Source organism: Arsukibacterium sp. MJ3 (genome assembly GCF_000987765.1).
GTDB lineage: Bacteria > Pseudomonadota > Gammaproteobacteria > Enterobacterales > Alteromonadaceae > Alishewanella.
The window spans coordinates 1-57,671 of record NZ_LAHP01000018.1; the positions used below are offsets into that span (position 1 = coordinate 1).

Here is a 57,671-nt window from a genome sequence, read left to right on the forward strand (position 1 = left end):
ATCGCTTCATAACCTTCTTTTTCGCCAAGTCTCTTTTTACGCTAAGTGATCGGATTGGTCTAGTTTTCTCATCGATTCTCCTGCTAATTCTACGCGGTGACTGTTGTGTAATAGTCTATCAAGTAGTGCATCAGCAACCGTTGGATTTGAGATGAGTTTGTACCAATCGGTTGCTGGTATCTGGCTAGCGATGAGGGTACTGGCATTTTGATACCTGTCCTCCATCACATCGAGTAAATCGTTTGCCTGGCGGGCATTCAGTTTTTCCATGCCCCAGTCATCGAGTATCAGCAATTTCTTTTTGGCAAGTTGCGCCAGCTGTTGGCGGTAACTGCCATCGGCATGACCGATGTTTAATTCATCGAGTAATTGCCCTAAGCGATAATATTTTACAGTATGGTGTTGCTCGCAGGCTTGTTGACCCAGTGCGCAGGCAAGGTACGTTTTACCGCAGCCCGTGGCCCCGGTAATAATGATGTTGTGCGCATAATGCAGGTATTGGCCGCTCAGTAATGTGGCGACTTTATCTTTGCGTAACCCTCGCTCCAGACGATAATCAAGCCGACTGGCATGCGCATCCAGTCGCATTTTAGCTTGGCTCACTAAGCGCTTAATTTTAGTATTCTGACGACACAGTATTTCATGTTGAGCCAGTAATCCTAGACGCTCCTCGAAGCTCATGTCTTCATAAGTTGTGACGCGTGATTGTTGCTGCTCTAACGCTTGGCAGAAGTACCCAAGGCGCAGCGAGCGCAGTTGTTCTTGCAATGCTGGTAAGTTCATTGTGTTTCCTTATTGGTAGTAATGTTGTCCACGGATATTGTGGTGTGTCACAGGGGCGTCATCTTGCTCTGTGGTTGGTTTAAGGCCCTCTTTATGGTTGCTCAGTAAGTTCATCACGACGGTGCGATGCGGCCTTTCAAGTAGCAGGGCTTTTTGGCAGGCGGCTTCCAAGCGCGCGCTGCCGTATTGCTTGGATAGATGCAATATGGCTAAGCAGCTTTTAATGGATTGCTCAGGGTGTTTGCGGCTTTGGATATGCCACTCAACCACACCGCGTGCACCAACACCGATATTTTCAGCCCAGCTTAGTAAGCGTTCGGGGCCGAAGCGCTGCTTCACATGGCTATGTGGCATATGCTCTTTGAGCGTGGTGAAGCCGCCGTCCTTGTGCGTACGAGCATGCTGGGCCACCAACTGGTTGTGATGGTAAATGCAGACGATGTTGGCACTCGCTTCTAAGGTCACCGTATCGCCTACTAAGGCGTTGGGCACCGAGTAAGCATGCTTTTCAAACAAGATGTGATAGTCAGGACCCACCTTGGCGCGTTTACTGTCAATGTACTCATAAGCATAAGCCGGTAAGCTAGCAAGAGCAGGCTTGTCTAACAGCTCGAACTGCTGTTTACGTGAGCCAGGATACATGCGCTGCTGTCGGTTGTTTAAGTCCTCCATCAATACGTTGATTTTGACGTTCAAGTCAGACAGGGTGTAAAACATATAATGGCGCAAGCGCATCAATATCCAGCGCTCCACTATTAGCACCGCGTTTTCTGCCTTGGATTTATCCTTTGGCCTGTAAGGCCTAGCGGGCATGATAGCAGTGCCGTAATGTCGGGCCATTTTGGCGTAATTTTCATTGAGCGTGGGGGCGTAAGGATGAGCTTTGGTTACTGCTGACTTTAAGTTGTCTGGTACCAGCAGGCGCGGCACACCGCCGATATAATTGAACGCGCGTACGTGCGCCATTATCCAGTCTTCTTGCTTTTGTGAGCGGCCTGCTTCGACATAGGTGTAATTCGTTGCCCCAAGCGTGGCGACGAAGATTTGCGCGTTGTACCTGATTTCACCGGTATCTGGACTGATGATGGGCACGGTTGGCCCGCAGTAATCGATGAACAACTTATCGCCGGCAATATGATGCTGACGCATACTGCGCTTTTGCTTCTTAAGCCATAACTGGTAGTGCTCGCAGTATTGCGTGTAGCCATAGGCCGTTTGATTATCGTCCTGACAATATTCTTGCCACAGCAATAACTTCGTCATGCCTTTACGTTTAAGCTCCTCGGTCATTTTTGCAAAGCCAGGAAGTCGCTTTTTACGTTTGGCGGTGACAGAAGTATAAAGTTTGCACTCAAGCTGCTTGTCGCTATAGCCGTCGGGCAACGGCCATGTCAAGTCACTGGATTGGAATCGCGTCAGGACTTCACTCACCGTGGCAGGACCAATGCTAAGGCATTTACCAATATCCCGATGACTTAATCCTGCATCGAATTTCAGACGCAGTACGTCTTTTATCTTTCTCATTTCAGTTCTCTTTCTAGGCATGGCAGTGCAGTCCTTAACATTGACGTTAAGTCATAGCTTACCAATTGATCCCAATAGAAAAAGAAGGTTATTCCGGCATTCCGATCACTGGTTTCGGAAAACAGCTAAAACTGATCGGATAAAACCGAAAGGGGTGATCGCTTTAAACCGAAATCAGCGATCGGATTGAAACGGAATGGGTGATCGGTTTCGACCGAAACATGCAAACGCGAAGCATTCCGGCAAGAGCAACAAAGCGAAATCGTCAAACCTCGCTTTTATAAATTCAATTGGTACTAGCTTATTGGTTGGTTCAAATTCAGTTTCTTTGCAAAAAACTGCTTCTATATATTGTAATGCTTTATAAATCAATAGCTTGTGCTGTTGTTGATGCGGCTTGTTGTGCTACTATGCCCACAGGTTATCTGAACCTTTAAAAAGAGGTATTAGTGCATGTTGAACAATAAAAGTTATTTTGATTGTGAAATGGTCACGCCAGAAACTTGGCTGGTATTTCTGATTACTCCGCCTGCCGGTGTAGGGGAGCCTGTATATAAAATATTTTCGGGTTGGGATTTCCCAGAGGTCTGGCGGTTGTCATCAGGCGTTGCTGATCTAAGTGCCCTTAGAAATTTTGAAAGCTACTTTCTGTGGCAGCAGTCATCTGGCACGATTTACCAGCTAAAGAAAAACAACCTGCCTAATTTCACTGAGTATGTTAGCGCCAAACTGGAACAAAAGGTCTTGATGCCAGCCAAAAGTTATGGCTTCACTGTACAGCAGCTGACAGCGCAAGACCTGGATATTGCGCTTAGCAAAGCCCGCTAAGCAGGCTTAATTATTATTCTGCCAGAGATTTCTGAGCGATTTACAAAAGCAGACCCATGATCATAAGGTCTGTCGTGAAAATGATCTAATCTTGTTAGATGTTTATCTTATTTAGAACGGTAACCCGACAAAAGCACCTCGGTTTCTTCTCGATAAAGCGTTCATAAAAGCAGCAAACTGCTCTGCATTACCTCCTGATGGCCTGTAGAAACCAACACCATGAATACGGAATTTTGGATTTCCTTTTGCATCGGCATTTATGGTCGTTATTTGTATGACTATCGAGTCCAGGTCACGACGCCCGTAATCATCTCCAAAGACATATAAGCTAACCTTTTCGCGGGTCTTACCATATAAATCTAAAGCTCGCAAAATGCCCACCTCTGGTGCACTTCCGCCCCCGGTAAATTTTTTCATTCTGTCCATCGCTCGCTGGCGCATACTTACTGTATCGCTTAACCATTTACCTTCTTGTCCGGCATATAAAAAAGTGCCATCAGCAGCAATAATCTGAAATCCCTTCATTTTGGGGTGGTTAATTAAAATATCATCAACCACTGAAATAACTTGCGTCCATTTCGCACCTGAAGCCATTGAACCCGAGTTATCAATAACAAAAACCACATAATCTGCATCAGTAGGGATACCACCTACATCTTCTGACGGTGTATTGGTCGATTTCGGGACATTCAGCATTGCAGTGGCTTGGCGTATTTCGTTGCGCATAGAACTTGCCTTGTCCTGCAGTTGCTGCAAAGTTTGTTGTGCTCGGGGAACCGAGGATTCGAGCGCTTTTAACTGCTGTGTTGCGGTGGAAGATCTCGCCTGCGCTTGTTTAAGTTCCAGTTGTTTGTCCGATAAAGCACCGCTTAATAATTCAATACTCAGTTGTGCGGCCAGTACCTGATCAACCAAAGTGCTAAGATTATTTGGGCCAGCTTGTGTATCTGTCTCTCCGTTTTTAGCTAACAATACCAATAAAACCACTGCCCCAAATGCGCAGGATATGATGTCTAAAAAAGATAAATTGAAAATTTCTACAGGAGCTCTTTTTATTCGTCGCATTATGGCCATTCTCCTGCTGGTGCTAAAAATGTACCTTGCGTTACTTGCGTCCATCTCCAATACATAGAAGCTGCATAAGGATCACCCTCGAGAGGCAATAAAATGACATTTATCCGTAAGCCATGGCCAGCACGTTTTATCGTTTCAATAAGCAACTCCTGGCGACACTGCGATGATATGGTTTTTTTTGTTGTTAGCAGGCCTTTGCAACGCGCTCCTAATCCATCGCCTAGTGTAGGCAAGCCGTCAGTGACAATGTAAACATCGGTAATATTAGGGTGGACCTCACGAAGTTTCTCTAAACCTACTTGTAAATTTGTGCCACCGCTGGGGATCAGTTTACCTATGTCTCTAACTATTGCGCTCATAGAGTCTGATACTCTGGGCGAGCTGGCAGCTCTATTGCCCATTACCAATGCGTTATCAGAAAAAGCGATAACACTAATCTTCGAATTTTGTGGGGCTCTAGCAATCAACCATTGTGCAGTGCGCTTTGTGCGCAGCCATTTACGTTGTGATACTTTTTGACCATCTTGCATAGCCGTTAATTGCAAGATTTCCAACAAATTGTAACCCATCATTGATGCAGATTTGTCCAGCAGAATACCAATTTCTTTGCCTTCCACTTTCATGCCTGTTATGTAGTTTTGTTGGCCGGTTCCACTTAATTGCACATTGGCATCAGGCACCGGTAAGCTGGCGATAGCCGCAATCTGCTTTTCTAAATCAGCCACAACTGCGATCTCGGTAGAGATTTGCTGTAACAACTTACTTTGCTCGCCACTGGTGTCTGCTTGTGAAGTTTGAGAATCTTGCTGGGTCCAGGTCTCCATAGCAATCTTATCGTTAATTTCATCAATTGATTTTTGCAGTTGTTCTTGTTGGCTTTCTGCTGCATTTAATTCCTGTTGCAGCTGGTTAGTCTCATCGGTAGGCTCAGGCATAAATGCATGAAAATCGACTAGAATAAAAATCAGGATAATCGCTCCTAACCCACAGGCCATTACATCTAAAAAAGACATATTAAAACCGTCTTCAGGGCGGCGTTTCAATCTCATATCATTTAATCAGTTGTGTAAATGTGATAACAAATGCTTCTCACACGACTGCTGTGTATTAAGCACCATAGTATCTTGTAGGTTATTAAGCATGTGCATAAATAGCATTAACAACAGCGAAATAAACAAGGCCACCAAAGTTGAATTAAAGGCTACACCCAAAGAAGACGTCATTCCGGCAATATCACCGGCTAGAGCTTGATCGGCTTGTGCTAGTGCTTGCCCGATCCCGCGTACTGTCCCAACAAACCCAATACTAGGAATAGCCCAAATAATATATCTGATCATCGTATTGCCATTTTCAAGCTGAGCAGCAAGGCTCTCAACTGATGACTCAATTACATCAGCAGCGTGCTGAATGTTTCCGGTATTTTTAAAGCGACGCAGACAATTAACCCAGGTTTTAAGAACTGGATTTTCCTTGTGTTTACTCTCTTCAAATATGCTTAGGGCATTATCAATATCGAGCGGTGCACTTTTGTCTAACTTTTGAAGGAAATCCATATCGGAAAGTGCCAATTCTTTGAACCACAAATGTCGTACTTTATATCCAATCAGAAACAAACAAAAAAACATCAAGGAAAAACAAACTTGCTGTTCTACATCTTTTAAAATCACCCATATAGAGAAGAGGGCACTACTACCAGCGCTTTCCATTACTGCGCTTGCCGCGGGGTGGATAACACCTGCATAAAATATATGCACAATGGTAAAGCAGGCAATTAACACCAGTAGACTGGTAATGGGTTGAGGATTCATACCCGCAGAGTGCTGTTTATTCATTTTATATTTATCCGCTTTTATATATTAATTGGAAAATCTTGTGGGGCGTCCAGCGACACAAAATATGCAGTAGCTGAACCTGCTAACATCAGCAACACTAGCGCGAACGCGATGTGTTTTTTTTTCATCTGTGTATTCCTTTAGTTAAAGCGAGCAATTCTAAAGCCAATGTCATCTTCTGGGCCACTGCCTTCGGAACGCATACTGGATCTCAATTCTTTTAAGCGTCCGGTTTTAAATGATGCCCCTTTGACAACGTGCCCTTGGCCACTACTAACGCCCATATAATCAACATGCACATGTTCAGTGTTTGGCACAGTCAGAGCATAATAGTCATGCACCCATTCCCGTACATTGCCATCTAAGTCAAAAAAACCGGCTCGATCAGCTTTAAAGCTACCAACTGGCGCTTTACCGGCAAAGCCGTCCTGATAATCACGGAAAATAAACGTTTGCTGACCCTGTAGAGATTTATCTGCAAAATTACCTTGGTTGGTGCGAAGCCGGTCTTCATTACCCCAAACATAACTTGTCCTGGTTGAGCGACCATTATGTTTAGCGATGAATTCCCATTCGGCCTCTGTTAATAAGCGATAGCCTTGACTGTCAGGGCTAATACCACTAACCTGGTTACCTTGAACAATATAAAAAGGGGTTAGCCCTTCTTTTTCACTTAACCAGTTTGTGAAGTTTACTGCTTCTAACCAAGATACCTGTGTAACGGGTAATTTTGTCGCTGTAGTTTTACCTGTGAATGCCGCAAACTGTGCTTCGGTAACTTCATGCTTGGATACCCAGATACTGCGAGTGAAATCTACCTTAATCTGGTGCTCGTTCCTGATGCGACCTTGCTCATTCGGTGGTGAGCCCATAGTGAAGCTTCTTGGTTGTATACCAATAAAACTAAAGCCCAATGTTTCCGCAAATAATGGCTTACCTTCAAGACGGCGTGCGGCAAACTCTGTTAGCATTTCTGCCTTTACAGTCTTCAGGCCTTTTGCGCGGGGTGTAACAGTGCGACTGACAGAGCGATAACCTGGTTTTTTAAACTCAATTTTTTGTGACACTGTTTGCAGTGGCAGCTTTAGTGGGGTTTTACCCTGCTGTACCCCGTTAATAAATACCTCAGTGATTTCATTGGCAGTAAACTCTACCAAGCCCGATTCGGGTTTCAATTGCCAATTCAAGGAGCGTTGCTCGCCAGCTTGAAGAGTAAGGCGTTCGGTCTTGGGCAAGTAACCCGCTTTCTCATAACGCACCGTGTACGATTTACCTGCATCGAGACTTAACGGGCTCTGTGTGGGCTTACCATTTACCATTAAGACACCATCAGCGGGAGAAGCTGTAACAAGCAACTTTGCTTGCACAGGTTGCAGAAAATAGTTTCGCTCTTGTAATGGCTGTTGGTAGGTCAACGCTATAGTATCGTTTATAGGCTCATATCCCGTTAGATTAATTTCTACAGCGTAAACACCGCCTGGCTTTGACAAACTATGAGGCGTTTGGCCAATTTTTCTCCCATCAATCAGAATGGCTGCTCCTGCAGGGCGGGATGTTAACACCAAGTTACCCTCTACTGAGATCAACGTCATTGTTTCTGTAATTTCATCGCCTGCTGCAGCTTCAACAAAAATACTGGCAGGTTGATAAGCTGGATGGTCTGCTTTAATTTGATAATTACCAGGCTTAAGCTGATGACTTAAGGTATCGCTTTGGCTGACTATTTGATCGTTTATGCTCCAGTTGATATCCGCTATCTGTGGAATAGTACTAACATTTACAGTGGCAGGCAGTGGGTCAAGTGTCACGCTCATATTGGTATCTTGGCTAGCCACAACCGACACATCTTTGGTCTCAAATTTACTGGCGCTAACTTTTATTCGAGCCTGTGAGCCAACTAGATAAAAGGTATTGTCTATGAAAAAGCCAACGCCTGAGTCTACTGAAAACTGTTGTGTTTGCTCAGCTTCAGCCGGATAAACCTTGACGGTAAATCCCTTAGTCAGAAATAACCAGCTTAAATACACTGCTAGCAGTGCAAAAAGTGGTACCGCCACAAGCACTTGCCAGTAACGTTTTTTTATTCCTTGCTCTAAGGCATCATCAATTTGACTCACACTTTGCTCCTGTTAGATGCGAACTTTGCATTGCAACTGCACTTGCGGCGCTGCTGATGAGGTGTCAGCGGAAACCTCTACATTAATAATTTCTGTCCGATACCCCTCACACACTCCCTCAAACTGGTAACTACCAGGTGGTAGCTGAATAGTTTTTTCTCTTACCTTGCCAACATTACCAACGCCAAGAACTCTTATTTCAGTGCGGTTATCGCTCAATAGCGTTATAGCTATTTCCTGCTGCTGGATTTGTAAAAGTTGTTTTAGTTGGTCTTGTTGCGCCGCTAATTTCGGGCTTAGCGAATTTAGGGGCTCAACATCAGCAATTGCAGCCCTTGCTAGTCGTTGAATATTGGGATCAGTCAGCCGTTCAGATTGCTGTATGAAGCTAGAGAGTCGCTCTTTGGCTGAAATAACTTGCTCTGCTTGTCGCAGGCGTTGCTGAAGTCTTGTGTTATCAGGTGCTGTGGCAAGTGCTTTGCTGGCAAGTAATTTAACCGTTGGCCACTCATCGGCGGTACTAAAAATCTCTACCTGTTGATTGACCTTATCCAGTGATGCGCTTTGCTCAGCTGCATCAAGTTTTTGTTGGACACTTTTTAACTCAGGTCTTTTACTATCAATGCTCCGGGCTCTGTTTAAAGCGTCGCGTGCTGTTAGATAATTGTCACCTTCGAGGGCGGCAATTGCATCAGCCAGTGCCTGAGAAAATGCTTGTTGTCTCTGGCTTTTATCAATAACAGCTAGATGATTTACAGCAGCTTGGTCTGCATTATCAAGTTGCAAGATTTGTTGTAGCAAGGTTTTTTGTTTGCTTAAGTTGTTTTCTAATTCAGCGACCTTAATTTTTCCCCATAATACCAACACATCTTCTGCTACATTCAGCCTATTTTGCAACTGATGTGCCGGTTTAAAAACCGGGTTAACATCAAGAGACTGATTATTATATAATTTTGCTTGTGTTAAGTTGCCTTGCTCGAATGCCGCAATAGCTGCTGAATGAGCTTGCTCATAGGCATCAGTGAATTCCAAATGATAGGTATCTACTTGCTGCGTTAAATTAGAAAGTAGATTGGCTGCATCGTTATAAAGCTGCTGGCCATACAATTGATATGCTTTCTGCACATCATTCTGCATTTTCTGAACAACATTAGTTTTCCATTGGCTAAGTTGCGGATCCTCTGAAATAGCTTTAATTCGAGAATTGGTATCGGACAATAACTGCTGCAGGGCCGAGCGGATGTCTTCATCCAACGCGGTCCCGCCAGGGGTTTCACTGATTACGCTGGGCATGCCCGAAGCATTTTTATCAGCAGGTAACGGGGCAGTGGGCATGCTTTTAAATACCAAGGCACCCATTAGTGCTAGTAAAATTGCAGCTGCAACAAAAATTGCAATTTTAATGAAGCGCTTGGTATTAGCCGATAAAGTGCCGGTAATTTGTTCGTCTAACGTGGCCAATAACGGCTCCTTTTTTTCGATAAAGGTGCTGACTTACAGCTGTATATCTGGTGTTGCTTCTACCTGATAAATATCAAGCAGACGCTGTCTAAATTGTGCGAGCTGTTCAGATGCAGTGCCTTGCAACTCAATAGTCTGGTCGTTTAGCTCAATCACTTGTGGTGTAATTTTAATGTCCAGACTCTGCCCCATTTCACTCAACACATCGCGCTGAGCACTCAGTTCGCGGTTGCTTTTCATTGCTTCAGCAATGCTATAAACACCTGCTAAAACGCTTATATACTTTCCTGCATCAGCAGCGTCTGAATTCGAATTTTTGTCCAACAGTATTGCTGCCCCTAAAGCCGCGCCAGCTCCAATCCACTTGAGGTTACGCTTTGCTTTATTTTCTCTTATCTCTGCCGCAACAGGCAGCGTTTCACGCTGATACTTGCGATATGCTTCATCGGTCTCTGAATAGAAAGCTTCATAGCTGTCTTGCAACTGATCTACAAATTGCTCGTCTTTCGATTGCAGTAATGTAACTCGCTGCAACATAGGGTCATGTGGCGATGGTGTACCAGTTAATTTAAAAACGGTGTCGTTAGAAAAACTACTTTTTCGTTTACTCGTCACGTAAGGCGAAAACGCTTCTGGGCTGTACATGCCGGCATAACGTAAATCAGATACTTGCTTAATTGCTGTTTTCTGTTTATCTGATTTTTTATTTATTAAATCGTACACATAACGCGCTATGTCATTAAAAATAGGATCATATGAGTTTTGGTTAGCTCTGAGTGCATCACGGTAAAATGCTTCACCTACAACATGTTTAAACGTCTTACTGCCCAACTCATCATTTGTTGCGTCGATAACGCGCACTGATATCTCAACAGTTTCTGTATCGGAGTAAATGATCTTTCCAAGCACATACACGTCAGCTGAAGCAGAACTATTTGGGGTAACGCTGATTGAGCCAAATGCCTTAGTCGCGGCCAATGCTCGTTTGGTGTCAATGGCAAACCGATTAGCTTCCAGACGACGCACCTGTGGCCAAATATCGTCATCTGCGACTTTCTTATCATCAATGTTGCCACGAGAGTCTAATGGGATACCTGGATCAAACACTGGGATAGCCACATCTAAATACACAGATGAGGAGTTATTAAATTTTCCAGGCTGCGTTACTGTGCTCGGTCCCACTATAGAAGGGCCGACGGAAGGTGCTTTATTAGGAGTTGTCTGGCATCCAGCCAAAAATAACGAGCATGCAGACACTGTTGCAATTAACAAATGCTTGAATGTTGGCTTAAGGTTCACAGCGTTAATAATATGTTTATTCATAAAGTTTCATCCGGTGTTAATCGCTTAACTGTTGTTAGCACCCATACTGTGCCATGAGATCCTGAAAATGTTTCCGCTCACTGTCTGTGGTTGCTGAATCAAGTCCTTGCTTTACGGTGTCGCAAACGGCTGAACTGCCTTGCTTAACTTTACCTCTTTCAGAAGTCTTTGACGGTGCGCTTGCTGATTGCTGAGCCCCTTGCATATCTTCGTTTGCATCGCTGGTTGCTTGCGCTAATCCAGTATTACCTTGACCACCTGCGGAGTCGCCAGCATCGCCAGAGCTACCACCTGCTGCTCCCACTTTTCCCGCGGCACCACTCGCCGCTGCTGCCATGCACTTCTCGCTGTTGTTCAGATTGTCAGCAAAATCCTGCTCCATTTTTTGCAAAAGCTCGGCTTTGGTAAGTTTCGTTTTGTCTATATCGTTAAAATTGATAAGCGTGCAGTCACTATATTCAGTATTGGCATTTGCAGTTGAATTCGAAGTTGAAGTTTGTTGAGCGCAGGCTGTTTGCGACATCGATGTTACAAAAATAGCTGTAAACCAAAGTGGCAATGCAATTGACGTCTTGCAGATAATTGCTAATTGTTTTGGTTGCACAAAATAATCCTTACTGGAGTGCTATTAAAAACAATTAAATAAGAAAGTAATTAAATAATTGCAACCTGGCAGCCTTCACTGTTTAAGTATTAGGCCCATGGCTTTGCGTGAGCAGGTTTTCACCTGACGTGCCTTGGCTGAATTGTACCTGAATGGTTGTTCATAAAACAAGCTTCTATTTATTCGAGAAAGAATTTAGCTCCCATTTAAGTGACAAGAATTTCGATCTAGTACGAAGTTATGATTAATAGTCATAACGGGAAAGCACATAGACACAACGATTTCTTGCAGATAATTCTGTCATTCAGATATTTACTAAGCGGCTTAACAAGCAGCAACAATTGTCAGCAGCCTGAACATCTCATCTCCATTTAGACGACTGATGGAAAAAATGCAGGCTGCAGATTTAGATAATACTTTGAGCGAAAATAATAAGAGTTATGTTTCTAGTCACACAACCCAACAAGGCTCAGGTTGCCAATACCTGACGCTTCAATATGGTCACTCCACCATTGCATCATGTCTCTACGGCCTTTTAGGTAACCCGCTTTATTATAAGCCCGACGCACCTGATTTTTATCTTCATGGGCGAGGGCACTTTCAACTAAGTCACCATAAAAGCCTTCCTCATTCAGAATTGTGCTCGCCAGGGAGCGCATACCATGGGCAACCAATCGATTTGCAAACCCCATGCGCTTTAGTGCCATGTTTGCCGTTTCTTTGTGTATGTGGCTGTTTTTATGCCGGGCAGAAGCAAACACATACAACTGATCACCACTGATGGGGCGCATGAGTTCTAATAAAGTGATGGCCTGACGAGACAGTGGTACCTGATGATTACGGCGCTTTTTCATAAACTCAGCCGGTATTGTCCAAATTGAATTGGCAAAATCGATATCCTGCCAACGTGCTTTAACGGCTTCACCTGGCCGTACCATGGTGTGCAGTTGCCATTCAATTAAACAGCGGGTAGAGAGTTTAATGCTGGCTCTGCTTAAGCGCATTATTAGCTCAGGCAACTCGTCAGGTTTTAACGTTTTCATATTTTCATTTTTAGGGGTTATAAATGCAGCTTTAATGCCCGACAGGCGATTAAACTCAAGCAGGCCGGTATTAACACTCCATGTCATCACTTCATTAATGCGTTGGCATAATCGTGACAAGGTTTCTAACTTAAGCTCCTTTTCTAATGGCTTTAATACGCCAATTATTTGCTGCGCATTAAGCTCTTTAAGTGGCAGATGGCCGGCCTTGGGAAAGACATGCTGCTCGAAGGAACGTCTAATCGTATAAGCATGACGCTCACTGACATTGGAAAACTTAACGTCAAACCATTGTTCACAGGTATGTTGAAATGTATTGAGTAGATCTGCTGAGGCCTGATCGTTTTGTTGTTCGAGCCATCGTTGTGGATCAATATTCTCTGCTAAAAGCTGGCGGTATCTCGCCGCTAGTTTTCTTGCCGCGGATAAACTCGTTGCTGGGTAAGTTCCGAGCTTCAGGTTATTACGATTTTCCAGCAGAGGCCTGAAATAGTTGAAGTACCATGACTTGGTTCCGGCTGCACTGATTCTCAGTAGCAAACCGTCGCCATCGTATAAAGTGTAAGGCTTCCCAGAGGGCTTGCTGCTACGGATAATAGCGTCGCTTAAGGGTATGATTTTCTTCGGCATTTTTGCTCCTGAGCACCCTTTTTAGAACCACAGCTTTTTCGGTTTTTGCTCTGTGGTGCTATCTGTGGTTCTAAAAAGCGTATATCGCTTTAGACCGCATAAGACCTGCTAAGACCGAAAATCATTGCTAATGCTTGATATTGAAGGGGTTTTTCAGGGGTTTTAGACCGTATAAGACCGTGTTGAACTGTCTTTTGGCTGCCCCAGCAGGAATCGAACCTGCAACTGCCCCTTAGGAGGGGGCCGTTATATCCATTTAACTATAGGGCAATAAAGCGGGTAATTAAGGCGCGAAAGTGTATCAGAATAAACAACTGAAGTGAAAGGCAAAACACGTTGCTTAATTGTCATCTAGCGTGGATTAATACGCCAATTAAAATCCTGAACTGTTAATACTGATCAAATCACCAATTTGTAAATGACTTAACAGAGTGGGGGTGCTGGCGCTGGCCCAGGCGTTGTCGGTACTAATGTCTGTAATTTTCAGGGTTACCGGGCTTTTATGCAGTTTTTCTAAGCCATCTTTGCCAGCAAAACGTTGAATTTGCATTACGGTTACGCTATCGCCCAGTTTTAATCCCTGACGGGCACCTCGGTTAATAGCCACTTGATGCTGATCGATATGGCTAACTTGAGCCAATAAAGTCTGGCATTGCGTTTGTTGCTGAATATCCTTGGCGACTGCTTTTAAGATGGTATCAATTTTCTGGCCATAAGCTTTTTGCCAGAACTGCTGGCTATGGCTGCCGGATGAGGTTGCAGCACTATCCCAGATTGCATCTGTTCGATACTGTTGCTGGTATAGTATTTGATTATTAAATAAATCTATTAAGGCAACATCCAGTGCAAAGTAGCGCACAAAGCTATCTTCTTGCCAAAAACGGCTGGTGCGCTTACCCAGCGACATATCGCTAATAGTGGCTAGCAGAACAAATTGCTGGCCATCGGTAAACAGCTGCCGATTAACACTGTCGGTCATTTGTTCTGCTTTTAAACTGTAAGTGGCCTCGGTAACCACCAATGCCGGACTGTAATCTTGTAAATGACGTGATAATTGAGTGGTGGCATTTTTTCCAAGTTCGAATAACTGGCCATAAATGGCATCGCGACGGGCACCTAATTCAACTTGAACCAACAGTAACGGTTTTTTTTGATTTGACCCACTGCAGCGTTGTTGCTGTGGCATAATTTCAGCCTGCAAGGTTACAGTTACAATATTATTACTGTAGTTTTCGTTAAGCAGCCGGATTTCACGAATTTCTGAGCTGCTGTCCAGGCTAAGTTGATGTTGCTGCATTACGCCTGCTACCAATTGCTGTTGGCTGCTTACCCTAACCCCGGCAAACAGTGCCGCCCGTTCAAGCGCATCACCAATAGCGGCTTGTTTGGCTTTTGCAATATCGCCATTCTCTATTGCTGCCTGGCCTGTCATTTCATACCAGTTAGCACTAAGTGGCGCAGACAGCAAAGCGAGCCAACAAACACTAACTATTATTACTAATTTCATAGTTCGCCAATTATTATTCAACATTATTTCTATTAGCTATACAAAGCAAAAACTGTGCCTTTGTTTATTTTACGTATTACCTGATAAACATTTAGGCTGTTCGGCGCGTTGCTCTTAGGTAAGCTGGCGCAGATTTTGCTAGTTTAAAAGCAGAGCAACACTTTATTATCGTTAACAGCTGATGACGGATCCAACATGATGAAATTGTCTTGTATTACCCTGGTGGCATTACTGCTAAATGGTTGCAGCCAGATGTTTGATAAGCATATTGAGTATGCCTCGGTAAAGCCTGATGCATTTCCTATGTTGTATGCCGTTGGCATGGCGCCCATTTCTTTGCAACCCGGTGCATCTGACAGTCAGAAGATACTGTTGGCAATGCGGGCGTCGAAATTAGAAGCTTACCGAGAGTTGGCTGAGCAGGTGTATGGTCAAAGAATTGACAGTAGCAATAGCTTAAGGGCGATGGTTGCGGGTAATGATCAGTTTAGTACTTCGGTACAAGGCGTGATCCGTGGTGCCAAGGTAATAAAAACCTATGCGGTAGATGATGCTTACATTACCGAGCTGGAGTTAGATTTTGAGCAGGTGTACCATTTATATCAGAACGTTTATCCGCGCCAGACTATTAAGAGTATTCACTATTATTAGTAAACGGTAGTTAAGCGGTTACGGCGTTAATTTCAACATCACTGCAGTATTAGGCTTTAATACCCTTGCCCATGTTGTCGACGGTGGGTTTACCTTTATTGGTATAAGTTAAGCCTGACTTCCCCCTAGCCGACAATAATTCTGTTTTAAAGCGTTGCAACGTCAGCTGGCTTTGTTCTAAGGTTATTTGATTAACCTCGTTTTGCTGCTTACAGTCGGCTAAAACCTGCTCCAACACGCTAATCTGTTGCGTAAACCAAGGTTCAAGCCGAGCGTGTTGTAACATATTGCTGCCGGCAATAGTCGAGTCGGTAGTTTGAATATCGGCTAGCAAAATTTGTTTTTCTGAAGTGATGGTATTTAGGGAATTAATATCACGCGAGGCGAGGGCGGCAAGTTCTTGCCGCAAAAGCAGCAGCAGCGCATCCAATTGCGCTTGCTGTTGTTGTAACAGATGAATAAGAGGTTCAAATTGGCTAGTCATTATTTATTAAACAAGTCGCCTTCAAATTGCATGATACGGCGGGCAAGTTGTTCAACATTAACTTTATATTTGCCTTCAGCAATAGCTTGCTTAATTTCATCTACTTTATTCTGGTCGATACCGCTAGCAGCAGTAGCTTTTTCCTGCACCTGACCAAACTGCTTAGCTTGCGGCGTAATGGATACAGAATCCTGCCGCTGCGCGCCTTGCTGCGTAGCATTTTGCTGCACAGTGGCTTGTTGCCGCTGCACATTCTGCTCTACTTTGTCATTTTTTACCTGAGGATTACCCTGCAGGTTATTAATATTTATAGCCATGTTAGAACCTCTTTACCTTAAACCAGTTCCCTATGTTCAGGTTAACGGCTGAGCGTTAATAAACTTTAATATATTTTTTAAAATTTTACTCTTACCTGATTAACAGCAACCACTTCTGTTTGAATTTTACGCCCAGATTGTTGATTTTGCACTAATATGGTGTCGCCGAGCGTACCATCATTATCGGCAATGCCTGTTGCCGACACGCTAAGGCCACTGTTGTCAATAACTATTGTAACAACATCTCCACGACAGACAAGGCAAAGATCCTGCATCGTAATAATTTGGCCGGCGCTAAGTGCTCTTTTACTACGAGCGCCAACAATTTGCCGTGGTTCTGTCACCAAATTACCTCGGACAAAACGTCGTTCTTTATCTTCAATTTGTAACATATCGGCCGTTATAACGGTACCTGTAGCAATATTTTGACGCACGGTTACTACTGCAACAATTTCAGTTATTTTTACGGGTACATAAAGCTGCCAGGCGCTTGGGGCAGTGCAACTAATATTAACGGTTATTTGCCGTTGGTTGCTGTTTTGCGGCCGGCTGAATTCTGGTGTGGTTACACACGCTTTGTCACCTATTCGGTTATCCAGTGGCGTAACGTCAAGCTTTATGGTGTTGTTAGCCGCAATATTTAACTCCTGGCTAAGCCACTGACCGGTCATTTCAGTAAGCTGTTCAGGGCTATATTGTTGCGGTTCGTTCTGTTGAGCCACACTTAGATTGCTGATAAAAAATAACAAGATAAAGAGCAATCGATAAAATTTTTCGTACTTCTTCATATGGTTTCAGCTATGCTTTATCAACGTAAGGTTATACCATTATAGTTATAACAAGTTTAATTATATTGCCCAGGCCGTTAAATCCGAAATAGGGTTTATGTCCTAGTGCAATCTGCTATGGCGGCTTAGGTTAACTCTGCAACGGCTATATCGCAAAAGTAACTTTTGTAAAAGTTATTATGCAAGAGTAGCGCCAAAACGTAGATAAAAGGAGTGGCGGATGGCCAACATTCTAGATTCTGTAAATCAACGTACGCAATTGGTCGGGCAGAACCGTCTTGAATTATTATTATTTAATCTAGCCGGCCGGCAACGTTATGGCATTAACGTGTTTAAGGTGCGGGAAGTACTGCAATGTCCGGCATTAACTGCAATACCGAAACGCAATAAATTTGTTCGGGGCATCGCCCATATTCGTGGCCAGACTATTTCAGTGATTGATCTTAGCCTGGCCATTGGCGGTAAGCCTGTTGCCGACCTAAGTAGCGCGTTTATCATTATTACCGAATACAATCGCTCGGTGCAGGGTTTTTTGGTTAGTTCAGTTGAGCGCATTATTAATATTAACTGGGAAGCAATATTGCCGCCACCTAAAGGCACCGGTGGCAAACAAAGTTATTTAACGGCGATAACTGAAATTGAAAAAGAGTTAATTGAAATTCTTGATGTTGAAAAAATCTTAGAAGAAATTTCACCGTCACCAACCACTATTACTAAAGTGGTAAATACTGCCACTATTAACGCTAATTTAGGCGATAGGCTTATTTTAATTGCCGATGATTCAACAGTTGCTCGTAACCAAGTAAAGAAAGCCCTGGAAGGGCTGGGTGTGAAAATGCATTTGGTTAATAATGGCCGTGAAGCACTAAGTTACCTGCAGCAGGTAGCGAAAGAATGCAACTTATCGGTGACTGAAAAAGTAGGCTTACTTATTTCTGATATAGAAATGCCAGAAATGGACGGTTACACGTTAACCGCAGAAATAAGGCTAGACCCACAATTAAAAAACCTGCATGTTATTTTACATACCTCGTTAAGCGGGGTGTTCAATCAGCAGATGGTACAAAAAGTAGGTGCTAACGATTTCATCGCTAAATTTAATCCAGACGAACTGGCAGAATCGGTACAAAAATGGCTGCAGGCAGAATAAGCGCTAAGGGCAAGTAGTGACAAATAAAGAGTTACACGAAAGCGAATATAAACTGTTTCGGGATTTTCTTGAGCAGCAATGCGGTATTGTGTTAGGCGACAATAAACAGTATCTGGTAAAAAGCCGGCTGGGTCCGCTAATGCAGCGTTTTAGTATCGCGACCTTATCTGAATTGGTCAGTAAAACATTAAGCCCGTTTGAGCGCCAGTTACGCTCTGCAGTTATTGATGCCATGACCACCAATGAAACCTTGTGGTTTCGCGACACCTATCCGTATGAACTGCTAAAAAAACAAATTTTGCCGGAACTGGAAAAAAGTTGCCGTACGCTAAAAATATGGTCCGCTGCCAGCTCATCCGGGCAAGAGCCTTACTCCATTGCCATGACCGGTTTAGAGTATCAACAAAGCCGCCCCGGCGCGTTTAGCTTAGGCCTAAATATTCTTGGTACAGATATTTCCAATACCATGCTAGAGCATTGTCAGCGTGCTGAATACGATGGTTTAGCCTTATCCCGGGGATTATCATTAGAGCGTCGCAGTCGTTTTTTTGAAGAAAGTGGCAATGGCATGATGCGGGTTAAAGATTTCGCCCGTAAGAATGTCAACTTTCGCCATCTTAATCTGTTAGACAGCTACGCCCTGCTGGGCAAGTTCGATATTATTTTTTGCCGTAATGTGCTTATTTATTTTTCACCTGATTTAAAAACGAAAATTATCAAACAGTTCGCCCAATCGCTTAACCCCAGAGGCTATTTGTTTCTGGGCGCATCTGAATCTATTTCCAGTGTGAATAACGATTTTGAAATGCTGCGCTGTAACCCTGGCATTATTTATCGTAAAAAAGCTTAACCTTAGCTGCTAAAAAACTGGCCTGTGTTTTGCATTTGATTTGCCATAGTTGCAAATGAGGTGGCAAAAAAATGGCAATCAGTTTTGAAAAAGCATTTGGCATACATCCACACGCGTTAATGATCCGTGAAAAACGCGCTGAAGTGTTAGCTGAAAATATCGCAAATGCCGATACGCCGGGCTACAAAGCTAAAGATGTCGATTTTCAGCAGGCGCTGCAATTAGCCAAGTCCCGCCAGGGACAAAGCGCCAGCCGTACTCATGATCAACACTTTCATATTGCCTCTACCATGCATAAAGACACGCAGTTTCGTAACCCCGACCAACCGGATACTGGTGATGGCAACAGTGTTGATATTCACCGCGAGCGCAACGCCATAATGCAAAACAGTCTGGAATATCAAACCACATTAACCTTTCTTAATAGCCGGATTTCCGGATTGAAAAAAGCGCTTACAGGCACAGGACAATAATCATGAGTATTTCAAAAATTTTTGATATTGCCGGCAGCGGTATGTCGGCCCAGTCGGTAAGAATGAACACCACCGCCAGCAATATCGCTAATGCAAATAGTGTTAGTAGCAGTGTTGAGGAAACCTACCGTGGCCGGCATCCGGTTTTTGCGGCGCAGTTGTCAGAAGCTCGGCGACAGCAAGGCGACAGTGTTGGCGTAAAGGTATTAGGCATTGTCGAATCAGACGCTCCGCTTAATGTAGAGTATTCGCCCAATCACCCTTTGGCGGACGAAAATGGCTATATCTACAAACCGAATGTCAACATTATGGAAGAGATGGCGAATATGATTTCAGCATCCCGCTCTTATGAAACGAATGTCCAAACTGCCGATGCCGCCAAGCAAATGATCATGCGCACCTTGCGAATGGGCCAATCATAATAAGGAGTTGTAAATGAGCACAATTACTAACAGCCCGGCCCTGGATGGCATGTATTGGGAAAACGGCAATAAAGTGCCGGATAAAAATAATGGCGCATTAACGCAATCTGATTTTTTTGCGCTGTTAACGCAGCAACTGGCTTATCAGGATCCGACTAAACCGGTTGAAAACGATCAAATGATTGCTCAGATGACTAACTTTACCATGGCAGATGGGATTGGCCAGTTAAATGCCAGCTTTAAAGGGCTGTCAGAGAGCATGACCTCAAATCAAGCTTTGCAGGCATCGTCATTAGTTGGCCGCAGCGTGTTAACCCAGTCAGATCAAATTGTTTTTACCGGCGAAAGTTTATCGCGCGGCCACATTAATTTAGACCGCCCGGCAGACAATATGCGCGTCAGTATTGAAAAGCCCAATGGCGAGTTGGTAACCAATTTTAATGTGAATAACCCGGCGCTGGGGAAAAACGACTTTGTCTGGGATGGCACCGACGCTAATGGTGATCCAATGCCGCCAGGTGTTTACAAGATTAAAGTAGAAGCCAGTTTTGCCGGTCAAAACGAGTCGATACCGGTAAATGTGTTTACCCCGGTATCCAGTGTCAGTTTGGCCGGTAATGGCAAAGGAATTACGCTTAACCTGGTTGGGTTAGGGGCAGTAAAATTAAACGATGTTCTGGAAGTTTCTTACGGTTAAGCAACCGTTTAAGGTGAGGTGATTTATGAGTTTTCAAATAGCATTAAGCGGCCTGGCAGCAGCCCAGAAAGATCTGGATACCACGGCAAATAATATCGCTAACGTTAATACCACTGGCTTTAAAGAGTCGCGGGCAGAGTTTGCGGATGTGTACGCCACGTCTATTTTTTCTTCTGGTCGCACCAAAGTGGGTGATGGTGTTGCTACCTCAACGGTAGCGCAGCAGTTTAATCAAGGGTCGTTACAATTTACCAATAACTCTCTGGATTTAGCCATTACCGGCGAGGGTTTTTTTGCCACCACCCCTGATTTACAATCGAAAGATTTAACCTATACCCGTGCCGGTGCTTTTAAACTGAATAAAGACAACTTTATTGTTGATAACAGAGGCAACTTCTTGCAGGGTTTTAATGTCGACCCGGTAACGGGTGAGAACAGCTCTGTTAGCCTGAGTACCTCTGCGCCTATTGCTATTCCGACATCTGCCGGCGCGCCTCGGGAAACCAATAATGTATTTTTAAGTATGAACGTCGATTCGCGAGCATTGCCTACCTCAGGCGTGCCGTTTAATCCTGAAGACCGCGCAAGCTATAACCATTCAACGTCTGTTACGGTATACGATAGCCTCGGTGAATCACATATTCTGACCACGTATTTCAGGAAAACGCCAACTACCGCACCTGCGCCTTCGGAATGGCAAACCTTTGCGGTATGGGATGATGTAACAGGCTCACCAATTGCCGGTGATAATATTCGTTTTGGTTCCAGTGGTGACTTTATCACACCACCGATCCCAGAAATTCGACTGCCAGCAGCAACGCTAAATAATCCTTTAAATGGCTACTTAAATAATGGTGCGCAATTTTCCAACGACGTGGTGGTTAACTTTCGCGATCCGTCTGGTACCCGCACCCCTACTCAATATGCTTCAGGGTTCGATGTTAACAACCTCAGCCAGGATGGTACCACGGTAGGGAATTTAACCGGCGTTGATATCGATTCATTTGGCCGGGTACTGGCTACCTACAGTAATGGTGACTCTTCTTATTTGGCGCAAGTTACCCTGGTACGTTTTGCTAATGTGCAAGGGTTAAAACAGGTGGGTAATACATCCTGGAAACAAAGCCTCACCTCGGGTGAGCCCATTGGCGGCCAGGGTAATACCGGTACATTCGGTGCAGTAAATGCGTCTTCGTTAGAGCAGTCTAACGTCAACCTGACTACTGAGTTGGTTGATTTAATTAGCGCCCAGCGTAACTTTCAGGCCAACTCACGGGCATTAGAGGTTAACAGCACGCTGCAACAAACCGTGTTACAGATCCGGTAACGTTAACCGGATTGCGGCATAAAAAAGCACCACTTTTTAGTGGTGTTTTTTTATGCCGCAATCATTGTCTGTCACCTAATAACTGGCACTAAATTTGCTTCATAGTAGTAGATAAGACTAACGGAGCGCGTTATGGACCATTTGCTATATATCGCCATGAGTGGTGCCAAAGAAAACATGAACGGCATTAGTGTGCGGGCTAATAACCTGGCCAACAGTAATACCGTTGGTTTTAAGGCCGATTTTGAACAAGCGCGTGCCATGCAAGCTTTTGGCGAGGGCTTGCCTAGCCGGGTATTTGCCATGACCGAGCAACCAGGTCAAAACTTTGACGCAGGCCCCGTGATCATGTCCGACCGTGAACTGGATATTGCTATACAAGGTGACGGCTGGTTTGCCGTGCAAGATGCCGATGGTAATGAAGCTTACACCCGCGCCGGTAACTTGCAGTTAAGCCCTACCGGCATGCTGGAAACGGCAAATGGCCGGCTGGTTATTGGTGATGGTGGCCCTATTCAGTTGCCGGTGCCCTTAGCCAAACTTGAAATAGGCCAAGATGGCACTATTAGCGCATTACCACAGGGCGCACCTGCGAATGCCATGGAAGAAGTGGGGCGGATTAAACTGGTTAACCCGGCTTTTGCCGATATTACCAAGGGTACTGATGGCTTATTTCGCCGCAAAGACAGCCAACAGGCGGTTGCCGACATTAATGTCAGCTTACTGCACGGTGCCTACGAGGGCAGCAATGTCAATGCCGTAGGCGAAATGACGTATATGATAAGCCTGCAGCGTCAGTTTGAGTTGCAGGTAAAAATGATGAAAAACGCCGAAGAAATGGATCGTCAACAGAACACCTTGTTGCGGATGATGGGCTAGTTAACTGATTAATGGGCAATAGCCCGGGAGGTAGCAGATGCATCCAGCTCTGTGGATAAGTAAAACTGGTTTAGATGCTAAACAGCGTGATATTTCGGTTATTTCTAATAATCTGGCCAATGCCAGTACTATTGGCTTTAAAAAAAGCCGGGCGGTATTTGAAGATTTGCTTTACCAGAACGTTAATCAGCCGGGTGGTCGTTCATCGCAAAACTCTGAACTGCCCAATGGCTTAATGATTGGCGCCGGTACCAAGGTGGTCGCGACGCAGAAAAACTTCACTCAGGGTAATATGATTACCACTGAAAACAGTTTGGATATGATGATTCAGGGCCATGGTTTTTTTGAAGTATTAATGCCTGATGGCACCGTTTCTTATACCCGCAATGGCCAGTTTACCGTTGATGGTGAAGGCAACCTGGTCACCTCTGGTGCGGGCTTTCAAGTGCAGCCTAATATTGTTATTCCGCCGGATGCAACCAGTATTACGGTGTCGCAAGACGGCGAAGTGTCGGTACGTTTAGCCGGGCAGGTAGATAATGCCGTATTAGGGCAACTTACCGTGACTAACTTCATTAATCCGGCGGGTTTAGAGCCCACAGGCCAAAACTTATTTAAAGAAACCGCGGTAAGTGGCGACCCGGTGCAAGGTATTCCGGGCTTAGAAGGCTTGGGTATTATTGTGCAAGGCTCACTCGAAACTTCAAATGTTAATGTTACTGAAGAGCTGGTTAGCCTTATTGAATCGCAGCGGGTATATGAAATGAACTCTAAAGTCATTTCGTCGGTGGACCAAATGCTCGGTTTTGCTATTCAGCAATTATAAGCGGAGGCGTTATGCGTATTACTATTGCCGTATTATTAGCCTTATTTGCAGCCTTATTGCTGTCGGCTTGTGCGTCTAGGCAACCGCCGTTTGCTGATGACCCTTACTATTCGCCCATGCCACCGGAAACGGTGGTTCAACCCGTACTAAAAACCGGCTCGTTGTTTGCACAGCATCGTTCCAACAGTTTGTATTCAGACAATAAAGCCCGGCATGAGGGCGATATTATTACTGTGGTATTGCGGGAAAAAACGCAGGCATCTAAAAAGGCGAAAACTGAAACAGGAAAGGACAGCAGCATTAATGTCGACCCGATGATTGGCCTTGGTGGCCGTAACGTGTCGGTAGCGGGTAATGTACTGCAACTGGGTGCTAATGCTTCCTCTGCATTTACCGGTGATGCCAAAGCCGATCAAAGCAACAGCCTGGTAGGTGATATCTCAGTCAACGTGTTGCAGGTAATGGCCAATGGTAACCTGATGATCCGCGGCGAAAAATGGTTAACCTTAAATACCGGTAAAGAGTATATCCGCTTAACCGGCATTATCCGGCCGCAAGATGTTGATATGAACAATACCGTTGAATCTAATAAAATTGCCAATGCCCGTATCGAATACAGTGGCACCGGGCCGCACCACGATGGCCAGTCACCCGGCTGGTTAAGCCAGTTTTTCAGTGGCCCGCTTTGGCCCTTTTAGGAGATAACCTATGTTGCGGATAAAACTAGCAGGCTGTTTAACACTGTCATTGGCTATATTACTGACGCTGTTGCCAGCGCACGCTGCCCGGATTAAAGATGTGGCAGATATTGACGGTGTGCGCTCAAACCAACTGGTAGGCTATGGCTTAGTGGTAGGTTTACCGGGCACTGGCGAGCAAAGCCCGTTTACCGAGCAAAGCTTTCGCACCATGCTGGCAAATTTTGGGATTAATATGCCAGCCGGTCAGCGTAGCCAAATCAAAAACGTGGCCGCAGTGGCGGTGCATGCTGAATTACCGGCTTTTGCCAAACCGGGACAAACCATCGATATTACGGTGTCGTCAGTAGGCAGCGCCAAAAGCTTACGCGGTGGCACCTTATTGCAAACCTTTTTAACCGGTTTAGATGGCAATGTGTATGCTATTGCCCAGGGCAGTTTACTGGTAAGTGGCCTTGGCGCCGAGGGCCTTGATGGTTCGCGTATTCTGGTGAACACGCCAACAGTGGGCCGTATTCCGAATGGTGCAATGGTAGAGCGTGAAGTTATTTCACCTTTTGGTAATGGCGACTTTATTACTTTTAATTTAAAACGGGCGGATTTTACTACCTCGAAGAGACTGGCCGAGGTGATCAATACCTTTATCGGCCAGGACACCGCATACTCTCAGGATGCCGCCTCGGTGCAGGTAAGAGCACCGCGTGATATGTCGCAGCGGGTGTCTTACTTGTCTACACTGGAGAACCTGGAGTTTGCGCCTGCCGATCACGCGGCTAAAATTATTATTAATTCGCGCACCGGTACCATTGTTATTGGTAAAGATGTCCGGCTGTTTCCGGCAGCTGTTACCCACGGTGGTTTAACGGTAACCATTGCCGAAAACCCGCAGGTAGTGCAGCCGAATCCGTTTGGCGAAGGCGTAACGGCGATTGAGCAAAATAGCATTATCGATGTTACCCGGGAAAACTCACGGATGTTTAAATTTGACCCTGGCGTAACGTTGGATGATTTAGTCCGCACCGTTAACGCGGTGGGTGCGGCGCCGGGCGATTTAATGGCTATTCTTGAAGCCTTAAAAGAAGCTGGTGCAATTCATGGCGAACTGGTGGTAATTTAACATGAGCCTGACCAAAGCCCAAGTGTCGTATCATGATTTAAACAGCCTGCAGAACATTAGAGCGGAGGCTAAAAACGATAAAAAAGCCGGTTTACGACAGGCGGCAGAACAGTTTGAAGCTATTTTTATGAGCATGCTATTAACCAGTATGCGCAAAGCCAACTCAGCCTTTGAAGCCGAAGGCATGATGAATAGCCAAACTACCGAGTTTTATCGTGATATGCATGACAGCCAGCTCGCCACCGATTTAGCCCAAAAAGGCGCGTTAGGCCTGGCTGACTTACTGGTAGCCCAACTTGACCCTACAGCAGGCATTAATCGACCCAAAAAAGCTGCAGAGCTTAATATGCCAGGTAGCGCCAGTTTTAATCCGCTGCCAGAGCGACCCGATACCCGCAAGGCACTGAATAGTAGCGACATGAGCACTGGCGTTAAGCAGGCCTTGAACGCTATTGCTGCTTTGCCAGAAGTTTCAGCAGTAATGCCTGCAAACACCACCACCACCGTGCCCGTTGCGGCTAACGCGGTACCAGCAACGGATTGGCAAATTGCTTCACCAAAAGAATTTGTACGTAAGTTATTACCGGCGGCACAGCAGGCAGCAAAAGCTTTAGGCCTGGATCCGCTGGCGATGATTGCGCAAGCGGCACTGGAAACCGGTTGGGGCCAGCGGATGATTAAAACGGCGCAGGGCGATAACAGTTTTAACCTGTTTGGTATTAAGGCTAACAATAATTGGCAAGGCAAAAGTGCGGTGGTCGACACCCTCGAATTTCGCGCTGGTGTGGCCCAAAAAGAGCAAGCCCGTTTTCGGGCATATGGCTCGCCCGAACATAGCCTGGACGATTATGCCAATTTTATTGCCGCCAGCCCCCGTTATCAACAAGCGTTGCAGGTAGCTGCAGAGCCGGCCGCGTATTTCAATGAATTGCAGGCTGCGGGTTATGCCACTGATCCTGATTACGCCAAAAAAATTATGGCGGTATTTCAAAGCTCAACCTTTGAGCAGCTGCGAGCTGAGTTAAATGCCGCTCAAGTTAATAACAATGGCGCCGATGAATAGCATGTTAGCCACTCATTGTGGCAACGGAGCAACCCATGTCAGATAATTTACTTAGAATTGGCACCTCAGCGGTATTGGCAAATAGTACCTTGCTTAATACTACCAGTAATAATATTGCCAATATTAATACCCCTGGCTATGTCAGGCAGCGCACCGAATTTGTAGCGCAGCAGCTTGGTTTAGGCGTGGGCCGGGGCACTACCGATCGACTGGTTAGTGAATTTACGTTAAAGCAAATGCGTCGTGACACCTCAAATTATTCGTTTACCCAACAATATGTGTCTGAAGCTAATCGGGTAGATGCCTTATTTTCAAATCCTGCTAATAGCATAGCTACCGGTATGAACGATTTATTTGCTCAAATTCAAACCGCCAATAATGACCCTACTCAGTTATCAAACCGGCAATTAATTATTGGTAGCTCGCAGGCACTTTTAGATCGTTTTGATGGTATGTCAAACCTGATCCTCGATCAGGAAAACTTTATTAATCAACAACTCGATATTTATGTTACGGAAGCAAACGATGTTATTAAACAAATTGCTGCGTTAAATAAAGAAATAGCCTCATACGGTAAAGGTGTTAGCAGGCCGGTACCGCTTGATTTACTGGATAAACGAGACCAGGCTATTTTAAAGTTGTCAGAAATGCTGGAAATTAAAACACTGGACGCGGCTAACGGTGAGAAATTAGTGTTTATGGCTGAAGGTCAGTCACTGGTGGTAGAGCAAGGTGATTTTAGATTGTTATCGCTACGCGGCGATCCCGATCCGTCACGTAAAGAATTGCAATTGCAATTTAACAGCAACGCCAGCGTGTTACGCGATATTAATGTTAAAGGTATTGGCGGCAAATTAGGCGCGATAGTAGCGTTTCGGGAAGAAATTCTTGATCCAGTGCAGCTGCAGTTGGGGCAGTTATCGCTGTCGTTAACCGATGCTATGAATAAACAAAATAAACTGGGCATGACGTTAAATGGCACTATAGGCACCGATTTATTCCGGATGCCTACTTTTCAAGGCTTGGCTTATAGCAATAATGCCAGCGGCAGTGGTATCCGTTATCAATTAGAAGCTGGCAAGGGCGACCAGCTGCCACCGAATGATTTTCGGGTGAGCATCACCGGTGCTGATGAAGTAACCATTCAGGCGCTGGATAGCAAAGGCAATGTGATTGCCGGTTCAGATAAGCAGATAAACGGCCTGGATTTTAGCGCCGACGTAACACTTAATTCTGCCAGCGCCGCGGGTGACTTATTTGGGCTGGATATTACCCTGACGGCCGGCGCGGCAGTGGGTGACCGTTTTTTATTAAAACCGTTAAGTAGCGCCTCACGTCAAATTCAAATGGCCACTAACAGAGCTGAAGATATTGCTTTAGCCAGCCCGGTGCGGGGCAATTTTAATGTCAGTAACCTGGGTAATGGCCGGGTAGAAAGCCTGAAAGTAAGCAGCACTGACCCTGCCAGCTCGGCGTTTATTACCCCCACCAGTATTCAAAATGGCCCCTACACCATTACCTATACCGGCAGTAATACCTTTGAAGTATTCGACAGTGCCACACCAACGCCAACCTTGCTTGGTACGGCCAATTTTACCAACAACAATTATAATAATGTATTGGCCAAGGCCGGTATTGCCGGTACTACCGGTATTGCCGGTACTAGCGGTTTTGATTTTAATCTCAGTGGTGTACCGCGCCCTGGTGATACTTTTACTATTGAATTTAATACTAATGGTTATAACGATAATCGCAATGGTCTCGAGCTAGCTAAATTGCAGTCAGAATCCACCACCCGGCGCAATGCGGTAACGGTAGCCAATGAAGTGAATAAATACAGTTTTAATCAGTCTTATGCCACTATGGTAGGCACTATTGGCGAGCGAACTCGTCAGGCCCGCACCTCAGATGAAGCTAATTCTGCTATTCTGGAACAAACTACACTGTGGTATGAGTCGTTGTCTGGCGTAAGTTTAGATGAAGAGGCTGCCAATTTAGTCCGTTTTCAGCAAAGTTACGCCGCAGCGGCTAAAATTATAGCAACGTCACAAACTATTTTTGATACCCTGTTACAGGCAGTGAGGTAGCATTATGCGCATATCGTTTAATATGCAGTTTAACCAAAGCTTAAATGGCATTTTGGATACGCAGAAAAAAATGTCTCGTGCTGAAAACCAGTTAACGAAGCAAACTCGCATCTTGTCTCCGGCAGATGATCCGGCAGCATCTGCAAAAGTGTTAGGGCTTAATCAAAATCTGGCACAAATAGAGCAGTTTCAAAAAAACAGCGTGTTATTACAAAATAATCTTGCTTTAGAAGAAACGATACTTACCACAATGCGTACTTCTTTTGACAGAGTTAGCACCTTATCGATTGCTACAGGTAACGGTACCTATACCGAGCGTGAACGCCAAGCCATCGCTTTTGAGATGAAAAACATTCAAACCGAGCTATTTGATCTAATGAACTCTAAAAATGCCGATGGCGGCTATATATTTGCTGGTTTTCAGGACAGAGCTCCCGCATATGAGTTAGACCAGGGCTCGGGGCGCTATAAGTTTCAGGGAGATGACGGTTTCAAAGCGCTGCAAATTTCCCCTTCTATCAGCATGCCAGGTAACGACAGTGGTAAAGCCATTTTTGATGACGTATTTGCCCGTTTTAAAACACAGCTTCCTGTTGTTGCAAGCGGCAGTCCAACGAGTGTTAAAATAGCAGTAGCGCAGCAAAACCAGTTTAATGCCTTTTATATGGGGAATTATGATAATCAAACTGCTGCCAATAATACCTATAACATTGCTATTGACGCAGCAAGTAATTTTCAAATACTAAAAAATGGTGTTGCGCTTACTCCGGCAGTAACCGGCAGCTATGTTGATGGCCAGGATATAAATTTTAATGGTTTGTCTATTAAAATTACTGGCGCTAGCGCTGCCCCTGGCCAGATAGATTTCACGTTAGCGTTGCCAGAAAAGAAGAATATTCTTAATACTATTCAAGATTTTATTGCAGTATTGGAAACATCAGGTTTAAGTAATGACCAGCTTACCGAGGCTATTCAGGATGTATTGGCGCAAACAGAAGATAGCGCCAGTAAACTTGACAGTACGCTAGCTAATATTGGTGGCCGTGTCAATGTACTGGACAGTGTGTTTGGTAGTAATGAAGACTTAACCATTAATAATAAAGAGTATCGGGCAGATTTGTCAGAGGTAGATTTTGCTGCCGCGATGACAGAGATAAAACGTCAGGAAATAGCACTGCAAGCAGTGTCTACAACCTTTGGTAAAATTTCTGCTACCACGTTATTTGATTTTATTCGCTAAGCTCGGCAAAGTGCCTTATCGGCGGCATTTTCGCCAACTTTAATTTTTATTTAAAAATAGAATCAACCACTTAAAAACTAAAAAATAGTAAAAATTCTACTCAAGTTTTCCTTCCCTCACCCGATAAATATATAACACGGCAAGAAACAGGCAATACGCACTACAAATTGCCACTACCAGTTATTTAGTGAGGAAAACATCATGGCTTTATTTGTAAACACTAATGCGTCATCTTTAAATGCTCAACGTCAGTTAATCAATTCTGGCAATGCCTTAGACACAGCATTTAAACGTTTATCATCTGGTTTTCGTATCAACAGCGCTGCGGATGATGCCGCTGGGTTACAAATTTCTAACCGTTTAACCAGCCAGATTAATGGTTTAGATCAAGCCAGCCGTAATGCCAACGACGGCATTTCATTAGCCCAGGTAGCAGAGGGTGCTTTTGATGAGATGACTAATGCTTTACAACGTATGCGTACTCTGGCTATTCAATCTCAAAACGGTATTTCTAATATTGATGACAAAAATGCCTTACAAAAAGAATTTGCGGCACTGCGTACCGAAATTAACCGAATTGCAGAAACTACCGAGTTTGGTGGTGAAAAATTGTTAACTGGTACGTTTTCTGCCAAAGTGTTAGTGGGTGCGCAGGCTACGATTGATGATTTTATCAGTGTCAATGTTAATGCTGGAACTACCCCTGGCGGCACCGCTAATGGTTGGACTACGGCTGCAGCTGGTTTAGCCTTAGACGGTTTTAATTTAGCAGATGATGCAGGTTTAGCAACCGGTGCTTCCGCGGCAATGTCCAAGATTGATGAGGCAATTAAAGCGGTTGATGGTAAACGTGCTGATTTAGGTGCGGTGCAAAATCGTTTTCAGGCAACCATTCGTAACTTAACTAATATTTCTGAAAACGTATCTGGTGCCAGAGCACGTATTCGTGACACCGATTTTGCAAAAGAAACAGCAGAGTTAACCCGGGCACAGATCCTGCAGCAAACGGGTACTACCGTGCTGGCGCAGGCTAATCAGCGGCCGCAGGCGGCACTAAGCTTACTGCAAGGTTAAGTTGGCCAGTAAGCTGAAGCAACAGGGTTTGCAGTAACCTTGCTTCTTGCCGATACGCTTCAGTGGAGTGACTCGCTTAATTAAAAGCCACCTTAGGGTGGTTTTTTTCTAGCAGCGTTAAGAGAAAAAATATTATGCCGACTTACTGTGTAGCATTGGTAATGATTGCCAAAAACGAAGCGAGATCGATTAAACGCTGCCTGCAAAGTGTTGCCCCATTTGTTGATGCTATGCTTGTGCTGGACACCGGTTCAACTGACAATACTGTTGATATTGCAATCAGTTGCGGCGCTATAGTAAAGCACTTTACGTGGTGTGACGATTTTGCAACAGCCAGAAATGCAGCATTAAGCCATTCAACAGCGGACTGGAACATTATTCTTGATGCAGATGAATGGCTAAGCAGTGGCGCAGAGACTTTGCAGCAATTACGACAAACAACAGCAAACTTTGTTGGTACTATTGAAATAGTTAGTGGTTTTGTGGCGGGAAATAATAAGCAATACGCACGAAGTATCACCAGCCGTGTATTACCAAAGGGGGTAAGCTACCGCGGAACTATTCATGAACAGCCACAGCATAAACTGCCGCTAAAAGCACTGGCAATTAGCGTGCAACATGACGGATATGAACCGGCACAACAACAAGAAAAAAAGCAACGTAATATGCAGCTTTTGCAGCAGGCATTATTGGCTCAACCTGGTGACCGTTATTTGCAATATAAACTAGGCGTAGAGTATGAGCAGGCAGGAAAACTTGTTCAAGCACAAGTCTATTTCGAGCAGGCCTTGGTGGCTTCGAGTTCAGGTTTAAGCTGGCGGTTGGATTTAGTTATCCGGTTGTTGTTCATTTACAAAAAACTGAAGTTATTTACTCAAGGCTTAACATTAGCAGCGCAGGAGCAGGCTTTAAGCCATTTATCTGCTGATTATTCTTTTTCTCTCGGAGATTTTTATCTTGACGTTGCTATTAATCAACCTCAGCGCACTGCTGAGTTAATTCCGAAAATTGAGCAATGCTGGTTAAAATGCCTGGAAATAGGCGAAGTTACCGGTGTAAATGGTGCGGTTTTTGGACGGGGGAGCTATCTGGCTGCCCATAATTTGGCAGTTTTTTATCAAAGTCTTGGCAAAACAGCACAAAGCCAACACTACTTTAAGCTGGCATCCAGCCACTGATTTAAAACGCTTTCAATTTATTCTCTGCGCTTAATACTTCTTACATTCTATAAAAATAAAAAATATCTTAAAAAATCGCTAAAGTTTATAAAGTGTCAGCCGATAGCCTTATTAAGCCGAGTTGCAGCTTGGCTAAATTAACGGGTATACCGTATTTTTAACAACAGTTTGCGGCTTAAATTATTAGCCAAAAACGAAGGAGTGACTCATGGCTTTATTTGTCAATACTAATGCGTCGTCATTAAATGCTCAGCGCCAGTTATTAAACTCTGGTAATGCGCTTGATACCGCGTTTAAACGTTTATCATCTGGCTTTCGGATTAACAGTGCTGCTGATGATGCCGCGGGCTTGCAAATTTCAAACCGTTTAACCAGTCAGATAAATGGTTTGGATCAAGCTACCCGTAATGCTAACGATGGTATTTCTTTGGCGCAGGTTGCAGAAGGTGCGTTTGATGAAATTACTAACTCATTACAGCGGATGCGAACCTTATCGGTACAGGCACAAAATGGTATTTCCAGTACTGATGACAAATTGGCCTTACAAAAAGAGTTTACGGCCCTAGCAGCCGAAATTACCCGTGTGGCCAAAACCACCGAGTTTGGTGGTGAAAAATTGTTAACTGGTCAGTATTCTGCCAAAGTGTTAGTGGGTGCGCAGGCTACGACTGATGATTTTATCAGTGTCAATGTTAAATTTGGAGCCGCTGCCGGCACCGCTGATGGTTGGACTACTAATGCAACGGGTTTAAACTTAGACACTGTTTCTATGGGCACTGAACTTACTGGTGTTGACTCTGCATCGGGTGCAATGACCAAGATTGATGCTGCAATTAAAGCGGTTGATGGTAAACGTGCTGATTTAGGTGCGGTGCAAAATCGTTTTCAGTCAACCATTCGTAACTTATCGAATATTTCTGAGAACGTGTCAAGCGCACGAGCGCGTATTCGTGATACCGACTTTGCTAAAGAAACCGCAGAGTTAACTCGGTCGCAGATTTTGCAGCAAACGAGTACTACGGTATTAGCGCAGGCTAACCAGCGGCCACAGGCAGCGTTGTCGTTACTGGGCTAAACGGTCTAAAATCAGGGTGACAGCCATTGTTACCCTGAGTTTTTACTGAGGAGGAAGTATGAGTAACGTTAATAATGCTTCAATGATAAACTTTAACACAGCTAGTGCAAATCTTAGACCAGAGAGTGTGTCGCCAGCTGCAAATAAATTAAAGAATGATGCCGTTCAGGCAACTACTCCTGACTCTAGTACTACTGCCTCTGCGTTGGCGCAGCCAAGCAAGCAAGAATTACAACAGGCGGTAGACGTGCTAAACCAGGCTGCGGTTATAGAGCAGCGTTCATTAAGTTTTTCCATTGATGAAGTTTCTGGCCGGTCTATTATTAAAGTAGTTGATCAGCAAACCGAACAACTTATCCGGCAAATTCCATCAGAAGAGTTAATAAAAGTAGCACAAGGTATTAAAAAATTGCAGGATGAGATGGGGCAGTCTTTAGGGCTGTTAATTGATCGAAAAGTGTAACTTTTTCCGGCAAAAGAGGTGAGCTATGTCTAATATTAATTTTCTTGGTGCTGCATCAGGCTTACCATTGGAAGAACTGGTTTCTACTTTGGTAAGGGTAGAGCGGGATACTAAGTTCGCCAGAATTGATAAAACCAAAGCAACCTTAGATGCATCATTATCAGGTATGGGACGCTTAAAGTCGGCGCTGTCTGCTTTTCAGGATGCGACGAAAAAGCTAGAGGGTGACAGCTTAAAGGCGCGCTCAGTCACGATTACTCAGCCAATGGCTGATAAAACCTTTATTGAAGCCTCGGCTAATAGTACCGCTGCAGCGTCTAGTTTTGAAGTTAAAGTAAATCAGCTTGCGAGAGGTAGTCGATTAGAGAGTGCTGATTTAGCCTACGGTAGTTCCGATGATGTTATTTCGACAACCGATGGTACATTAAGCTTTACTGCCGGCGATAAAAGCTTCGATATTGATGTTACTGCTGGCATGACATTAAATGAGTTGCGGTTAAAAATTAATGAAAGTGCAAATAATTTTGGGGTTAACGCTAATATTATTAATGCAGGCGGTGCGGTAGGCACCAAGTTAGTGCTTAGCTCTGCAATAAGTGGCCAGGGTAATGATTTAGTTATCAGTAATAACAATGCTGAGCTTGATGCCATATCAACAGTTGCAAGTGGTGTAAGTGCAGGGCTTAGCAGTGTTCAGGCTGCACAGGATGCGATAATTGAAGTTGACGGCATAGTGGCCAGTAGCAGCAGCAATACCTTTAACAATGTAATCCAAGATGTCACGATTACCGTGTTAGCCGAAACACCGGCTGGTAATAATGCCAAACTGGATATCAGCACCGATAAAAAAGCAGCGGAAGATAATATCAAAGCTTTTATAAATAGTTATAACAGTCTGGTAGACCAAGTAGGTAGTTTAACGCGAAAACGAAGCCTTGGCAGTGATGGTACCTCGGTTACAGGCGGAGGCGGTGCGTTAAATGGAGATGCATTACCGCGCTCTATTATGAGCCAATTACGAGGCTTGTTGGGTAACGCCATTGCTGGCGGCGATGAGCAAATGAACACACTCTACTCGTTAGGTATTACGTTTAATAAAGGCGGTAAGCTTGAAATAAGCACGTCGACAGAATTTAGTACTGAGACCGGCCAGCAACGCTTTGATAAGGCGCTTAGTGAAAATTATGATGCGGTGGCGAAGATGTTTGGTGGTGAAAATGGCTTGGCAAGCAGCCTTGATAGCTTTATGCAAGGGTTTAACCAATCGGGTGGCATTATTGCTGGTAAAGAATCTTCCCTTCGAACTCAGCTTACAAAAAATACTAAAGATTCTGAAGCGGCCAGCCGATACATAACAAGTTTCGAAGAATCACTTCGTAAACGTTATACGGCGCTTGATGGTTTGCTGGCGCAAATGCAAAGAACACAAACTAGTGTTACTGCCGCGCTATCAGGTTTGCCTGGATTTGGTACTAATAAATCTAGATAAATCAGGTTATTAGATAATCGGAGAGCATTATGAGCTACGGTATTAAAGCGTACAAATCTGTAGGTGTAAAAGATGACCTGGCGGTTGCAGACCCGCATAGGATTATTCAGCTGCTTATGCAAGGTGCGCTGGAGAATATGGCAAAGGCTAAAGGTTTTATAGAACGTAAAGATTACGCGGGTAAAGCTGCTACGATCTCAAAAAGTATGGCCATTATAAGTGCATTGCAGGGTAGCTTGGATATGAAAGCAGGCGCTGAAATTTCCGATAATTTGTCTGCATTGTATGATTTTATGTTGAACCAACTAACAGTAGCCAGCAGAGAGCAAAGCCAGAGCAAAATACAAGAAGTAATGGATCTACTGCTAACCATTAAATCAGCGTGGGATCAAATATCGGTTGCTGATAGAGAAAAAGGTTATGCTATGCGTACGGAACTGGCTCAAGGCGTCGCCTGATGTCGCTAACGGCTGAGCTAAGTGCCAACGTTGCACAAATTCAACAACAGTTTTTAGAGTTGTTAGAGCAAGAGCTAACAGATGCAGATGCTGCAATAAGCTTGATCAACCAGTTTGAACAAGCTTTGCTGGCACTATCTCAACAAACTGTGCCGACCGTAAAGCTTACTTTGTACCTGCAAGATAACCTTAGCTGGCTTGCGTTGCAAGTTGAAAAATTGTCAGCAGAAAGAACAGGGGTTGCTGAGCAGTTAATCCAAATAACTCGTGCCAGAAAGGGTAATGCCAGTTACGATAACACTAAACAATTTTAAGTATTAAATACTATGCATCACTCTCTTTATAATCAGTTACTAAAAGATGCACAACAGCAAGTTGTTCTGGAACAAAAGTTAGCAGAACATATAACTCGTTGTAAAAACGTAAACGAAAACACCTTCTCCTTTTACTGCCCTAATATTCTGCCGTTACTGCAACAACCTGAACAAAAACGATTTTCTTTATTTTGTAATTTAAATGGTAAAGCGAATATTGTTGACAGACAAAATAGCAGCGCGGTGTATCTGGCTAACCCTGAGTTAGAGGCAGAAACTGAAGTTACTGCTTTTATAAGCAATGCACCGGTCATTTCATTTACGCCACCAGTAAGCAATGCTAATTGGCCGACAGAACCACTTCCTCTGCAACCTGATGCCATATGCATGTTTGGCCTTGGGTTGGGGCATCAAATTTTGCCATTGATAACACGGCGGAAAATCCGCTGTCTAATTATTTATGAACCCGATTTGACTATGCTGCAATGCTCTTTTCAAACGATAAACTGGCATGATATTTTTACTGCTGCAGCTAGCAGTAATACGCTTATTTCTTTGCAAATGGGGAATGACGGCAGCAGCATCGCCAGCGACTTACAAGAGCTATTTCAGTTTATCCCTGCGCTAAAAAAGTTATATTTGTATCGTCATTTAAGCTATTCAGTAACGGATGAAGTGCTTGCCACGTTGTTTACGTTTAATGGTAATAGAGCTGAGCTTCTAAAAGCAGACAGACAGTACCTGGGTTACACCCAACCAACAGATTATCTGCCAGTTCGGTTTAATAATATTTTAGGAAATAAAAAAGTTACAATAACCGATTCACAACGCCAAGAAGCGCTGTTTCAGCAAAATATTGCCGTATTTAAACGGTTGTATCCCGATATTGCGAAAAGCATGCTGGGGTTTGCTACCCGGCACTGGTTTCTGGTAAAAGACGACCATGGTAAGGCTAATTTATGGCACAAAGAACGTAATGCATTACTTCATAGCGACAAAGATACTGAAGCAACAGCGCTAATAGACAGTTTTCTGCACCAACCACCCAAAGACGATGTTATTCTTGGCCAAAAAGTTGCCTGGAAGTTTCGCCATTATATTCATTATCAAGCTATTGCTAAATTGCAGCCGCTATTCTTGGAGATGGCGCAACAGAAAAATGTACTGCCTGAGAAAATTGATTCGCTGATTATTTTCGGTGTCGGTGTCGGCGCTTATTTACCCGCTTTACTACAGCAGCGCAATATTACTAATTTATATGTTTGTGAGTCTAATATTGAACATTTTTATGCCAGTTTATTTGTTACTGATTGGGCTTCTTTGCTACAACAAGCTGAACAGACAGGTAGCCGTATTTATTTGAATATTGGTAATGATGGCAGCGACTACTTTAACGATTTAATGCAGCAGTTTTTCAGTGTGGGCGCTTTTACCATTGCAAATACTTATATGTTACAAACTGACACTAATCCTTTTACGGCAAGTGCCATTAAAAAGTTGCGTCAACAATTAAAGGTAGTGTTGACCATTGGTGATTACTACGATCATGCCCGCTTTGGGATTAGCCACACTTACAATAGCTTTATGTTGGGCCACAACTGGTTAAAAGCAAAACGCAGCAACTACTTACAGCATGCCGCCACGGTGTTACCCGTATTTATTGTGGGTAACGGTCCAAGCCTTGATCAATGTGCCGACTACATAAAAGAGCATCGTGAAAAGGTTGTTGTGGTCAGTTGTGGTACAGCGCTTAAGCCTTTGCATCATTTGGGTATAACACCAGATTTTCATGCCGAGGTTGAACAAAATCGTTCAACCTATCGCTGGATTACTCAGGTAAATGACATTGCTTATCTAAAAAAAATAAAACTTATTACTGTTAATGGTATACATCCGGAAACTGCAGCCTTGTTTGCCGGAACCTATTTAGCGTTTAAAGAGGGGGAAGCTTCAACCACTTTGTTTAATAAGGTGCTTAAAGGTGCAGGTGACATAGCGCAGTTATCGCATGCTTATCCTACTGTATCTAACTTGGCGATAAACTGGCTACTACAAGCGGGCTTTAAACAATATTATTTGCTGGGTGTTGATTTAGGCTATGTCGATGTAAATAACCACCATTCGCGTTTCTCTGCGTATTATGATCAAAATGGTAAGGCAGTATATGATTACTCAGCAGTGCATGGTGATAGTATTAGCGTGGTTGGCAACTTCAGACCAGTGGTTCAAACGAAAATTGAATTTGATATTTCCCGGCAGATTATTGAACAAACGTTAACCGCTTATAGTGGACAAGCAGAAGTGTATAATTGTAGTGACGGTGCCATGATTCAGGGCGCTATATCGCTACAACCGTCACAAATTCTTACTTTCTTACCGTCAAAACCTGTTACTGATTTACTCGACGATTTTCTGCAACAAGCTTGTATTCAACAAGATTTTACTGTGCAATTGTCTGAATTTAAACGGTATTATAATGCTGGTGGCTTAACTAATAGTCTTATCATTTGGGATGAGCTATTAACAAAACCGGTAACCGATTACACCAGTGCAAAGAATTGCATTGACCGCCAATGGGTGCTACTAAAGCAACAGGCCAGCTTGCCTAATAGTATTATTTTTTATCTGTTATACGGCAGTGCCAGCTACTTTCTTAGTTTGCTGTCAAAGCTTTTACCGTTGTTGCAGCAGGCCGGAGCTGAGGCGCAAGTTAAAGCGGTTGAACAATTTAATACCGTCCTTATTGTCTGGAAAGACTATCTAACACAAATGGTGGCAGATTTTGCGGCAGAGCCATTACAGTTGGACATAACAGACTAGTATACAAAAGAGTGGGTTATAAGAGGGTATATGAAATTATCAGTTATTGTTCCTGCATTTAAGTTGTCCGTTTTCATTTATGAGTGCTTACTATATCCTGTCACAAAAAACTAATTTTAGTTATGAAGTTATAGTGTGTGATGATGCATCGCCCGATAATACCTTCGACGTTATACAGCATCTTGGTTCTGCCTATAGTAATCTGGTCATACTTCGCAATGAAGTGAACTTGGGGTTAGTTGCGACTATGCATCGCCTGCTAAACACGGCAACAGGGGAGTTTATTGCATATCTGGACGGTGATGATATCGCATTACCTGGCAAGCTACAGCAACAGGTTGACTATCTGGATGCCAATTCTCAATGCACTTTGGTGTACCACGAGTCGGAGGTGTTTGACAGCAATAGCGGGGCTGTACTGAAGTACTTTTCACAAGATTATTATAACTATCAGCATATTCCGCAGCAGCGCGCATGCTGTGCAGTTTCTTAACGGTTACAGTGGTTATCTGCAAGTGGATGGTTATGCGGGTTATGAGCAAGCTAACGCCACGTTAGCCGGTTACTGGGCGCAGTCGTTCGAGGTAAAACAACAGCAACGCCAGCTACTTGCAATACCGCTACTGCAGCAACTGTGGGACTGGTGGGAGAAGTCCAAAAGCACCCTTCACAAAGAAAGCTTACTGGGCAAAGCCATTAACTACAGCCTAAACCAGTGGCCGAAGCTGATACGCTATCTTGAAGATGGCCGGCTCAACATTGACAACAATCGCGCTGATAGTGCGCCAGGCTTTGTTCAATGGTGCCTTGCTGAAAATACGCCAGCCACTGCTCGGGTGCTCCGCGGATCATCTTAAACTCCTGTTTGGTGGTAGCACCAGACAGGGTATGTAGATTTAGTTAAGCTGGGAATGTGCGGTTGGTGTTACGCTTACAGAGTAATAGGGTATTGCCTGCTGCCGTTGCCGCCGGCAAGTAATATGTCTTTTATAAAACATCCTGTGGCAGTGTAATCTGAGGAGTATTAACCGGGTGCCTGGTATTCATAATACATAATGCCATTGTGGGTGTTGACGTAGGTTAAGCCGGCAGATTCTGCAACACGTATTGATGCTGCGTTACCCGGTAAAATTTCAGCTACCACAATTCCGTCCAGTTTACTCACCAGCAACGCGACCATTAATTTTGCTAACCCTTTTTCTCTAAAATCGGTGCCCACGGTCCAGGATATAGTATGACGATCATCTTTTGAATCAACGCGAACGGTACCTATTGCATCGCCGTTAAATTCAGCGATAAACAAATGCCGCTGTTTATTTTCAAAGCTGCTTTGCAGCCAGGCCAGATGCTGTTGCAGGGTAACCGGTTCTGAGTTCAAACTGCATGTTCTGGTTAAATCATCGTTGCGCCACAACAGCAGCTTGTCTGCATCCGCTAAAGTTGCCATACGTAGCACGATTAATGAGCGCATAGTTCAAATCATTTCCCAACTTAGCGGGGTGCCCATCGACACATCTTGCTTCGCCTGACGGCCGAGAAACTGTGGCAGGTACTTGGGCGGCAAACCAAGCCCGGGGCGCACTGAACGCAGGTTGTCTGTGGTAAAAATATCACCGGCTTGCATATCTTTAGCAATATAGAGCGAGCGTCGGTGCACCCGTGAGGCAATTTCTTTGTCGGTACAGCCATAATGCACTTTGCCTAAGGCATCTTTAGCTTTACGGCATTCTGATACCAAAAGACTGAACTCTTCCGGCTCCATAGAAAAGGCTGCGTCGATGCCGCCTTCGCTGCGGTCCAGCACAAAATGTTTTTCAATTACGGTTGCACCCAGGGCCACTGCCGCCACACTGACACCAATACCTGCTGTGTGATCTGACAAACCAACCTGACAGTCAAACAGCGCTGCCAAATGCGGAATAGTGTTTAAGTTGGCATCTACGGGGCGTGCCGGGTAATTGCTAGTGCATTTTAACAGGATAATGTCACGGCATCCGTTATGTCGCAGTACGTCAACGGCTTCAGCTAATTCAGTTTGAGTGGCCATACCTGTTGATATTATTACAGGCTTCCCGGTACGAGCAACAGCTGCAATTAAACCGTGGTCGATATTTTCAAACGAGGCAATTTTGTAGCAGGGCACATTTAACTGTTCCAGATAGTCTACCGCGGTTAAATCAAATGGCGAGCTAAAGGCCAACATGCCTAACTCTTTTGCACGGTCGAAAAGGGGCTTGTGCCATTCCCACGGCGTCATCGCCTGCTGATAAAGGCTGTACAGCGAATTGCCATGCCATAGGCTGTCGGGGTTATCAATAAAGAATTCATTGTCGTGCACATCCAGCGTAATGGTATCCGGAGTGTAGGTTTGCAGCTTAATCGCATCGGCACCGCACTTTGCTGCTGCTTCAACCATGGCTAAAGCCTTGTCCAGGCTTTGATCATGGTTGCCGGATAATTCGGCAATGATAAATGGCGGTTGATCCGGCCCTACCGCGTGATTGCCAAGCATAATTACTGCCATTACTTATCCTCGTTACCCATTTGTGTTGTTCAGCGTGTTCATTATAGTGTCAACTACCAGTGGTGTACCTGCGGCAGCCGGTATTAATCCGGCTGCCGTTTGGCCCATCCTATCAAGCAGTGCTGGTTGCGACAGGTAATAGCATAGTTGCTCTGCAAAGAACTCTGCTGTCATATCTGCAGCCTGTCCCAACCAAACACACGCGCCAAGCTGGTCAAGAAAAGTCGTTGTCGCCTGCTGATTTTCGGCAACGGTAACAACCAAACCTGGCAGAGCACAAATACACCTTTCCCAATGACTGGCACCACCACCACCAAGCATGAGTTGCGCTTGGTGCATTAACTTCGCCATATAATTACATTGCACATGTAATCGCATATTGGGCAGGTTAGCAGTAAGTTTTTTAATTTCTACATGCCATGGATTATTTGCTCCAATTACAATATCGGCAGTAATACCTGGAAGCTTTAGGTTATTGACAGCCTCAATGGCCAGGCTGGTTAAGTTTTGCTCATCACTGCCGCCAAAACCTATTAGAATATGTTGTGTATTACGTGGCGTAACAACCTGATAAAACTCCTCTCGAAGCAAGGCATAACGCGGCCCTAACATTTGCATGCAATGTGGCGGCAGCAACCTGCTATATCGATGTTCTGCGTTGGCAACCAGATTTTGGTCTAACAGCAAGTCACAATCATATTCACGGTTGGCTAAGTCATCAATTTGCATAATGTGGCTACAGCGTAACCTCATGCGCTGACAATAATCAGCTGCTAACAGATAATGATCAACCACCAGTAGCGAGTAATCATGAGTTATAACTTCAAGTGTTTTACAAGCATCAATAGCCTGATCTGGCAGGTTTTCTGGTAGCGGTAATAGTGTAAAACCTTGGTCACGAATAACATCAGCCAAATGACCAGACGTTAAGCGACAAGCAAAATCACATTGGGCGCCTATTTTACGTAAGGCATGTGCCAGCGTTAGGCAACGCATAACATGACCAGAGCCTAAAACCACCGATGCATCAGTGCGAAACAACACATTCACGGGGTACGAGCCTGTAGCATTTGATACAAAAGTTCTGCACGTTGCCAGTCGTCTATAGTATCAATATCCTGAACTAAATAATCCGGAAGGACCTCCATTCTTGAATCTGGTCCAAATACAACTTTTGTTGTATTAAGCCAGGTTGATGCCATAGCCCAATATAATTGACCTGCATCATGAAAGGTTTCAGTAAGGTCTTGTGAGCGCTTACTAATACTTTCGTTATCAAATGGCAATACCCCGCCTTGTGCTGTTTTTACTAAGGCACGTTGGATAGGGAAAGAGAAGCGGGCGGCGGTAAACACATAATCAGCTTTACTGCTTAAAAGTGTCTGGTATGCCAATGCAATAAGTTCGCTATGAAGCAGTGGTGCCGTGGCGTATACGCATGCGCAAGCGCTAAGGGGCCAGCCTAATTGTTGCAGTTGCATAATGGCGTTGCGAATAACATCCGTAGTGCCGGTAAAATCATCCGCCAGCTCAGCCTTGCGTATAAAAGGTGTTTCTGCGCCGTAATGCCTGGCTATCGCGGCTATTTCCGGGTCATCGGTGGAGACTACCACCTTATCCACTACACCGCTATTTAATGCCGCTTGAATAGGGTAGGCCAGCATTGGCTGGCCACAAAAGAGTTTAATGTTTTTACGTGGAATGCGTTTACTGCCGCCACGCGCCGGAATAATGGCAATGTTCATAGCGTTTCGTTTAGCAAAAAATCGATGATTATCTGATATCTCTTTTGTTCAACCAGCGTTAAGACAAGCCTCATATCAATGTTCATATATTCATGAACAATACGATTACGCAAACCTATAATTGCATTCCACTGTGTTATTTCAGTATCTGTCCAATGCTGGAGCCGGCCAAGTTTTTGTATTGCATCGTAGGCCGATACCGGTGTGGGTTCTCCTGCTGCTTTTAACAAGTGTTTAGCTTTACCGATAGCGTTCTCAGTGACAATTTGCAAACAATGTAATAAGCCATTTTGCTCAAGCTTAGAAAAGCTATTATTTTGAGCAATATTCTCAGCAGCACTGTCCAGCAGGTGTTTATAATCTGCAGCCAAATTAGCCGTTTCTCTGAGATATAACTCAAGCGTCATGAGTTTGCTCCCATTGCCAATACTCCAGCTCTCGCCAGGTACGTTCTAAAAATTTAAACCAAAATCGATTGTCTACGGTTATTAATGCAATACCTTCATTGGCAATAACCGAGCGCATTGCCAAATTTGCTGCTCTTAAATCGATCAAATCAACAGTTTCTATATTACACCCTATTACTGCTGCCAGTTGTGCTCTTAATTGCTCGGTTAAGGCCAGCCGGGAAAAATCATCAGGTTCTGATAAATAAAAAGCAAAGTCCCAATCGCTGTTAGCATGCGTTTTACCTGTTGCCCGGCTTCCTAACAGCACTAACACGCTTAGGGTTGGAAATAACTCACTAATCTGGTTAAGTGCTTGTTCGTTTAGCTCAGGCTGCATAAAAAATGCTCCAATTCGTTTACCACAAATAATTGCTGCTCTGCCGTTAAACCTGGAAAGAGTGGCAAAGTGACCGCTTGCTGATAGTAGCGCTCGGCATTGGCGCAATAACCCGCTTTAAATCCCAGTTGCTGATAATAGGGCTGTAAATAAATCGGGATATAGTGCACGTGGCCCATAATGCCCTTACTTCGTAAAAACTCCACGCAAGCTTTGTGCTGGTTTCTACTTAGTTCAGGTAGCCTGATCACATAAAGATGATAGCTACTATAACAGTCAGCGGATACTCGCAGTGGCTGAATGTTGGTGTTATCACTAAAGTGTTGCTGATAAAAAGCGGCAAGCTGGTTGCGCTCACTCACAAATTTATTAAGTTTATTCAGCTGGCTTAACCCTAGTGCCGCCTGAATATCGGTCATCCGGTAGTTAAACCCAAGCAGTTGTTGCTGATAATACCAGGGGCCATGGCTGGGTTCGGTCAATTCTGTTGGGTCGGACGTGATGCCGTGACTGCGTAGTTGTTGCATTTTTCGGGCAAGGTCAGGCTGGTTAGTCAGCGCCATACCACCTTCACCGCTGGTAATGATTTTTACCGGATGAAAACTAAAAATACAAATATCTGAAAACGCACAGCCGCCAATAGCTTTATCTAAATACATGGCCCCAATGGCATGTGAAGCGTCTTCGATTACGTTGAAACCATACTGTTTGGCGAGTTTAGCCAGGTTGACCATATCGCAGGGTTGTCCGGCAAAATGCACCGGGATAACCACTTTAGGCAGCTGGTTTAGTTTTTGGGCGTCAATCAGCTTTGTTTCTAAAGCATTAATACAGATATTGCCAGTGTCGAGCGTAATATCGACAAAATCAATTTTCGCGCCGCAGTAAAGTGCGCAGTTTGCCGAGGCTACAAAAGAAATAGGCGATGTCCATACTATGTCTTCTGGTCCGACATTTAACGCCAGACAGGCAATGTGCAAAGCGGAAGTGGCGCTATTGACGGCTACGGCATAGCTAGCCTGGCACTGCTCACTAACCGCCAGTTCAAAGGCGGGTACCTTAGGTCCCTGGGTAAGCCAAACAGATTGCAGTACTTCTGTTACCGCCGCTATATCGTCTTGATCAATCTGCTGTTTGCCATATGGGATCATTGCTGAGCTTCTACATTAAACTGACGAATAGTGTCAATATCCATAAAATCAGGATTGGTGTCAGATACATATTCAAAATTAACCGCCACTGGTTGACCCCTTTCACCTAACGCATTGCCACTAAAATCATTACTGCGATTAAAAAATTTTATAGCTGGTGCGATGACATAGTGATCGGCGAATTCAAAAGTATGATAGGACATATCACCCGGACACATCATTTCATGTAGTTTTTCGCCCGGGCGAATACCGACAATTTTTATAGGTAAGTCAGGTGCCATTGCCTTGGCTAAATCAGTAATGCGAATTGAAGGGATTTTTGGTACAAAAATTTCACCACCCAGCATTCTTTCAAAGTTTGTTAATACAAAATCTACGCCTTGTTGCAGGCTAATCCAAAATCGGGTCATTTCGGCATGTGTAATTGGTAAGTGATCATTACCTTTAGCAATTAATTGTTGAAAATAAGGTACTACTGAACCGCGTGAACCGACTACATTGCCATAACGCACTACAGAAAAACGTGGCTTGGTTCCGCCAGAAATATTATTGGCTGCCACAAAAAGCTTGTCGGATGCCAGTTTAGTTGCACCGTATAAATTAACCGGGTTAGCTGCTTTATCAGTAGATAGCGCGATAACCTTCTCAACATTATTGTCTAAAGCGGCATTAACAACATTTTCTGCACCGTTTATATTGGTGCGGATACACTCCATAGGATTATATTCAGCAGCAGGTACATGTTTTAGTGCCGCAGCGTGAATGACATAGTCAACGCCATGCATGGCGCGGCTTAACCGCTGAGCGTCACGCACGTCGCCAATAAAATAGCGCATACAGCTTTGGTCAAATTTTTGCTGCATTTCATACTGTTTTAATTCATCTCGTGAGTAGATGATGATTTTTTTTGGCTTGTAGCGCGCTAATAATGTTTCAGTATATTTATGCCCAAATGAGCCGGTACCGCCGGTAATCAAAATGGTTTTTCCATCAAACATAGCGCGCCCTCAAACATTTATTTGGCCTAGTCAGCGGTGAAGCCTGACCTTTAAGAGTATTTTTTATAAAAAGACTGTAGCACATAAAATCTTGCATAAAGTATGCCGAGAACACTATCTTTAGAATGTATAAAAAGCAGTGTGGCCATGCAAGCCCGTATGCAGCAGCAACAAGCTTTAACCTTGCTGGGGTAGTGAAGGCCTATAGTAACTGCTATTTTTTTGACAGTCGTCAAAAAAATAGCAGTTAGGGTTGCATGCGTAGTGTGGCAAAGTACAATGAAGCCTAAGCAATAACAGTAATACGGCCTAATGTCAGTTAATCCCCCGCTTTATATCGTTGAATTACAACAGCGCCGCGCTGAGCGCCTTGCGACGGTGCTCGGGTTTATTAATGAAACCTACCAAGTGGTTAGCCTGCCGGTATTAAGCCAGCAACTTGCTAGCCAAAGCCCTGCTGTGGTGCTGTTGGGTGCTATTGGTACCGCTGAGCATGCTGAGCTGTTGCTGGCTTATCCAAATTGTGCTTTTTTACTCATTGGTGAGGCGTTGGCACCGTTACTGCAATATCCGAATGCCGTAGGCTTGTTAACCGAGCCATTCTTTTATAACTCGCTGACCCAATTGCTGCGTGATTGTCAGCAATACCATCGTTTGTTGCCAGGTCAGCGCCAAACCGATCCCACGTTTAAATTTGCCGGTATGGTAGGCCAGACCGAGCTGATGCAACAAGTGCGCTTTTTAATTCAGCAGGTGGCTAAAACCGAGGCTAACGTGCTGGTATTAGGGCAGTCGGGCACCGGTAAAGAAGTGGTCGCGCGCAATATTCATTTATTGTCTAACCGGGCGTCGGGCCCTTTTGTACCTATTAATTGTGGCGCTATTCCGGCAGAGTTACTTGAAAGCGAATTATTCGGCCATGAGAAAGGCGCGTTTACCGGGGCTATTTCTACCCGCAAAGGACGCTTTGAATTAGCACAAGGCGGTACCTTATTTTTGGATGAAATTGGCGACATGCCGCAACCAATGCAAGTAAAGTTGCTGCGGGTATTACAAGAGCGCATTTTTGAACGGGTTGGCGGTAATCAGCCGATAAAAGCTGATGTACGGATTATTGCCGCTACCCATCGCAATTTAGAGCAAATGATCACTGCAGGCGATTTTAGGGAAGATTTATTTTACCGGCTAAATGTGTTTCCTATTGAAACACCGGCACTTAGCCAACGTTGTGACGACTTGCCGCTGTTAATTCAGGAGTTACTTAACCGCCATGCCGCGTTTAATCAGGCACAGGTTCGCTTTACCGAGCGGGCGCTGGACAGTTTAAAACTGCACAGCTGGCCGGGTAATGTGCGTGAGCTGGCTAATTTATTGGAAAGAATGCTAATAATGTATCCGAACCAGGTGGTTGATCTGGCAGAATTACCGCAAAAATATTGTTATTTTGAGGTTGAAAGTTATCAGCCGGTTTACCCAGAAGCATTGCTAGAGCGTGACATGCTAAATGAGATGTTTGCCACCAATATTGATGACAGCGTTGATGACAGTAACCTCTTAGCAGCGGGTGCTAATAACAACGGCTCGGCGCTAAGTTTGCCACAGCTTAACGCCATGCCGGCCGATGGCTTCGATTTAAAAGAATACCTGGCAGAGCTGGAAATTCAGCTTATTTCAAACGCTCTGCAACAGCATGATTTTGTGGTGGCCAGGGCGGCCGAAGTATTAGGGCTGCGCCGGACGACACTGGTTGAAAAGATGCGTAAATATAACCTTGGGCGGGATGAATAAGCCGCAGCTGTCAAGCCTTTGACGCAGCATTGTCTTTTAAAAACACATTAAATCAGTATCTTATGGTTGGCATAATCTCTGCATCGGCTTTGCTATTTAGCCAAGAGCCGTTACATTATGCCAAATACCCATTCCATTTCGTTAGCCAGCACCCGGCCGCTGCACAATAGCGGCGTCATTCAGACATTAGCAGGCTTTGGCAATGACACTGACAGCCGGCTACAACATATTATTAATGTGCTACCTGCTGGTGTAGTGCTGCTTACTGCCCGCGGCATGGTATCTGAAGCTAACCCGGTTGCTATTAGCATGCTAGGCCAGCCTTTACTGGGCCAATCATGGTTGGATATTATTAACCGCTGCTTTGCCCCGCGCAGCGACGATGGCTTGGAAGTATCCTTAAAAGATGGCCGGCGGCTAAAGCTGGAAATTAGTCCGCTAACCCCCGAGCCTGGTCAGTTAATTGTGTTAACTGATCTTAGTCAAACCCGCCAACTGCAAAGCCGTCTCGCCCATTTACAACGTTTATCCACCCTTGGCAAAATGATGGCGACGCTGGCGCATCAAATTCGTACACCGTTGTCATCGGCGTTGTTGTATGCAGAAAACCTTGGTAGCAGTAAACTTTCTGCCGATTCACAACAGAAATTCCAGCAAAAACTTTTAGCCCGGCTACACGATTTAGAGCAACAGGTTAATGACATGCTGTTGTTTGCCCGCTCTGGCACCGCCCAGGCTGTACAGCCTTTTACTTTACAAAGCTTAATTAACGAAATTAACGCCGGTGCCGAGGTTTTATTGCAGCAGCACCAAGCTACGCTGTCTATCAGCACTACTTGCCCCAATGTGTATTTGCTTGGCAACTTAAATAGTCTGGCGGGGGCTATTAACAACCTTATTCAAAATAGTCTGCAGGCTTTACCTTTCGCTGCTTACATTACTATTTCAGCCCGGCAGCATAAAAACAGGCTAAGGCTTGAGATCACCGATAATGGTCCTGGCATTGCCGCCGAGCTACAACCGCATATATTTGAGCCTTTTTTCAGTCGGCGCCAAAATGGCAGCGGCCTTGGCCTGGCGGTCGTGCAAGCGGTTATTAACTCGCATCAGGGTACTGTGTGCTACCAGCAACATGCTAAGGTCGGCGCCTGTTTTGTAATTGAACTACCTGTTCATTTTTTCGAATCATCTCAACCCGCTAACACAGTAAGCCGAGGTAGCAAATGACTACAGCCACTCCTATTTTGATTGTTGAAGATGACGCCGGGCTGCGTGAAGCGCTTTGCGACACGCTAAGTCTGGCAAGTTATCAGGTATTTTCTGCCGACAGCGCAGAAAGTGCCTTATTGTTATTAAAAAAACAGCAGGTACGACTGGTTATTACCGATGTGCAGATGGGCCAGGTGTCGGGTTTAACATTGCTAAAAACCTTGCGGCTACATTATCCACAGCTACCGGTATTAATGATGACCGCCTATGCCAACGTGCAGGATGCGGTAGAAGCTATCCGGCTGGGCGCTGTCGATTATCTGGCTAAGCCGTTTGCCCCTCAGGTACTGGTTAGCACGGTAAGTCGTTATGTATTGCCTGAGCAGCCTAATCCGGCAACGCCGGTAGTGGCGGCGGCTGCCAGCAAAGCATTACTGGAATTAACCGCCAGGGTAGCGCGCTCAGAAGCCAGTGTAATGATCTCCGGGCCCAGTGGCTCAGGTAAAGAAGTACTGGCGCGGTATATTCATCAGCAATCGCCCAGGGCCGCAGGGCCGTTTATTGCAATAAACTGTGCCGCAATTCCGGAAAATATGCTGGAATCAACCTTATTTGGTTATGAAAAAGGCGCTTTTACCGGTGCCATTGCGGCATGTCCGGGTAAATTTGAACAGGCCCAGCAGGGCACCTTGTTGCTGGATGAAATTACTGAAATGGATTTAAACCTGCAGGCAAAGTTGCTGCGGGTGCTGCAAGAGCGAGAAGTGGAGCGGCTTGGCAGCCGTAAAATGATTAAACTGGATGTGCGGGTATTAGCCACCAGTAACCGCGATATTCAGCAAGCTGTTGCGGCAGGCAGTTTTCGACAAGATTTATTCTTTCGTTTAAATGTGTTTCCACTGCATTGGCCAGCCTTAGCGCAAAGGGCAGAAGACATTGCGCCGCTGGCTGAACACTTCATTAGCAAATATTGCCAGCAGCAGGGTCGTGCCGTATTGCCGCTTAGCGCTGGTGCCAAAGCGATGTTACTGCAGCACAGCTGGCCGGGCAATGTGCGTGAACTGGATAATGTTATCCAGCGGGCGTTGATACTATGTCAAAGCCAACACATTAGTGCAGAAGATATCTTATTATCAGCCGAGGTAACGTCTGGTACCAGTGCACCGGTATCGCTAAATACTGCTGCTTCAGCAGTGGTGATGGCAGTAGATGTGCCGGAAGATTTTAAAACAGAGTTGCATGAGCAAGAGCACCGGATTATTTTAGCAACCTTAAAAGCCTGTGCTTATAAGCGTAAAGCCGTGGCCGAAAAACTGGGGATTAGCGATCGTACTTTACGCTATAAATTGGCGCGGATGCGTGAATCGGGCATTGAGCTGCCCGCCTGAGCGTTTTTACCTTAACGTCTTACTAAAGAATATCAGTTTGCCAGCCCTTAACAACAAGCCGGAACCTCCGGCTTTTTTCATTAAAAACAACAATTTAAATGTGGCATAACTCCTGCTTATATAACGCTATAGCCAATCGCTGGCAATTTATTGACACGGCACCTTTGCCACAGCTTGCTCTTACTCCAGCGCTTATTTAAACAGGGTCCAGTTATGAATATTAAAGGTCAGGCGATATACGCCCAAATGCAAACGATGGCTACTCAAGCCCGCAGCATGTCGGCCGAACTGAAGCCGGTGAATCAACTTACTGAGGTAAACCCCAGCCAGTCTGATTTTAGTACCTTGTTTAAAAATGCCATCAATACGGTGAGTGCAGTGCAGGCTGAAGCAGGGCAGCTTAGAAACCGGGTTGAAATGGGCGATCCCAATGTATCACTGGTAGAAGCCATGATTGCGGCACAAAAATCGTCGCTGGCGTTTGAAGCAACTGTGCAAGTTCGCAATAAAATTGTTGAAGCGTACAAAGAAATTATGTCAATGCCGGTTTAAGGGGTAGCACGTGGCAGATAATCAATCAACAGAGCTGGCGATTAGTCCGAATGACTTTAACAGTTCAGGAAATTCAGATACGCAGGAGCAAAAATCAGGCTTTCTCGGCGCGATTGGCGGCGTAGATATGATGCGTCAAATCACCCTGATGATCGCCCTGGTTATTTGCCTGGTCATTGCCGTACTGATATTTTTCTGGGCCCGTCAGGCTGAAATGCGCCCTTTAGGTACCTATGCTACGCAGGAACTTATTCAAACACTGGATCATTTAGACGCGCAAAAGATCCAATATAAACTTGAAGGCAACGTAGTCTACGTGGCTGAAGATCGCTATCAAGCGGTGAAATTGGGTTTATCGCGCGCCGGGTTAACTCAAGAGCCGTCAGCGGGTACAGAGTTTTTATTACAAGATAGCGGTTTTGGGGTAAGTCAGCGGCTGGAAATGGAGCGGCTAAAGCATAGTCGTGAACAACAACTGGCCCGTACTATTGAAGAATTACAAAGCGTGGCCAGAGCTCGGGTGTTACTGGCCATTCCAAAAGAAAACGTGTTTGCGCGCCAAGCCGCCTCACCGTCAGCAACGGTATTAGTGACGGCTCGCGGCGGCACAGTTATTCGGGACAGCGAAGTTGATGCCATTGTTGACTTGGTTGCCTCTGCAGTACAGGGCATGGAGCCAAGCAAGGTAACGGTAAGTGATCAAAGTGGCCGCTTACTTAACAGTGGTTCACAAGATGCCAGTGCTTCTAGTAGCCGGCGGAATCATGAATTACAGCGGGCTCGTGAAGATGAATACCGCCAGAAAGTAGACTCAATTTTGTTACCAGTATTGGGGTTTGGTAACTATACCGCCCAAGTTGATTTAATGCTGGATTTTACCGCAGTTGAACAAACGCAAAAACGTTTTAACCCTGATTTACCGGCTATTCGCAGTGAAATGACTATCGAAGAAAGCACTGTTGGCAGTAGCAGCGGTGGTATACCGGGCGCGTTGTCTAACCAACCGCCGTTAAATTCTTCTATTCCCGAGCAAGCTGTTGGTAGCAACACAGTACCGGTGATCCCGGGCCGCAACCATAAAGAAGCTACCCGCAACTATGAGCTTGATACCACCATCAGTCATACCTCGCAGCAAAGTGGTGTTATTCGCCGATTGTCGGTTTCGGTAGCGGTAGACTACGAGCCTAGCGAGCCAAATGCCGACGGCGTAACCGTGCCACAGCCTCGTAAGCAGGAAGCGTTAGCCAATATCCGGCGCTTATTGCAAGGCGGTATCGGTTTTGATGCCCAGCGTGGCGATACTATTGAAGTTATTTCGGTGCCTTTTGTCCGCGAAGATATTCTGCTGGAAGAAAGCATCGCGTTTTACCAGGAAGAGTGGTTTTTACGGGTGCTGCGGTTAGTCATTGGTGGCATTATTATTCTGGCGTTAATGCTGGGTATTGTGCGGCCGATGCTGAAAAAACTGATTTATCCTGAGCAAACTGATGACGCCTATGACGACAAAGCCATGAGCAGTGGTTTAGATCTGGGTGATGACACTATAAATATGCTAAATTCAACTTTTGATGAAAAAGCAGTAGGCTTTGCGCCAGATGGTACTTTAATGTTGCCAGATTTACATGGTGATGAAGACTTATTGCGGGCGGTTCGGGCGCTGGTGGCTAATGAACCTGAATTATCCTCTCTGGTAGTAAAGAACTGGTTGGCTGAAGATGAATAACATAGAAGAGAAACCGTCATTCGATATTGGCAAGTTAGATGGTGTCGAAAAAGCCGCCATTTTGTTGCTAAGCTTATCAGAAGAGGATGCGGCCCAGATTTTAAAACATCTGGAACCCAAGCAGGTGCAAAAAGTCGGTTTGGCTATGGCGCAAATGACCGATTTAAATCAAGCGAAAATTTCATCAGTGCATCGGTTGTTTATCGAACAAATTCAAAATTTTAGTACTATTGGTTTCCAAAGTGAAGAGTTTATTAAACGGGCACTGACTGCAGCCTTGGGCGAAGAGAAAGCGGCTAACCTGATTGATCAAATTGTGATGGGTGGCGGCGCTAAAGGTCTTGATTCGTTAAAATGGATGGATTCTAAGCAAGTAGCGAATATTATTCGTAATGAGCACCCGCAAATTCAGACTATTGTATTGTCGTATCTGGAACCCGAACAATCCGCCGAAATACTATCGCAATTCCCAGAGAAAGTACGGCTGGATCTAACCATGCGTATTGCCAATTTGGAAGAAGTGCAACCGGCGGCATTACAGGAACTAAACGAAATTATGGAAAAACAATTTGCCGGTCAGGCAGGTGCTCAGTCAGCGAAAATGGGCGGCTTAAAAGCTGCAGCCGATATTTTGAATTACTTAGACACTAATATGGAAGGCCAGTTAATGGATTCTATTCGCGAGCACGATGAAGAAATGGCTCAGCAAATTCAGGATCTGATGTTTGTATTTGAAAATCTTATTGATGTTGATGATCGCGGTATTCAGGTGTTACTGCGGGAAATTCAGCAAGACGTGCTAATGAAGGCGTTAAAAGGCACCGATGAGAATCTTAAAGAAAAAATATTGAAAAACATGTCGAAACGCGCGGCGGAATTGTTGGTTGATGATTTAGAAGCGATGGGCCCGGTGCGGGTAAGTGAAGTGGAAACGGCACAGAAAGAAATTCTGTCAGCCGCCCGTCGCTTATCAGATGCCGGTGAAATTATGCTGGGTGGCGGTAGTGGCGACGATTTCCTCTAAAGCGATTTATTGTAAAGATTTTTTGTAATGAGGTTTTCGGTAAAAACTTGTTGTAACACGGTACGGAATTACACATGAGTAAAAGCGCTTATACACACAACAGGCCCTATTCACCCGATCCTGCCTCGCCAGATCAGGCGCAGTGCTGGCAAACTCCCGATTTAACGGCCGATGCCAGCAGCCAGAGCACCAAAACTAATGCATTGAACCTGCAGCAACCTGACGCCAGGCAAAAGCTACCAGAGTTGCAGGATGAAGAGCTGGTATTTAAACCGCTTACCGCCGACGACATGGAGCAAATTCGCCAGGCCGCTTATGATGAGGGCAGTGTTCAAGGCAAAGAAGATGGTTTTGCCAAGGGTTATAGCGAGGGCCGCGAGCAAGGCCAGGAGGATGGCTTTAAACAAGGCCAGGCAGAAGGAAAAAAACAAGGCTTGGCCGACGCCAGCACAGAACTGGATACGTTACGGGGCCAGTTAAGTACGTTGCTTGATCAGCTGCAGCAGCCATTAGCAGGTTTAGATAATCAGGTAGAGCAAGAGTTAATCTCCTTAACACTGGCAATGGCAAAAGCTGTTATTAATAACGAAGTAAAAACCAACCCTAAGGTTATTTTACAGGCGTTACAAGAAGCTGTGGCCGCTTTGCCACTGCAAAGTGGCAATCTGGTAATAAAACTAAACCCGGCAGATTTAAGCAATGTTAAGCGCCATTATAATGACACTGAACTGACTGAACGGGGCTGGAAGTTACGTTCGGAGCCACTGGTTGAACAAGGTGGCTGCCTGGTTGAGAGTAGTAGCTCCAGTGTAGATCGCAGTTTAAATCAGCGAATTGAAAGTAGTTTAGAGCACTTTTTATTACTATCTGAAAACGCAGAGCAAGCCGCTGATAGCAGCCAACCTCTCAGCCAGCCTCTTAGTCAAATGCAGGATAGCCCAACCGATGACTAAACCTGCCAGCTTATTGCAACGGCTTAAACAGCAACAGCAGTATATTCAGCCGTCACTGCCTGCGGTGTCAGGCCACTTGGTGCGGGTAGTGGGTTTAACGCTGGAAGCTACTGGTTGTCGGGCTGCTATAGGTCAGCCTTGTTTGGTAGAAAGTGCCCGGGGGGCAATTTTAGCCGAAGTAGTGGGCTTTGCTAACGATAGATTATTTTTGATGCCGCAAGACGATATTGCCGGAGTGGTACCGGGCGCCAAAGTTACCCCGGTTATTCACTATAAAGGTGTGCCGTTAAGTTTAAACTTACTAGGACGGGTAATAGATGGTGTCGGTAAACCGTTGGATGGCAAAGGACCGATTAATGCTACCGAATTTAGTAAAGGTAAAGGTAAACCGATTAACCCCTTATTACGTCGGCCTGTAAAACAGCCGCTGGACGTTGGGGTAAGGGCCATAAACAGCATTATTACCGTGGGAAAAGGCCAGCGAATGGGCTTATTTGCCGGCAGTGGCGTGGGTAAAAGCGTTTTATTGGGCATGATGACCCGCGGCACTGCCGCTGATGTAATCGTGGTTGGGCTGGTCGGTGAACGGGGTCGTGAGGTAAAAGAATTTATTGATGAAATTCTGGGTGATGCAGGTAAGGCACGTTCAGTGGTTATTGCCGCACCGGCCGATGTGTCACCACTAATGCGCTTAAAAGGGTGCGAAACGGCAGTACAGGTTGCGGAATATTTTCGGGATCAGGGGTTGGATGTGTTGTTGTTGATTGATTCCATCACCCGTTACGCTCAGGCTCAGCGAGAAATTGCCCTGGCGGTGGGCGAGCCCCCTGCAACCAAAGGGTATCCACCTTCGGTATTTGCCAAATTACCGGCACTGGTAGAGCGGGCCGGTAATGGCAGTGGTCAGCAGGGCTCTATTACCGCCTTTTATACGGTGTTGTCTGAGGGTGACGATTTACAAGACCCCATTGCTGACGCGTCACGGGCTATTTTAGATGGTCATATTGTGTTATCCAGAACGCTGGCCGACAGTGGTCATTTTCCGGCAATTGATATTGAAAAATCAATTAGTCGGGTTATGCCAGCCGTCACCAGTGCCGAGCATCAGCAACTGGCCCGACAGGTTAAACAGCTATATGCTAGTTTTCAGCAAAGCAAAGACTTAATTGCTATTGGTGCTTATGTGCGCGGCAGTGATCCCCAATTAGACCAGGCGATTAGCCTGATGCCAAAAATTAATACGTTTTTACAGCAGGGTATGACAGATGTTGTGCCATACGATGAGAGTTTAATGGCGCTGAGTCAGGTAATGCCGGCTAAGCGAATGGCAGGCTAATGAGCACACATCGATTTAGTTTACTGATCAAAGTACAGCGAGAACGTGAAAACAATTTACAGGCGCAATTTATTAAAGCGCAGCAGTATTTTCAGCAAGCTGAACAAAAATACCAGGGGCTGGCAAATTACCGCACAGAATATATCCAGTTAAGCCAGCGTCAAGGCAGCCAGGGGGTGCAAGGCCGGCAATATAGCCAATACGTTAATTTTATTGGCAAACTGGATCAGGCGTTAATTCAGCAGGCGCGGGTAGTACACCAATGTAAAGCTGCCGCCGAGCAGCGCAAACAAAGTTGGTTAAAAATACAAACCAAGCGTAAAGCACTAGAGTTACTGGTAGCACGGGCAGACAGTGCCGTGATGTTGCAGCAAGAGCGCCAGCAACAAAAGCTTAGTGACGAATATGCAGGCCAGCAATTTTACCGGCGGCAACTTACTCAAGAGTAACGCTTGGCGGTAAAAATACCATTTTCCCTAAAAACTGGCGCGATTTTTGTATTGTATTTGTATTGGACCCGTTATAACCATACCGATAAGCCAAGCATCAGCTAAGCCAGGAGCGCCAGATGAATCCCATGTTGTCATTATCTTTTGTACACCCGACGCCAATGGCTAAAGGCGCCGATTCTGTTGCGCATCAGGCAGGCCTTGCGTCAGACAATACCGAGAATAAGGGTGATAAAAACAACACAGATGCAGCGGATACATTTGGTCAGTTACTGAATCAGTCTGGTCAGCAGCAACAAGTGGTAACTAGGCAAAGTTTTGCCGACTTTAACGCAAGTTATAAAATTAAACATACTTCCAGTTTAGATGAAAAACAGCTTGGCCGTCCCGACATCGTTTTGCCGCCGGTGTTGCCTCCAGATGAAAAGCTCAGTGCTGCAGCGGCTGGCGTGATAGCTACTATTGCAGTGGTTGATAGTAATGCCGTTGATGATGCGAATTCACATGACAATACGCATTCAACGGATGAAGCTAATGCTGATCATAATAACAACGCCACTGTTTTGCTCGGGTTACTGGATAAAGCCAGTCAAACCCGGCAGCAACTTGCTGCCCAGTCAGATAAAAATATTCAGCTTGTAGGCGAGGAAGTCAACGTTGGTAAATTATCATCAGTTAAACCGGAATGGTTTACGCTGCCTATCTATCCCATCATTAGTAACGCTGGCGCAGAACCTGCTGCGGCTTCAGATAAATCGCCGGTTAGCAGTCTTGCCGCTACAGCATTATTAAACCAACAGCAGGTAGTTGCAAAGAATAACGGCGCTAACGCAGTTGCAAAAAGTACTGATGAACTCGGCGTAAAGCCAGAAGAACCTGGCGTTAACGCCTTAACTAAAGGTGTCGAGGCTGCAAGCGCAAACGCTAGCGCTGTAGATAAAACAATTGATCAACAGAGTGCTGCAACAGTACAGGGCTCAAAGGTTGCTCATGAGCAAGCGTTAACGGTTGCCGTAAATACTAATAGTGATGCTGATAGTGATGCTGACAGCCAGCAGCAGCCAGCCGCTAACACAACAACCGTAGTGTTAGAAAAACCGGCATTAGCATCAGACCTTACTGCTGAAAAGGCTAATCAACCTGCGCCTGCCACCACCATATTTGCTGATGCCGGCCCCAGGGTTAGTGCCCAAGCACCAACAGAGACGGCTCAGGCCACGGTATTAAATAGTGCGGCTATTGCTGCCGACTCCGCCTTGGCCAAGCAGCAACGTGCCGGGGCTGACAGCACCACGCAAATCCGTCAAGCGTTAGCTGCCAATAGTGATGCTACTGATGGCACCGCGAAAGTGGAAAGCGTTATAACGGGGGCAGGGCCG

56 protein-coding genes, 1 tRNA gene, 1 pseudogene and 1 riboswitch (1 of these 59 running past the window's edge) are annotated in these 57,671 nt (G+C 45.0%); of the genes and pseudogenes, 35 read left to right on the plus strand and 23 right to left on the minus strand.

Going from position 1 to position 57,671, the window contains the following annotated elements:
- Window positions 1-36: 36 nt before the first annotated feature.
- Window positions 37-783 carry an IS21-like element helper ATPase IstB gene (gene istB / locus VT06_RS12890; RefSeq protein ID WP_046554735.1) on the minus strand — a complete coding sequence of 249 codons (747 nt, stop codon included), beginning with the start codon at window positions 781-783 and terminating at the stop codon, window positions 37-39.
- Between the two features lie 9 nt (window positions 784-792).
- The gene (istA, locus tag VT06_RS12895; protein WP_046554736.1) at window positions 793-2,328 is read right to left on the minus strand and encodes an IS21 family transposase; all 1,536 of its coding nucleotides are present in this window, start codon (window positions 2,326-2,328) and stop codon (window positions 793-795) included.
- Window positions 2,329-2,760: 432 nt separating this feature from the next.
- Between istA and VT06_RS12900 the strand changes: the two genes are divergently transcribed.
- Window positions 2,761-3,135 (plus strand): hypothetical protein, encoded by a 375-nt coding sequence (locus tag VT06_RS12900; protein ID WP_046554737.1) that lies wholly within the window; start codon window positions 2,761-2,763, stop codon window positions 3,133-3,135.
- Between the two features lie 111 nt (window positions 3,136-3,246).
- Here the strand turns inward: VT06_RS12900 and VT06_RS12905 are convergent, their stop codons facing one another.
- The 10 genes from VT06_RS12905 to VT06_RS12950 form a co-directional block, all read right to left on the minus strand.
- Window positions 3,247-4,200 carry a VWA domain-containing protein gene (locus tag VT06_RS12905; protein WP_046554807.1) on the minus strand — a complete coding sequence of 318 codons (954 nt, stop codon included), beginning with the start codon at window positions 4,198-4,200 and terminating at the stop codon, window positions 3,247-3,249.
- Entirely contained in the window at window positions 4,200-5,258 is a 1,059-nt protein-coding gene (locus tag VT06_RS12910; RefSeq protein WP_046554738.1) for a VWA domain-containing protein, read from the minus strand. Before VT06_RS12910 ends, VT06_RS12905 begins: the two co-directional genes overlap by 1 nt.
- A 9-nt stretch (window positions 5,259-5,267) precedes the next feature.
- The gene (locus VT06_RS12915; protein WP_046554739.1) at window positions 5,268-6,041 is read right to left on the minus strand and encodes a MotA/TolQ/ExbB proton channel family protein; all 774 of its coding nucleotides are present in this window, start codon (window positions 6,039-6,041) and stop codon (window positions 5,268-5,270) included.
- A 140-nt stretch (window positions 6,042-6,181) separates the two neighbouring features.
- Complete coding sequence (locus VT06_RS12920) at window positions 6,182-8,158, minus strand: SUMF1/EgtB/PvdO family nonheme iron enzyme (RefSeq protein WP_046554740.1); 1,977 nt, start codon at window positions 8,156-8,158, stop codon at window positions 6,182-6,184.
- 12 nt (window positions 8,159-8,170) lie between these two features.
- Window positions 8,171-9,619: a hypothetical protein gene (locus VT06_RS12925; RefSeq protein ID WP_046554741.1), complete on the minus strand. Its 1,449-nt coding sequence runs from the start codon at window positions 9,617-9,619 to the stop codon at window positions 8,171-8,173.
- Between the two features lie 33 nt (window positions 9,620-9,652).
- Entirely contained in the window at window positions 9,653-10,942 is a 1,290-nt protein-coding gene (locus VT06_RS12930) for a hypothetical protein (protein WP_046554742.1), read from the minus strand.
- A gap of 34 nt (window positions 10,943-10,976) precedes the next feature.
- The gene (locus VT06_RS12935; RefSeq protein ID WP_052750263.1) at window positions 10,977-11,546 is read right to left on the minus strand and encodes a hypothetical protein; all 570 of its coding nucleotides are present in this window, start codon (window positions 11,544-11,546) and stop codon (window positions 10,977-10,979) included.
- Window positions 11,547-11,602: 56 nt separating this feature from the next.
- Window positions 11,603-11,689: riboswitch (cyclic di-GMP riboswitch) on the minus strand.
- Between the two features lie 303 nt (window positions 11,690-11,992).
- A complete protein-coding gene (locus tag VT06_RS12940) occupies window positions 11,993-13,219 on the minus strand; it encodes a tyrosine-type recombinase/integrase (RefSeq protein ID WP_046554743.1) in 1,227 nt (408 codons plus the stop codon).
- A gap of 195 nt (window positions 13,220-13,414) precedes the next feature.
- Window positions 13,415-13,489: transfer RNA gene (locus tag VT06_RS12945), tRNA-Arg, on the minus strand.
- A gap of 103 nt (window positions 13,490-13,592) precedes the next feature.
- Entirely contained in the window at window positions 13,593-14,726 is a 1,134-nt protein-coding gene (locus VT06_RS12950) for a flagellar assembly protein T N-terminal domain-containing protein (protein ID WP_235357430.1), read from the minus strand.
- Between the two features lie 195 nt (window positions 14,727-14,921).
- Here VT06_RS12950 and VT06_RS12955 point away from each other — a divergent pair, with 195 nt between their 5' ends.
- A complete protein-coding gene (locus VT06_RS12955; RefSeq protein ID WP_046554745.1) occupies window positions 14,922-15,377 on the plus strand; it encodes an LPP20 family lipoprotein in 456 nt (151 codons plus the stop codon).
- A 49-nt stretch (window positions 15,378-15,426) separates the two neighbouring features.
- Here the strand turns inward: VT06_RS12955 and flgN are convergent, their stop codons facing one another.
- From flgN to flgA, 3 genes are all read right to left on the minus strand, one after another.
- Entirely contained in the window at window positions 15,427-15,861 is a 435-nt protein-coding gene (gene flgN, locus VT06_RS12960; RefSeq protein WP_046554746.1) for a flagellar export chaperone FlgN, read from the minus strand.
- On the minus strand, window positions 15,861-16,178 hold the full coding sequence (gene flgM, locus VT06_RS12965) for a flagellar biosynthesis anti-sigma factor FlgM (protein WP_046554747.1): 318 nt from the start codon (window positions 16,176-16,178) through the stop codon (window positions 15,861-15,863). The genes flgN and flgM overlap by 1 nt, the downstream gene beginning before the upstream one ends.
- Before the next feature lie 77 nt (window positions 16,179-16,255).
- Window positions 16,256-16,900 carry a flagellar basal body P-ring formation chaperone FlgA gene (gene flgA, locus VT06_RS12970; RefSeq protein WP_235357431.1) on the minus strand — a complete coding sequence of 215 codons (645 nt, stop codon included), beginning with the start codon at window positions 16,898-16,900 and terminating at the stop codon, window positions 16,256-16,258.
- A 286-nt stretch (window positions 16,901-17,186) separates the two neighbouring features.
- Here flgA and VT06_RS12975 point away from each other — a divergent pair, with 286 nt between their 5' ends.
- The 23 genes and pseudogenes from VT06_RS12975 to VT06_RS17570 form a co-directional block, all read left to right on the plus strand.
- Entirely contained in the window at window positions 17,187-18,116 is a 930-nt protein-coding gene (locus VT06_RS12975; RefSeq protein WP_046554749.1) for a chemotaxis protein CheV, read from the plus strand.
- A 16-nt stretch (window positions 18,117-18,132) separates the two neighbouring features.
- A complete protein-coding gene (locus VT06_RS12980; protein WP_046554750.1) occupies window positions 18,133-18,966 on the plus strand; it encodes a protein-glutamate O-methyltransferase CheR in 834 nt (277 codons plus the stop codon).
- 71 nt (window positions 18,967-19,037) lie between these two features.
- The gene (gene flgB / locus VT06_RS12985) at window positions 19,038-19,439 is read left to right on the plus strand and encodes a flagellar basal body rod protein FlgB (protein ID WP_046554751.1); all 402 of its coding nucleotides are present in this window, start codon (window positions 19,038-19,040) and stop codon (window positions 19,437-19,439) included.
- Window positions 19,440-19,441: 2 nt separating this feature from the next.
- On the plus strand, window positions 19,442-19,861 hold the full coding sequence (gene flgC, locus VT06_RS12990) for a flagellar basal body rod protein FlgC (protein ID WP_046554752.1): 420 nt from the start codon (window positions 19,442-19,444) through the stop codon (window positions 19,859-19,861).
- A 13-nt stretch (window positions 19,862-19,874) separates the two neighbouring features.
- On the plus strand, window positions 19,875-20,558 hold the full coding sequence (locus VT06_RS12995; RefSeq protein WP_046554753.1) for a flagellar hook assembly protein FlgD: 684 nt from the start codon (window positions 19,875-19,877) through the stop codon (window positions 20,556-20,558).
- Between the two features lie 25 nt (window positions 20,559-20,583).
- Entirely contained in the window at window positions 20,584-21,885 is a 1,302-nt protein-coding gene (gene flgE / locus VT06_RS13000) for a flagellar hook protein FlgE (RefSeq protein WP_046554754.1), read from the plus strand.
- A 132-nt stretch (window positions 21,886-22,017) separates the two neighbouring features.
- The gene (flgF, locus tag VT06_RS13005; RefSeq protein ID WP_046554755.1) at window positions 22,018-22,764 is read left to right on the plus strand and encodes a flagellar basal-body rod protein FlgF; all 747 of its coding nucleotides are present in this window, start codon (window positions 22,018-22,020) and stop codon (window positions 22,762-22,764) included.
- 37 nt (window positions 22,765-22,801) lie between these two features.
- Window positions 22,802-23,590 (plus strand): flagellar basal-body rod protein FlgG, encoded by a 789-nt coding sequence (gene flgG, locus VT06_RS13010; RefSeq protein WP_046554756.1) that lies wholly within the window; start codon window positions 22,802-22,804, stop codon window positions 23,588-23,590.
- Window positions 23,591-23,601: 11 nt separating this feature from the next.
- Complete coding sequence (gene flgH / locus VT06_RS13015; RefSeq protein ID WP_046554757.1) at window positions 23,602-24,288, plus strand: flagellar basal body L-ring protein FlgH; 687 nt, start codon at window positions 23,602-23,604, stop codon at window positions 24,286-24,288.
- 10 nt (window positions 24,289-24,298) lie between these two features.
- Window positions 24,299-25,405 (plus strand): flagellar basal body P-ring protein FlgI, encoded by a 1,107-nt coding sequence (locus VT06_RS13020; RefSeq protein WP_082122532.1) that lies wholly within the window; start codon window positions 24,299-24,301, stop codon window positions 25,403-25,405.
- A gap of 1 nt (window position 25,406) precedes the next feature.
- Window positions 25,407-26,468, plus strand: a complete 1,062-nt coding sequence (gene flgJ / locus VT06_RS13025; RefSeq protein WP_046554758.1) for a flagellar assembly peptidoglycan hydrolase FlgJ — start codon at window positions 25,407-25,409, stop codon at window positions 26,466-26,468.
- 35 nt (window positions 26,469-26,503) lie between these two features.
- Window positions 26,504-28,555: a flagellar hook-associated protein FlgK gene (gene flgK, locus VT06_RS13030; RefSeq protein WP_046554759.1), complete on the plus strand. Its 2,052-nt coding sequence runs from the start codon at window positions 26,504-26,506 to the stop codon at window positions 28,553-28,555.
- A 4-nt stretch (window positions 28,556-28,559) separates the two neighbouring features.
- Complete coding sequence (gene flgL / locus VT06_RS13035; protein ID WP_046554760.1) at window positions 28,560-29,795, plus strand: flagellar hook-associated protein FlgL; 1,236 nt, start codon at window positions 28,560-28,562, stop codon at window positions 29,793-29,795.
- A 201-nt stretch (window positions 29,796-29,996) separates the two neighbouring features.
- Window positions 29,997-30,869 carry a flagellin gene (locus VT06_RS13040; protein ID WP_046554761.1) on the plus strand — a complete coding sequence of 291 codons (873 nt, stop codon included), beginning with the start codon at window positions 29,997-29,999 and terminating at the stop codon, window positions 30,867-30,869.
- 134 nt (window positions 30,870-31,003) lie between these two features.
- Window positions 31,004-32,047, plus strand: a complete 1,044-nt coding sequence (locus tag VT06_RS13045; protein WP_046554762.1) for a glycosyltransferase family 2 protein — start codon at window positions 31,004-31,006, stop codon at window positions 32,045-32,047.
- Between the two features lie 208 nt (window positions 32,048-32,255).
- Window positions 32,256-33,122, plus strand: a complete 867-nt coding sequence (locus VT06_RS13050) for a flagellin (RefSeq protein ID WP_046554763.1) — start codon at window positions 32,256-32,258, stop codon at window positions 33,120-33,122.
- A 58-nt stretch (window positions 33,123-33,180) separates the two neighbouring features.
- Complete coding sequence (locus VT06_RS13055; protein ID WP_046554764.1) at window positions 33,181-33,585, plus strand: flagellar protein FlaG; 405 nt, start codon at window positions 33,181-33,183, stop codon at window positions 33,583-33,585.
- Window positions 33,586-33,610: 25 nt separating this feature from the next.
- Window positions 33,611-35,074, plus strand: a complete 1,464-nt coding sequence (fliD, locus tag VT06_RS13060; RefSeq protein WP_046554765.1) for a flagellar filament capping protein FliD — start codon at window positions 33,611-33,613, stop codon at window positions 35,072-35,074.
- 29 nt (window positions 35,075-35,103) lie between these two features.
- Window positions 35,104-35,532, plus strand: a complete 429-nt coding sequence (gene fliS / locus VT06_RS13065) for a flagellar export chaperone FliS (protein ID WP_046554766.1) — start codon at window positions 35,104-35,106, stop codon at window positions 35,530-35,532.
- Window positions 35,532-35,846 carry a hypothetical protein gene (locus tag VT06_RS13070; RefSeq protein ID WP_046554767.1) on the plus strand — a complete coding sequence of 105 codons (315 nt, stop codon included), beginning with the start codon at window positions 35,532-35,534 and terminating at the stop codon, window positions 35,844-35,846. The genes fliS and VT06_RS13070 overlap by 1 nt, the downstream gene beginning before the upstream one ends.
- 12 nt (window positions 35,847-35,858) lie before the next feature.
- Entirely contained in the window at window positions 35,859-38,666 is a 2,808-nt protein-coding gene (locus VT06_RS13075) for a 6-hydroxymethylpterin diphosphokinase MptE-like protein (protein ID WP_046554768.1), read from the plus strand.
- Between the two features lie 79 nt (window positions 38,667-38,745).
- Entirely contained in the window at window positions 38,746-39,159 is a 414-nt protein-coding gene (locus VT06_RS13080; RefSeq protein WP_052750264.1) for a glycosyltransferase, read from the plus strand.
- A pseudogene (locus VT06_RS17570) lies at window positions 39,128-39,451 on the plus strand (transposase); the annotation flags it as partial. The gene VT06_RS13080 and the pseudogene VT06_RS17570, both read left to right, overlap by 32 nt.
- A 239-nt stretch (window positions 39,452-39,690) precedes the next feature.
- Here VT06_RS17570 and VT06_RS13085 read toward each other — a convergent pair.
- Genes VT06_RS13085 through pseB form a run of 8 tightly spaced genes read right to left on the minus strand, consistent with a single transcriptional unit; the run spans window position 39,691 to window position 45,870 of the window.
- Complete coding sequence (locus VT06_RS13085) at window positions 39,691-40,137, minus strand: GNAT family N-acetyltransferase (protein WP_046554769.1); 447 nt, start codon at window positions 40,135-40,137, stop codon at window positions 39,691-39,693.
- Window positions 40,138-40,140: 3 nt separating this feature from the next.
- Window positions 40,141-41,190, minus strand: coding sequence for a pseudaminic acid synthase (gene pseI, locus VT06_RS13090; RefSeq protein ID WP_046554770.1), 1,050 nt, complete (start codon window positions 41,188-41,190; stop codon window positions 40,141-40,143).
- A 12-nt stretch (window positions 41,191-41,202) separates the two neighbouring features.
- Complete coding sequence (gene pseG / locus VT06_RS13095; RefSeq protein ID WP_046554771.1) at window positions 41,203-42,240, minus strand: UDP-2,4-diacetamido-2,4,6-trideoxy-beta-L-altropyranose hydrolase; 1,038 nt, start codon at window positions 42,238-42,240, stop codon at window positions 41,203-41,205.
- On the minus strand, window positions 42,237-42,935 hold the full coding sequence (pseF, locus tag VT06_RS13100) for a pseudaminic acid cytidylyltransferase (RefSeq protein ID WP_046554772.1): 699 nt from the start codon (window positions 42,933-42,935) through the stop codon (window positions 42,237-42,239). The genes pseG and pseF overlap by 4 nt, the downstream gene beginning before the upstream one ends.
- The gene (locus VT06_RS13105; RefSeq protein ID WP_046554773.1) at window positions 42,932-43,342 is read right to left on the minus strand and encodes a DUF86 domain-containing protein; all 411 of its coding nucleotides are present in this window, start codon (window positions 43,340-43,342) and stop codon (window positions 42,932-42,934) included. Before VT06_RS13105 ends, pseF begins: the two co-directional genes overlap by 4 nt.
- Window positions 43,332-43,721: a nucleotidyltransferase family protein gene (locus tag VT06_RS13110; RefSeq protein WP_046554774.1), complete on the minus strand. Its 390-nt coding sequence runs from the start codon at window positions 43,719-43,721 to the stop codon at window positions 43,332-43,334. The genes VT06_RS13105 and VT06_RS13110 overlap by 11 nt, the downstream gene beginning before the upstream one ends.
- A complete protein-coding gene (gene pseC, locus VT06_RS13115; protein WP_046554775.1) occupies window positions 43,706-44,872 on the minus strand; it encodes a UDP-4-amino-4,6-dideoxy-N-acetyl-beta-L-altrosamine transaminase in 1,167 nt (388 codons plus the stop codon). Before pseC ends, VT06_RS13110 begins: the two co-directional genes overlap by 16 nt.
- Window positions 44,869-45,870 carry a UDP-N-acetylglucosamine 4,6-dehydratase (inverting) gene (gene pseB / locus VT06_RS13120; protein ID WP_046554776.1) on the minus strand — a complete coding sequence of 334 codons (1,002 nt, stop codon included), beginning with the start codon at window positions 45,868-45,870 and terminating at the stop codon, window positions 44,869-44,871. Before pseB ends, pseC begins: the two co-directional genes overlap by 4 nt.
- A gap of 312 nt (window positions 45,871-46,182) precedes the next feature.
- Between pseB and VT06_RS13125 the strand changes: the two genes are divergently transcribed.
- From VT06_RS13125 to VT06_RS13170, 10 genes are all read left to right on the plus strand, one after another.
- The gene (locus tag VT06_RS13125) at window positions 46,183-47,658 is read left to right on the plus strand and encodes a sigma-54-dependent Fis family transcriptional regulator (protein WP_046554777.1); all 1,476 of its coding nucleotides are present in this window, start codon (window positions 46,183-46,185) and stop codon (window positions 47,656-47,658) included.
- Window positions 47,659-47,775: 117 nt separating this feature from the next.
- A complete protein-coding gene (locus VT06_RS13130) occupies window positions 47,776-48,885 on the plus strand; it encodes a PAS domain-containing sensor histidine kinase (protein WP_052750266.1) in 1,110 nt (369 codons plus the stop codon).
- Complete coding sequence (locus VT06_RS13135) at window positions 48,882-50,255, plus strand: sigma-54 dependent transcriptional regulator (protein WP_046554778.1); 1,374 nt, start codon at window positions 48,882-48,884, stop codon at window positions 50,253-50,255. The genes VT06_RS13130 and VT06_RS13135 overlap by 4 nt, the downstream gene beginning before the upstream one ends.
- Before the next feature lie 213 nt (window positions 50,256-50,468).
- Window positions 50,469-50,807, plus strand: a complete 339-nt coding sequence (gene fliE, locus VT06_RS13140; RefSeq protein ID WP_046554779.1) for a flagellar hook-basal body complex protein FliE — start codon at window positions 50,469-50,471, stop codon at window positions 50,805-50,807.
- A gap of 10 nt (window positions 50,808-50,817) precedes the next feature.
- Window positions 50,818-52,530 carry a flagellar basal-body MS-ring/collar protein FliF gene (gene fliF, locus VT06_RS13145; protein ID WP_046554780.1) on the plus strand — a complete coding sequence of 571 codons (1,713 nt, stop codon included), beginning with the start codon at window positions 50,818-50,820 and terminating at the stop codon, window positions 52,528-52,530.
- Window positions 52,523-53,554, plus strand: a complete 1,032-nt coding sequence (fliG, locus tag VT06_RS13150) for a flagellar motor switch protein FliG (RefSeq protein ID WP_046554781.1) — start codon at window positions 52,523-52,525, stop codon at window positions 53,552-53,554. Before fliF ends, fliG begins: the two co-directional genes overlap by 8 nt.
- 74 nt (window positions 53,555-53,628) lie before the next feature.
- Window positions 53,629-54,507 (plus strand): flagellar assembly protein FliH, encoded by an 879-nt coding sequence (gene fliH / locus VT06_RS13155; RefSeq protein ID WP_046554782.1) that lies wholly within the window; start codon window positions 53,629-53,631, stop codon window positions 54,505-54,507.
- On the plus strand, window positions 54,500-55,843 hold the full coding sequence (gene fliI, locus VT06_RS13160) for a flagellar protein export ATPase FliI (protein ID WP_046554783.1): 1,344 nt from the start codon (window positions 54,500-54,502) through the stop codon (window positions 55,841-55,843). The genes fliH and fliI overlap by 8 nt, the downstream gene beginning before the upstream one ends.
- Entirely contained in the window at window positions 55,843-56,292 is a 450-nt protein-coding gene (fliJ, locus tag VT06_RS13165; protein ID WP_046554784.1) for a flagellar export protein FliJ, read from the plus strand. Before fliI ends, fliJ begins: the two co-directional genes overlap by 1 nt.
- A gap of 119 nt (window positions 56,293-56,411) precedes the next feature.
- Window positions 56,412-57,671: the 5' portion of a flagellar hook-length control protein FliK gene (locus VT06_RS13170; RefSeq protein ID WP_046554785.1), read on the plus strand. Its footprint extends 594 nt past the window's final position; only the first 1,260 of its 1,854 coding nucleotides appear in the window; its start codon is at window positions 56,412-56,414; the stop codon falls past the right edge of the window.

What these genes read in the sequence shown, in the direction of transcription:
- VT06_RS13105 (WP_046554773.1), bottom strand. Translation starts at nt 43,342, where the DNA reads ATGACGCTTGAGTTATATCTCAGAGAAACGGCTAATTTGGCTGCAGAT.
- fliD (WP_046554765.1), top strand. Translation starts at nt 33,611, where the DNA reads ATGTCTAATATTAATTTTCTTGGTGCTGCATCAGGCTTACCATTGGAA.
- VT06_RS13130 (WP_052750266.1), top strand. Translation starts at nt 47,776, where the DNA reads ATGCCAAATACCCATTCCATTTCGTTAGCCAGCACCCGGCCGCTGCAC.
- istA (WP_046554736.1), bottom strand. Translation starts at nt 2,328, where the DNA reads ATGCCTAGAAAGAGAACTGAAATGAGAAAGATAAAAGACGTACTGCGT.
- fliG (WP_046554781.1), top strand. Translation starts at nt 52,523, where the DNA reads ATGAATAACATAGAAGAGAAACCGTCATTCGATATTGGCAAGTTAGAT.
- VT06_RS12915 (WP_046554739.1), bottom strand. Translation starts at nt 6,041, where the DNA reads ATGAATAAACAGCACTCTGCGGGTATGAATCCTCAACCCATTACCAGT.
- flgH (WP_046554757.1), top strand. Translation starts at nt 23,602, where the DNA reads ATGCGTATTACTATTGCCGTATTATTAGCCTTATTTGCAGCCTTATTG.
- pseC (WP_046554775.1), bottom strand. Translation starts at nt 44,872, where the DNA reads ATGATCCCATATGGCAAACAGCAGATTGATCAAGACGATATAGCGGCG.
- fliJ (WP_046554784.1), top strand. Translation starts at nt 55,843, where the DNA reads ATGAGCACACATCGATTTAGTTTACTGATCAAAGTACAGCGAGAACGT.
- VT06_RS13020 (WP_082122532.1), top strand. Translation starts at nt 24,299, where the DNA reads ATGTTGCGGATAAAACTAGCAGGCTGTTTAACACTGTCATTGGCTATA.
- VT06_RS13110 (WP_046554774.1), bottom strand. Translation starts at nt 43,721, where the DNA reads ATGCAGCCTGAGCTAAACGAACAAGCACTTAACCAGATTAGTGAGTTA.
- flgK (WP_046554759.1), top strand. Translation starts at nt 26,504, where the DNA reads ATGTCAGATAATTTACTTAGAATTGGCACCTCAGCGGTATTGGCAAAT.
- fliE (WP_046554779.1), top strand. Translation starts at nt 50,469, where the DNA reads ATGAATATTAAAGGTCAGGCGATATACGCCCAAATGCAAACGATGGCT.
- VT06_RS12900 (WP_046554737.1), top strand. Translation starts at nt 2,761, where the DNA reads ATGTTGAACAATAAAAGTTATTTTGATTGTGAAATGGTCACGCCAGAA.
- VT06_RS12995 (WP_046554753.1), top strand. Translation starts at nt 19,875, where the DNA reads ATGAGCACAATTACTAACAGCCCGGCCCTGGATGGCATGTATTGGGAA.
- VT06_RS13040 (WP_046554761.1), top strand. Translation starts at nt 29,997, where the DNA reads ATGGCTTTATTTGTAAACACTAATGCGTCATCTTTAAATGCTCAACGT.
- flgB (WP_046554751.1), top strand. Translation starts at nt 19,038, where the DNA reads ATGGCAATCAGTTTTGAAAAAGCATTTGGCATACATCCACACGCGTTA.
- VT06_RS12905 (WP_046554807.1), bottom strand. Translation starts at nt 4,200, where the DNA reads ATGCGACGAATAAAAAGAGCTCCTGTAGAAATTTTCAATTTATCTTTT.
- VT06_RS13125 (WP_046554777.1), top strand. Translation starts at nt 46,183, where the DNA reads ATGTCAGTTAATCCCCCGCTTTATATCGTTGAATTACAACAGCGCCGC.
- VT06_RS13085 (WP_046554769.1), bottom strand. Translation starts at nt 40,137, where the DNA reads ATGCGCTCATTAATCGTGCTACGTATGGCAACTTTAGCGGATGCAGAC.
- VT06_RS13050 (WP_046554763.1), top strand. Translation starts at nt 32,256, where the DNA reads ATGGCTTTATTTGTCAATACTAATGCGTCGTCATTAAATGCTCAGCGC.
- VT06_RS13070 (WP_046554767.1), top strand. Translation starts at nt 35,532, where the DNA reads ATGTCGCTAACGGCTGAGCTAAGTGCCAACGTTGCACAAATTCAACAA.
- VT06_RS12950 (WP_235357430.1), bottom strand. Translation starts at nt 14,726, where the DNA reads ATGAAATTAGTAATAATAGTTAGTGTTTGTTGGCTCGCTTTGCTGTCT.
- flgC (WP_046554752.1), top strand. Translation starts at nt 19,442, where the DNA reads ATGAGTATTTCAAAAATTTTTGATATTGCCGGCAGCGGTATGTCGGCC.
- VT06_RS13055 (WP_046554764.1), top strand. Translation starts at nt 33,181, where the DNA reads ATGAGTAACGTTAATAATGCTTCAATGATAAACTTTAACACAGCTAGT.
- VT06_RS13075 (WP_046554768.1), top strand. Translation starts at nt 35,859, where the DNA reads ATGCATCACTCTCTTTATAATCAGTTACTAAAAGATGCACAACAGCAA.
- VT06_RS12955 (WP_046554745.1), top strand. Translation starts at nt 14,922, where the DNA reads ATGATGAAATTGTCTTGTATTACCCTGGTGGCATTACTGCTAAATGGT.
- VT06_RS13045 (WP_046554762.1), top strand. Translation starts at nt 31,004, where the DNA reads ATGCCGACTTACTGTGTAGCATTGGTAATGATTGCCAAAAACGAAGCG.
- VT06_RS13080 (WP_052750264.1), top strand. Translation starts at nt 38,746, where the DNA reads ATGAGTGCTTACTATATCCTGTCACAAAAAACTAATTTTAGTTATGAA.
- flgN (WP_046554746.1), bottom strand. Translation starts at nt 15,861, where the DNA reads ATGACTAGCCAATTTGAACCTCTTATTCATCTGTTACAACAACAGCAA.
- flgM (WP_046554747.1), bottom strand. Translation starts at nt 16,178, where the DNA reads ATGGCTATAAATATTAATAACCTGCAGGGTAATCCTCAGGTAAAAAAT.
- flgE (WP_046554754.1), top strand. Translation starts at nt 20,584, where the DNA reads ATGAGTTTTCAAATAGCATTAAGCGGCCTGGCAGCAGCCCAGAAAGAT.
- pseI (WP_046554770.1), bottom strand. Translation starts at nt 41,190, where the DNA reads ATGGCAGTAATTATGCTTGGCAATCACGCGGTAGGGCCGGATCAACCG.
- flgL (WP_046554760.1), top strand. Translation starts at nt 28,560, where the DNA reads ATGCGCATATCGTTTAATATGCAGTTTAACCAAAGCTTAAATGGCATT.
- flgG (WP_046554756.1), top strand. Translation starts at nt 22,802, where the DNA reads ATGCATCCAGCTCTGTGGATAAGTAAAACTGGTTTAGATGCTAAACAG.
- VT06_RS12940 (WP_046554743.1), bottom strand. Translation starts at nt 13,219, where the DNA reads ATGCCGAAGAAAATCATACCCTTAAGCGACGCTATTATCCGTAGCAGC.
- VT06_RS13135 (WP_046554778.1), top strand. Translation starts at nt 48,882, where the DNA reads ATGACTACAGCCACTCCTATTTTGATTGTTGAAGATGACGCCGGGCTG.
- flgJ (WP_046554758.1), top strand. Translation starts at nt 25,407, where the DNA reads ATGAGCCTGACCAAAGCCCAAGTGTCGTATCATGATTTAAACAGCCTG.
- pseB (WP_046554776.1), bottom strand. Translation starts at nt 45,870, where the DNA reads ATGTTTGATGGAAAAACCATTTTGATTACCGGCGGTACCGGCTCATTT.
- flgF (WP_046554755.1), top strand. Translation starts at nt 22,018, where the DNA reads ATGGACCATTTGCTATATATCGCCATGAGTGGTGCCAAAGAAAACATG.
- fliS (WP_046554766.1), top strand. Translation starts at nt 35,104, where the DNA reads ATGAGCTACGGTATTAAAGCGTACAAATCTGTAGGTGTAAAAGATGAC.
- fliI (WP_046554783.1), top strand. Translation starts at nt 54,500, where the DNA reads ATGACTAAACCTGCCAGCTTATTGCAACGGCTTAAACAGCAACAGCAG.
- pseF (WP_046554772.1), bottom strand. Translation starts at nt 42,935, where the DNA reads ATGAACATTGCCATTATTCCGGCGCGTGGCGGCAGTAAACGCATTCCA.
- VT06_RS12975 (WP_046554749.1), top strand. Translation starts at nt 17,187, where the DNA reads ATGGCCAACATTCTAGATTCTGTAAATCAACGTACGCAATTGGTCGGG.
- VT06_RS12910 (WP_046554738.1), bottom strand. Translation starts at nt 5,258, where the DNA reads ATGAGATTGAAACGCCGCCCTGAAGACGGTTTTAATATGTCTTTTTTA.
- fliH (WP_046554782.1), top strand. Translation starts at nt 53,629, where the DNA reads ATGAGTAAAAGCGCTTATACACACAACAGGCCCTATTCACCCGATCCT.
- VT06_RS12930 (WP_046554742.1), bottom strand. Translation starts at nt 10,942, where the DNA reads ATGAATAAACATATTATTAACGCTGTGAACCTTAAGCCAACATTCAAG.
- istB (WP_046554735.1), bottom strand. Translation starts at nt 783, where the DNA reads ATGAACTTACCAGCATTGCAAGAACAACTGCGCTCGCTGCGCCTTGGG.